General features: G+C 74.4%; 58 protein-coding genes (2 of these 58 running past the window's edge). 45 read left to right on the forward strand and 13 right to left on the reverse strand.

The genetic code is table 11. The features are described from left to right. From rpmF to BM142_RS08790, 7 genes are all read left to right on the forward strand, one after another. Nucleotides 1-74, forward strand: partial view of a 50S ribosomal protein L32 gene (rpmF, locus tag BM142_RS08760; RefSeq protein WP_092196382.1) — the final stretch only. It extends 106 nt beyond the left edge of the window; the window shows 74 of its 180 coding nt (coding positions 107-180); the start codon falls outside the window, past its left edge; the stop codon is at nt 72-74. Between the two features lie 14 nt (nt 75-88). After that, complete coding sequence (gene rnc / locus BM142_RS08765) at nt 89-856, forward strand: ribonuclease III (RefSeq protein WP_092196383.1); 768 nt, start codon at nt 89-91, stop codon at nt 854-856. 4 nt (nt 857-860) lie between these two features. Beyond that, nucleotides 861-1,739, forward strand: coding sequence for a bifunctional DNA-formamidopyrimidine glycosylase/DNA-(apurinic or apyrimidinic site) lyase (gene mutM / locus BM142_RS08770; protein WP_092196384.1), 879 nt, complete (start codon nt 861-863; stop codon nt 1,737-1,739). Next, nucleotides 1,736-2,005, forward strand: a complete 270-nt coding sequence (locus tag BM142_RS08775) for an acylphosphatase (RefSeq protein ID WP_092196385.1) — start codon at nt 1,736-1,738, stop codon at nt 2,003-2,005. Before mutM ends, BM142_RS08775 begins: the two co-directional genes overlap by 4 nt. Before the next feature lie 53 nt (nt 2,006-2,058). Next, complete coding sequence (locus tag BM142_RS08780; protein WP_254790684.1) at nt 2,059-2,346, forward strand: hypothetical protein; 288 nt, start codon at nt 2,059-2,061, stop codon at nt 2,344-2,346. Between the two features lie 128 nt (nt 2,347-2,474). Further along, nucleotides 2,475-6,041: a chromosome segregation protein SMC gene (gene smc, locus BM142_RS08785; protein ID WP_092196387.1), complete on the forward strand. Its 3,567-nt coding sequence runs from the start codon at nt 2,475-2,477 to the stop codon at nt 6,039-6,041. 56 nt (nt 6,042-6,097) lie between these two features. Next, nucleotides 6,098-6,535 carry a hypothetical protein gene (locus BM142_RS08790; RefSeq protein ID WP_092196388.1) on the forward strand — a complete coding sequence of 146 codons (438 nt, stop codon included), beginning with the start codon at nt 6,098-6,100 and terminating at the stop codon, nt 6,533-6,535. Here BM142_RS08790 and BM142_RS08795 read toward each other — a convergent pair. Beyond that, the gene (locus tag BM142_RS08795; RefSeq protein WP_092196389.1) at nt 6,501-7,316 is read right to left on the reverse strand and encodes an endonuclease/exonuclease/phosphatase family protein; all 816 of its coding nucleotides are present in this window, start codon (nt 7,314-7,316) and stop codon (nt 6,501-6,503) included. The two genes, BM142_RS08790 and BM142_RS08795, sit on opposite strands and share 35 nt — an antisense overlap. Before the next feature lie 13 nt (nt 7,317-7,329). Further along, nucleotides 7,330-9,003 (reverse strand): alkaline phosphatase D family protein, encoded by a 1,674-nt coding sequence (locus tag BM142_RS08800; protein ID WP_092196390.1) that lies wholly within the window; start codon nt 9,001-9,003, stop codon nt 7,330-7,332. A 93-nt stretch (nt 9,004-9,096) separates the two neighbouring features. Between BM142_RS08800 and ftsY the strand changes: the two genes are divergently transcribed. After that, the gene (gene ftsY / locus BM142_RS08805; RefSeq protein WP_092196391.1) at nt 9,097-10,356 is read left to right on the forward strand and encodes a signal recognition particle-docking protein FtsY; all 1,260 of its coding nucleotides are present in this window, start codon (nt 9,097-9,099) and stop codon (nt 10,354-10,356) included. A gap of 36 nt (nt 10,357-10,392) precedes the next feature. Here the strand turns inward: ftsY and nicT are convergent, their stop codons facing one another. Further along, complete coding sequence (gene nicT, locus BM142_RS08810; RefSeq protein ID WP_254790686.1) at nt 10,393-11,514, reverse strand: Nickel transporter NicT; 1,122 nt, start codon at nt 11,512-11,514, stop codon at nt 10,393-10,395. 256 nt (nt 11,515-11,770) lie between these two features. Here nicT and BM142_RS08815 point away from each other — a divergent pair, with 256 nt between their 5' ends. The 6 genes from BM142_RS08815 to BM142_RS08840 all read left to right on the forward strand — a co-directional run bounded on the left by BM142_RS08815 (nt 11,771) and on the right by BM142_RS08840 (nt 19,005). Then, the gene (locus tag BM142_RS08815; RefSeq protein WP_092196392.1) at nt 11,771-13,102 is read left to right on the forward strand and encodes an ammonium transporter; all 1,332 of its coding nucleotides are present in this window, start codon (nt 11,771-11,773) and stop codon (nt 13,100-13,102) included. Continuing rightward, complete coding sequence (locus BM142_RS08820) at nt 13,099-13,437, forward strand: P-II family nitrogen regulator (RefSeq protein WP_091980408.1); 339 nt, start codon at nt 13,099-13,101, stop codon at nt 13,435-13,437. The genes BM142_RS08815 and BM142_RS08820 overlap by 4 nt, the downstream gene beginning before the upstream one ends. Before the next feature lie 141 nt (nt 13,438-13,578). Further along, nucleotides 13,579-15,969 carry a [protein-PII] uridylyltransferase gene (locus BM142_RS08825; protein WP_092196484.1) on the forward strand — a complete coding sequence of 797 codons (2,391 nt, stop codon included), beginning with the start codon at nt 13,579-13,581 and terminating at the stop codon, nt 15,967-15,969. Between the two features lie 70 nt (nt 15,970-16,039). Beyond that, the gene (locus tag BM142_RS08830; RefSeq protein WP_092196393.1) at nt 16,040-16,231 is read left to right on the forward strand and encodes a hypothetical protein; all 192 of its coding nucleotides are present in this window, start codon (nt 16,040-16,042) and stop codon (nt 16,229-16,231) included. A 120-nt stretch (nt 16,232-16,351) separates the two neighbouring features. Continuing rightward, nucleotides 16,352-17,911 carry a signal recognition particle protein gene (ffh, locus tag BM142_RS08835; protein WP_092196394.1) on the forward strand — a complete coding sequence of 520 codons (1,560 nt, stop codon included), beginning with the start codon at nt 16,352-16,354 and terminating at the stop codon, nt 17,909-17,911. Beyond that, nucleotides 17,908-19,005 carry an amidohydrolase family protein gene (locus tag BM142_RS08840; protein WP_092196395.1) on the forward strand — a complete coding sequence of 366 codons (1,098 nt, stop codon included), beginning with the start codon at nt 17,908-17,910 and terminating at the stop codon, nt 19,003-19,005. Before ffh ends, BM142_RS08840 begins: the two co-directional genes overlap by 4 nt. Here the strand turns inward: BM142_RS08840 and BM142_RS08845 are convergent. Both BM142_RS08845 and BM142_RS08850 read right to left on the reverse strand, forming a co-directional pair. Beyond that, nucleotides 19,002-20,252 (reverse strand): sensor histidine kinase, encoded by a 1,251-nt coding sequence (locus BM142_RS08845; protein WP_092196396.1) that lies wholly within the window; start codon nt 20,250-20,252, stop codon nt 19,002-19,004. The genes BM142_RS08840 and BM142_RS08845 overlap by 4 nt on opposite strands. Continuing rightward, nucleotides 20,249-20,938, reverse strand: a complete 690-nt coding sequence (locus tag BM142_RS08850; protein ID WP_092196397.1) for a response regulator transcription factor — start codon at nt 20,936-20,938, stop codon at nt 20,249-20,251. The genes BM142_RS08845 and BM142_RS08850 overlap by 4 nt, the downstream gene beginning before the upstream one ends. A gap of 112 nt (nt 20,939-21,050) precedes the next feature. On the opposite strand from BM142_RS08850, the gene BM142_RS08855 reads away from it, so the two are divergent. The 17 genes from BM142_RS08855 (at nt 21,051) to whiG (ending at nt 35,073) form a co-directional block, all read left to right on the forward strand. Next, entirely contained in the window at nt 21,051-21,641 is a 591-nt protein-coding gene (locus BM142_RS08855; RefSeq protein ID WP_092196398.1) for a hypothetical protein, read from the forward strand. A 57-nt stretch (nt 21,642-21,698) separates the two neighbouring features. Further along, nucleotides 21,699-23,447, forward strand: a complete 1,749-nt coding sequence (locus BM142_RS08860; RefSeq protein WP_092196399.1) for a proline--tRNA ligase — start codon at nt 21,699-21,701, stop codon at nt 23,445-23,447. Nucleotides 23,448-23,776: 329 nt separating this feature from the next. After that, nucleotides 23,777-24,256 carry a 30S ribosomal protein S16 gene (rpsP, locus tag BM142_RS08865; protein ID WP_092196400.1) on the forward strand — a complete coding sequence of 160 codons (480 nt, stop codon included), beginning with the start codon at nt 23,777-23,779 and terminating at the stop codon, nt 24,254-24,256. A 3-nt stretch (nt 24,257-24,259) separates the two neighbouring features. Then, nucleotides 24,260-24,496, forward strand: a complete 237-nt coding sequence (locus BM142_RS08870; RefSeq protein ID WP_092196401.1) for an RNA-binding protein — start codon at nt 24,260-24,262, stop codon at nt 24,494-24,496. Nucleotides 24,497-24,507: 11 nt separating this feature from the next. Beyond that, nucleotides 24,508-25,053 carry a ribosome maturation factor RimM gene (gene rimM, locus BM142_RS08875; RefSeq protein WP_092196402.1) on the forward strand — a complete coding sequence of 182 codons (546 nt, stop codon included), beginning with the start codon at nt 24,508-24,510 and terminating at the stop codon, nt 25,051-25,053. After that, nucleotides 25,050-25,784: a tRNA (guanosine(37)-N1)-methyltransferase TrmD gene (gene trmD, locus BM142_RS08880; RefSeq protein WP_092196403.1), complete on the forward strand. Its 735-nt coding sequence runs from the start codon at nt 25,050-25,052 to the stop codon at nt 25,782-25,784. The genes rimM and trmD overlap by 4 nt, the downstream gene beginning before the upstream one ends. After that, on the forward strand, nt 25,777-26,277 hold the full coding sequence (locus BM142_RS08885) for an NUDIX hydrolase (RefSeq protein ID WP_092196404.1): 501 nt from the start codon (nt 25,777-25,779) through the stop codon (nt 26,275-26,277). The genes trmD and BM142_RS08885 overlap by 8 nt, the downstream gene beginning before the upstream one ends. A 143-nt stretch (nt 26,278-26,420) precedes the next feature. Continuing rightward, a complete protein-coding gene (gene rplS / locus BM142_RS08890) occupies nt 26,421-26,777 on the forward strand; it encodes a 50S ribosomal protein L19 (RefSeq protein ID WP_092196405.1) in 357 nt (118 codons plus the stop codon). 82 nt (nt 26,778-26,859) lie between these two features. Further along, nucleotides 26,860-27,801, forward strand: coding sequence for a signal peptidase I (lepB, locus tag BM142_RS08895; protein WP_092196486.1), 942 nt, complete (start codon nt 26,860-26,862; stop codon nt 27,799-27,801). A 213-nt stretch (nt 27,802-28,014) separates the two neighbouring features. Continuing rightward, complete coding sequence (locus tag BM142_RS08900) at nt 28,015-28,764, forward strand: LuxR C-terminal-related transcriptional regulator (protein WP_254790688.1); 750 nt, start codon at nt 28,015-28,017, stop codon at nt 28,762-28,764. A gap of 117 nt (nt 28,765-28,881) precedes the next feature. Then, the gene (locus tag BM142_RS08905; protein WP_092196407.1) at nt 28,882-29,685 is read left to right on the forward strand and encodes a ribonuclease HII; all 804 of its coding nucleotides are present in this window, start codon (nt 28,882-28,884) and stop codon (nt 29,683-29,685) included. Beyond that, on the forward strand, nt 29,682-30,002 hold the full coding sequence (locus BM142_RS08910) for a DUF2469 domain-containing protein (protein WP_092196408.1): 321 nt from the start codon (nt 29,682-29,684) through the stop codon (nt 30,000-30,002). The genes BM142_RS08905 and BM142_RS08910 overlap by 4 nt, the downstream gene beginning before the upstream one ends. Before the next feature lie 81 nt (nt 30,003-30,083). Continuing rightward, on the forward strand, nt 30,084-30,443 hold the full coding sequence (locus tag BM142_RS08915) for a YraN family protein (protein WP_092196409.1): 360 nt from the start codon (nt 30,084-30,086) through the stop codon (nt 30,441-30,443). Then, nucleotides 30,440-31,960 carry a YifB family Mg chelatase-like AAA ATPase gene (locus BM142_RS08920; RefSeq protein WP_092196410.1) on the forward strand — a complete coding sequence of 507 codons (1,521 nt, stop codon included), beginning with the start codon at nt 30,440-30,442 and terminating at the stop codon, nt 31,958-31,960. The genes BM142_RS08915 and BM142_RS08920 overlap by 4 nt, the downstream gene beginning before the upstream one ends. Continuing rightward, nucleotides 31,957-33,204 (forward strand): DNA-processing protein DprA, encoded by a 1,248-nt coding sequence (gene dprA / locus BM142_RS08925; protein ID WP_092196411.1) that lies wholly within the window; start codon nt 31,957-31,959, stop codon nt 33,202-33,204. Before BM142_RS08920 ends, dprA begins: the two co-directional genes overlap by 4 nt. Nucleotides 33,205-33,235: 31 nt before the next feature. Further along, complete coding sequence (locus BM142_RS08930) at nt 33,236-34,171, forward strand: tyrosine recombinase XerC (protein ID WP_092196412.1); 936 nt, start codon at nt 33,236-33,238, stop codon at nt 34,169-34,171. A 92-nt stretch (nt 34,172-34,263) separates the two neighbouring features. Then, nucleotides 34,264-35,073 carry an RNA polymerase sigma factor WhiG gene (gene whiG / locus BM142_RS08935; protein ID WP_092196413.1) on the forward strand — a complete coding sequence of 270 codons (810 nt, stop codon included), beginning with the start codon at nt 34,264-34,266 and terminating at the stop codon, nt 35,071-35,073. A gap of 90 nt (nt 35,074-35,163) precedes the next feature. Here the strand turns inward: whiG and BM142_RS08940 are convergent, their stop codons facing one another. Beyond that, the gene (locus BM142_RS08940; RefSeq protein WP_092196414.1) at nt 35,164-35,685 is read right to left on the reverse strand and encodes a M23 family metallopeptidase; all 522 of its coding nucleotides are present in this window, start codon (nt 35,683-35,685) and stop codon (nt 35,164-35,166) included. Between the two features lie 300 nt (nt 35,686-35,985). Between BM142_RS08940 and rpsB the strand changes: the two genes are divergently transcribed. From rpsB to BM142_RS08965, 5 genes are all read left to right on the forward strand, one after another. Further along, nucleotides 35,986-36,912, forward strand: coding sequence for a 30S ribosomal protein S2 (gene rpsB / locus BM142_RS08945; protein ID WP_092196415.1), 927 nt, complete (start codon nt 35,986-35,988; stop codon nt 36,910-36,912). A 146-nt stretch (nt 36,913-37,058) separates the two neighbouring features. After that, nucleotides 37,059-37,874 (forward strand): translation elongation factor Ts, encoded by an 816-nt coding sequence (gene tsf, locus BM142_RS08950; protein ID WP_092196416.1) that lies wholly within the window; start codon nt 37,059-37,061, stop codon nt 37,872-37,874. A gap of 162 nt (nt 37,875-38,036) precedes the next feature. Continuing rightward, nucleotides 38,037-38,807: a UMP kinase gene (pyrH, locus tag BM142_RS08955; protein ID WP_254790690.1), complete on the forward strand. Its 771-nt coding sequence runs from the start codon at nt 38,037-38,039 to the stop codon at nt 38,805-38,807. An 80-nt stretch (nt 38,808-38,887) separates the two neighbouring features. Next, nucleotides 38,888-39,445 carry a ribosome recycling factor gene (frr, locus tag BM142_RS08960; protein WP_092196417.1) on the forward strand — a complete coding sequence of 186 codons (558 nt, stop codon included), beginning with the start codon at nt 38,888-38,890 and terminating at the stop codon, nt 39,443-39,445. A gap of 20 nt (nt 39,446-39,465) precedes the next feature. After that, on the forward strand, nt 39,466-40,728 hold the full coding sequence (locus BM142_RS08965; RefSeq protein WP_092196418.1) for a phosphatidate cytidylyltransferase: 1,263 nt from the start codon (nt 39,466-39,468) through the stop codon (nt 40,726-40,728). Nucleotides 40,729-40,861: 133 nt separating this feature from the next. On the opposite strand, the gene BM142_RS08970 is transcribed toward BM142_RS08965, so the two are convergent. From BM142_RS08970 to BM142_RS08980, 3 genes are all read right to left on the reverse strand, one after another. Next, on the reverse strand, nt 40,862-41,971 hold the full coding sequence (locus tag BM142_RS08970) for a GNAT family N-acetyltransferase (protein WP_092196419.1): 1,110 nt from the start codon (nt 41,969-41,971) through the stop codon (nt 40,862-40,864). Between the two features lie 34 nt (nt 41,972-42,005). Next, the gene (locus BM142_RS08975; RefSeq protein WP_092196420.1) at nt 42,006-42,770 is read right to left on the reverse strand and encodes a polyphosphate kinase 2 family protein; all 765 of its coding nucleotides are present in this window, start codon (nt 42,768-42,770) and stop codon (nt 42,006-42,008) included. An 86-nt stretch (nt 42,771-42,856) separates the two neighbouring features. Next, entirely contained in the window at nt 42,857-43,510 is a 654-nt protein-coding gene (locus BM142_RS08980; protein ID WP_092196490.1) for a TrmH family RNA methyltransferase, read from the reverse strand. Nucleotides 43,511-43,543: 33 nt separating this feature from the next. Here BM142_RS08980 and rlmN point away from each other — a divergent pair, with 33 nt between their 5' ends. Together rlmN and BM142_RS08990 are read left to right on the forward strand one after the other, a co-directional pair. Beyond that, nucleotides 43,544-44,716 carry a dual-specificity RNA methyltransferase RlmN gene (rlmN, locus tag BM142_RS08985; RefSeq protein WP_092196421.1) on the forward strand — a complete coding sequence of 391 codons (1,173 nt, stop codon included), beginning with the start codon at nt 43,544-43,546 and terminating at the stop codon, nt 44,714-44,716. Continuing rightward, nucleotides 44,713-45,432, forward strand: coding sequence for a VIT1/CCC1 transporter family protein (locus BM142_RS08990; RefSeq protein WP_092196422.1), 720 nt, complete (start codon nt 44,713-44,715; stop codon nt 45,430-45,432). Before rlmN ends, BM142_RS08990 begins: the two co-directional genes overlap by 4 nt. Before the next feature lie 59 nt (nt 45,433-45,491). Here BM142_RS08990 and BM142_RS08995 read toward each other — a convergent pair whose 3' ends face one another. Then, entirely contained in the window at nt 45,492-45,779 is a 288-nt protein-coding gene (locus tag BM142_RS08995) for a DUF2631 domain-containing protein (RefSeq protein ID WP_092196423.1), read from the reverse strand. Nucleotides 45,780-45,934: 155 nt separating this feature from the next. On the opposite strand from BM142_RS08995, the gene dxr reads away from it, so the two are divergent. Both dxr and BM142_RS09005 read left to right on the forward strand, forming a co-directional pair. Next, nucleotides 45,935-47,134, forward strand: coding sequence for a 1-deoxy-D-xylulose-5-phosphate reductoisomerase (gene dxr, locus BM142_RS09000; protein ID WP_092196424.1), 1,200 nt, complete (start codon nt 45,935-45,937; stop codon nt 47,132-47,134). 58 nt (nt 47,135-47,192) lie between these two features. Next, nucleotides 47,193-48,527 (forward strand): M50 family metallopeptidase, encoded by a 1,335-nt coding sequence (locus tag BM142_RS09005; RefSeq protein WP_256381284.1) that lies wholly within the window; start codon nt 47,193-47,195, stop codon nt 48,525-48,527. Here BM142_RS09005 and BM142_RS09010 read toward each other — a convergent pair. Then, nucleotides 48,514-49,437, reverse strand: coding sequence for an EamA family transporter (locus BM142_RS09010; RefSeq protein WP_092196426.1), 924 nt, complete (start codon nt 49,435-49,437; stop codon nt 48,514-48,516). The two genes, BM142_RS09005 and BM142_RS09010, sit on opposite strands and share 14 nt — an antisense overlap. Nucleotides 49,438-49,508: 71 nt before the next feature. Here BM142_RS09010 and BM142_RS09015 point away from each other — a divergent pair, with 71 nt between their 5' ends. The 4 genes from BM142_RS09015 to BM142_RS09030 all read left to right on the forward strand — a co-directional run bounded on the left by BM142_RS09015 (nt 49,509) and on the right by BM142_RS09030 (nt 54,517). Next, entirely contained in the window at nt 49,509-50,447 is a 939-nt protein-coding gene (locus tag BM142_RS09015) for a LysR family transcriptional regulator (protein ID WP_092196427.1), read from the forward strand. A gap of 68 nt (nt 50,448-50,515) precedes the next feature. After that, complete coding sequence (gene ispG, locus BM142_RS09020; protein WP_092196428.1) at nt 50,516-51,676, forward strand: flavodoxin-dependent (E)-4-hydroxy-3-methylbut-2-enyl-diphosphate synthase; 1,161 nt, start codon at nt 50,516-50,518, stop codon at nt 51,674-51,676. A 22-nt stretch (nt 51,677-51,698) separates the two neighbouring features. Next, on the forward strand, nt 51,699-52,550 hold the full coding sequence (locus BM142_RS09025) for a GNAT family N-acetyltransferase (RefSeq protein ID WP_092196429.1): 852 nt from the start codon (nt 51,699-51,701) through the stop codon (nt 52,548-52,550). A gap of 77 nt (nt 52,551-52,627) precedes the next feature. Beyond that, nucleotides 52,628-54,517 carry a penicillin-binding transpeptidase domain-containing protein gene (locus tag BM142_RS09030; protein WP_254790692.1) on the forward strand — a complete coding sequence of 630 codons (1,890 nt, stop codon included), beginning with the start codon at nt 52,628-52,630 and terminating at the stop codon, nt 54,515-54,517. Nucleotides 54,518-54,607: 90 nt separating this feature from the next. On the opposite strand, the gene BM142_RS09035 is transcribed toward BM142_RS09030, so the two are convergent. Together BM142_RS09035 and BM142_RS09040 are read right to left on the reverse strand one after the other, a co-directional pair. Beyond that, a complete protein-coding gene (locus BM142_RS09035) occupies nt 54,608-55,081 on the reverse strand; it encodes a ferritin-like domain-containing protein (protein WP_092196430.1) in 474 nt (157 codons plus the stop codon). A 12-nt stretch (nt 55,082-55,093) separates the two neighbouring features. Beyond that, nucleotides 55,094-55,582, reverse strand: a complete 489-nt coding sequence (locus tag BM142_RS09040) for a hypothetical protein (RefSeq protein WP_092196494.1) — start codon at nt 55,580-55,582, stop codon at nt 55,094-55,096. Nucleotides 55,583-55,832: 250 nt separating this feature from the next. Between BM142_RS09040 and rimP the strand changes: the two genes are divergently transcribed. Further along, nucleotides 55,833-56,253, forward strand: partial view of a ribosome maturation factor RimP gene (gene rimP / locus BM142_RS09045; RefSeq protein WP_092196431.1) — the 5' portion only. The gene runs 227 nt beyond the window's last position; the window shows 421 of its 648 coding nt (coding positions 1-421); its start codon is at nt 55,833-55,835; its stop codon lies beyond the right edge, outside the window.

Below are 56,253 nucleotides of genomic sequence, written 5' to 3' on the forward strand. Positions count from 1 at the left end.
GTGAGCTCAAGCCGCCGCACCAGGCGTGCCCGACCTGCGGCCAGTACGACGGCCGCCAGGTTCTCTCGGTCTGATCGCCGGATCCACGGTGGGCACGGTCGCCGGCGCGCGCTCCACGGAGCACGTCGTCGACGGCCGTCCGCCGGGTGGTCCCGAGCACGCCGAGCGGTCCGCCGCCTGGCTCCGCGACGCCCTCGGTGTCGAGCTGCCCGACGGTCTGCTCGGGCTGGCGCTGACCCACCGGTCCTTCGCCTACGAGAACGGCGCCCTGCCGACCAACGAGCGGCTGGAGTTCCTCGGCGACTCGGTGCTCGGCCTGGTGGTCACCGACGAGCTCTACCGCAGCCAGCCGGACCTTCCCGAGGGGCAGCTGGCCAAGCTGCGTGCCTCGGTGGTCAACATGACCTCCCTTGCCGGCGTCGCCCGCCGGCTGGGGGACGGCGGCGTCGGCCCGCACCTGCTGCTCGGGCGCGGCGAGGAGACCACCGGCGGCCGGGAGAAGGACTCGATCCTCGCCGACGCCGTCGAGGCTCTCATCGGTGCCGTCCACCTCGGTTGCGGACTGGACGTCGCGGCAGGGATCGTCCACCGGCTGTTCGACCCCATGCTCGTCGAGGCCGCGACGCGCGGCGCCGGGCTGGACTGGAAGACCAGCCTGCAGGAGCTGGGTGCCGCCAAGGGGCTGGGTGCGCCCAGCTACCGGGTGGAGGACGAGGGCCCCGACCACGCCAAGACCTTCGCCGCCTCGGTGCTGCTCGCCGGTACCGTCTACGGGCAGGGCAGCGGCCGCACGAAGAAGGCCGCCGAGCAGGAGGCCGCCGCGGCGGCCTGGCGGGCGCTCACCACGGAGGACTGACGGCGTGCCGGAGCTTCCCGAGGTCGAGGTGGTCCGGCGGGGCCTGGAGCAGTGGGTCGCCGGCCGCACCGTCGCCTCCGTCGAGGTGCACCACCCCCGGGCCGTCCGACGGCACCTGGAGGGCAGCGAGCACTTCGTCGCGGCGCTGACCGGACGCACGCTCACCGCCGCCCACCGCCGCGGCAAGTACCTGTGGCTGCCCGTCGCCGAGCCCGACGGCGCGGAGGCCGGGCGGGCGCTGGTGGCGCACCTGGGGATGAGCGGTCAGCTGCTGGTGGAGAAGCGCACCCAGCCCGACGAGACCCATCTGCGGGCCCGGTTCACCTTCACCGACGGCGGGCGCGAGCTGCGCTTCGTGGACCAGCGCACGTTCGGCGGGCTGGCCGTGGAGGAGAGCGGGGCGGACGGCGGCATCCCGCCGCGCCTGGCGCACATCGCGATCGATCCGCTCGACGACGCGTTCGACGTCGACGCCTTCACCGCCGCCCTCCGCCGCCGGCGCACCGAGGTCAAGCGGGCACTGCTGGACCAGACGCTGATCGGCGGCGTCGGCAACATCTACGCCGACGAGGCGCTGTGGCGGGCCCGGCTGCACGGTGCGCGGCCCACGGACAAGCTCACCCGTGGCCAGGTCGCCGATCTGCTCGACGGCGTCCGGGACGTGCTGGGGGAGGCGCTGGCCCAGGGCGGCACCTCGTTCGACTCGCTGTACGTCGACGTCAACGGGCAGAGCGGCTACTTCTCCCGGTTCCTCGCCGTCTACGGCCAGTCCGACCGGCCCTGCCCCCGGTGCGGGACGCCGATCCGCCGGGAGTCGTTCATGAACCGCTCCAGCTACAGCTGCCCGCAGTGCCAGCCGCGCCCGAGAGCCCGCCGCGCATGACCCGGCGGGCGGTGGCCCTCGTGTCCGGCCACGTGCAGGGGGTGGGCTACCGCTGGTTCGTCCGCGGGCTGGCGGAGTCCGCCGGCCTGGCGGGCGTCGCGCGCAACCTCCCGGACGGTCGTGTCGAGGTCGCGCTGGAGGGCCAGGACGGCGCCGTGACCGACGCCCTGGCCGTGCTCGACGGGCCCCGCGCGCCCGGGACGGTGACCGCGGTGGAGGTCCGGGACGAACCGCCGCGCGGTGCATCGGCGTTCACCACGGAGTGACGAACGCGACATCCCCCCGACACGGGGAACGGGTGGGCCTCGCGTTGACCTGCGTGTCCGGGCCTGTCACCCTGGGCATACCACAGCTCGCGCCGACCGACGTCCGGGGCGCCGGGCTCACCCTCTCGCTCGGAAAGGCCGTTGCAGTCATGGCCAAGGCCCTGTTCGGTCACGTCGTAGCACCCGCGGAGCTCCGCATGGTCGAGGAGAACGCCGTCCTGCGCGCCAAGGTGCGCCGGCTGGAGCGGGAACTCGAGGAGCTCCGCACGCAGCGTGACGCCGCCATCGCCCACGAACTGCTGTCCATGGCCGGCGAGAACGCCGAGCCCGCGCTCGCCTGACTCGGCCCCGTCCCGAGGCTCGCGCCGAGCGTGCGAGGCGTGAGGAGGACGGGGTCCTTCTCCACACGAGCACCAATACCCGCGACATCTCGGGTTTCCGCCGGTATCCCGGCTAGGGTCACCGTTCTGTGCACCTCTCCAGCCTGACGCTCAAGGGCTTCAAGTCCTTCGCGTCCGCCACCACGCTGCGGCTGGAGCCCGGCATCACCGCCGTCGTCGGTCCCAACGGGTCCGGCAAGTCCAACGTCGTGGACGCCATCGCCTGGGTCCTCGGCGAGCAGGGGGCGAAGAGCCTGCGCGGCGGCAAGATGGAGGACGTCATCTTCGCCGGCACCGCCGGCCGTCCCGCCCTGGGTCGTGCCGAGGTGACCCTGACGATCGACAACTCCGACGGCGCCCTGCCGATCGAGTACACCGAGGTGTCGATCACCCGCCGCATGTACCGCTCCGGCGAGAGCGAGTACGAGATCAACGGCGACAAGGTGCGGCTGCTCGACGTCCAGGAGCTGCTCAGCGACTCGGGGATCGGCCGCGAGATGCACGTCATCGTCGGCCAGGGCCAGCTCGACGCCGTCCTCTCCGGCCGGCCGGAGGACCGCCGTGCCTTCATCGAGGAGGCCGCCGGCGTCCTCAAGCACCGCAAGCGCAAGGAGAAGGCGCTCCGCAAGCTCGAGGGGATGACGCACAACCTCGACCGGCTCGGTGACCTCACCGTCGAGCTCCGGCGTCAGCTCAAGCCGCTGGGCCGGCAGGCCGAGGTGGCCCGCCGGGCCGCCGGCGTGCAGGCCGACCTCCGGGACGCCCGGCTGCGGCTGCTCGCCGACGACCTCGTCCAGCTCCGCGACTCCCTCGACAAGGACGTCGCCGACGAGACGGCCGCGCGCGAGCGCCGGGCGGTCGTCGAGCGGGAGCTGTCCGCGGTGTCCCGCCGGGAGGCCGAGCTGGAGGCCGGGCTGGCGGCCAGCGCCCCGCGGCTGCAGGCCGCCTCGGACACCTGGTACCGGCTCTCCGCGCTCGGTGAGCGGTTCCGCGGCGTGGCGTCGCTCGCGGCGGAGCGGCACCGGCACCTCTCGGCCGCGGGGCCGGCGGCCGCTCCGGGTCGCGATCCGGACCAGCTCGACGCCGAGGCCGACCGGGTGGCCACGACCGAGACCGAGCTCGCGTCCGGCCTGGAGACCGAACGCGGCAGGCTGGCCGCCGTCGTCGCCCGGCGGGGGGAGCTGGAGACCGCGCTTGCCGCGGAGGAGCGCGCCTGGGTCGCCGCGGCGCGCGCGCTGGCCGACCGCCGCGAGGGTCTCGCGCGGCTCTCCGGCCAGGTCGCCGCGGCCCGCTCACGGGTGGCGGCCGGCCAGGCCGAGATCGAACGGCTGACCCTGGCCGCCGGCGAGGCCGCCGATCGCGCGGAGGTCGCCGCCGAGCGGCTGGCCGAGCGGCGCGACACCGTGGCCGGGCAGGAGGACGGTGACGTCGCCCTGGTCACCGCCCACGAGCAGGCCGTGGCCGCGCACGCGGCCGCCGCCCGCCTGGTCACCGAGCTGGCCGAGGCCGAGCGTGCGGCCGAGCGCGACCGCGCCTCCTGGCAGGCGCGCCGGGACGCCCTCGCCCAGGGCCTGACCCCGGTGGACGGCGCGGCCGCCGTGCTGGCGTCCGGCCTGGCCGGGGTGCTCGGGCCGGTGACCGACCGGCTGAGCGTGCGGTCCGGCGACGAGGTGGCGGTGGCCGCGGCCCTGGGCGGGATGGCCGACGCCGTCGTCGTCTCGGGCATCGCGGAGGCTGCCGCGGCGCTCGCGCACCTCAAGGACACCGGCGGCGGCCGGGCCGGCCTGCTGGTCACCGGCGGCCTGCCGCCGGTCTCCAGGGACGGCTGGCCGACGCTGCCCGACGGGGCGCGGTGGGCGCTGGACGTCGTCGACGCCCCGGAGGAGCTGCGCCCCGCGCTGGCCCGGACCCTGGAACGGGTCGCCGTGGTGGCCGACCTCGGTGCGGCCGTCGCCCTGGTCGGGGCGCACCCCCGGGTCCGCGCCGTGACCGCGACCGGTGACCTCGTGGGGGCCGACTGGACGGTCGGCGGGCAGACCGATGCGCCCTCCAACCTCGTGGTCCGCGCGCGGGTGGACGAGGCCGACGGCGAGCTGGCCGGAGCCACCGCGCGGGCCGCCGAGCTGGCCGACCGGCTGGCCGCGGCCCGCGAGGACGCGCAGGCCCGGTCCGCCGACGTGGACGCGGCGCTGGTGACCCGCCAGGCGTCGGACCGCTCGCGCTCGGCGGTGGCCGCCGAGCTGGCCGAGCTCGGCGCCGCCGCACGGTCGGCGGAGGCGGAGGCGGAGCGCTCGCTGGCCGCCCGGGTCCGCGCCGAGCACGCGCTGGAGCAGGTGCTGTCCGACCTGGCCGCGCTGGAGCAGCGGCTGGCCGGGGCCGAGGCCGCGCCGGTGGAGGAGGAGCCCTCGACCGAGGCCCGCGACCGGCTCCGGGCCGAGGTGGCCGCGGCCCGGCAGGCCGAGACGGAGGCGCGGCTGGCCGTCCGTACCGCGGAGGAGCGGGCGCGGGCGCTGCACGGCCGCGCGGAGTCGCTGCGCCGGCAGGCCCGGCAGGAGCGGGCCGCCCGGGAGCGGGCGGCCGTGGCGCGGGCCGCCCGCGAGCGCGGTGCCGCCGTCGCGGCCACGGTCCGGGCCGACGCGGACACCGCGCTGGGCGCGCTGGCCGGCTCGCTGGCCCGGGCGGCGGCCGAGCGCGACGAGCTGGCCGCCTCCCGCGCCACCGCCGAGGCCGAGCTGCTGGAGGTCCGCGCGCGGGTGCGGTCGGCCACCGCGGAGCTGGACCGCCTGACCGACGAGGTGCACCGGGACGAGGTGGCCCGCGCCGAGCAGCGGCTGCGCATCGAGACCCTGGAGGGGCGGGCGGCCGAGGAGTACGGCGTGGACCTGCCGACGCTGCTGGGGGAGTACGGGCCGACCGCGCCGGTGCCGCCCACGCCCCAGCAGGCTGCCGCCGCGGAGGCGGCGGGGGAGCCCGAGCCCGACCCGGTGCCCTACGAGCGGTCGGTCCAGGAGCGCCGGGCCGCGCAGGCCGAGCGCGACCTCGCCACCCTCGGCAAGGTGAACCCGCTCGCGCTGGAGGAGTTCGCGGCGCTCGAGGAGCGGCACGCCTTCCTGGCCACCCAGCTCGAGGACCTCAAGAACACCCGCCGCGACCTGCTCACCGTCGTCCGGGAGGTCGACGAGCGGATCCACGACGTCTTCGCGGCCGCCTTCGCCGACGTGGCCCGGGAGTTCGAGGGCGTCTTCGCCACGCTGTTCCCCGGCGGACAGGGCCGGCTGGTGCTCACCGAGCCCGACAGCATGCTCACCACCGGGATCGAGGTGGAGGCCCGGCCACCCGGCAAGAAGGTCAAGCGGCTGTCGCTGCTGTCCGGTGGCGAGCGGTCGCTCACGGCGGTGGCCCTGCTGGTCGCGATCTTCCGTGCCCGCCCGTCGCCGTTCTACGTCCTCGACGAGGTCGAGGCGGCCCTCGACGACGTCAACCTCGGCCGGCTGCTCACCCTCATCGAGCAGCTCCGGTCGACCTCGCAGCTGATCGTCATCACCCACCAGAAGCGGACGATGGAGATCGCCGACGCGCTCTACGGCGTGAGCATGCGAGGGGACGGCATCACCGGCGTCATCAGCCAGCGGCTGCGCGAGCTCGAGGCATCCTGAGTCCGGCTCTCACGAGCCGGGGTGCCGGGCACGACGTCGTGGCCCACCATGGTGCCGTGCGTGCCGACAGCCCCTCCGTCCGTCGCCCGCTGACGACGACCGAGCGGGCGCTGCTCGACGCGCTGCTCGACCACGACTTCGACGGTGCGGCGGAGCTGCGGGCCCAGGTGCGCCGGGCCACGGCGTCGACCGGCTGCGAGTGCGGGTGCGTCACCATCGACCTGCACGTGCCCGACGACGTCCCCGTGTCCTCCGCCTCCGGCGCCGCTCCGGTCGAGGGCACCGTGGTCGACGCGGGCGGTGCGCCGATCGGCGGGGTCTGGCTGTTCGTCGAGCACGGCCGGCTCGCGGGCCTGGAGGTCCACTCCCTCGACGAGGCCCCGTCCGCCGTCCCACCGCCCGAGCGGGTCAGCTGGGACACCGACCCCGGCGACCGGACGTCGTGGTGGCGCCGCCGCCTCAGACGCCCGACGGTACCCGCAGGTCGACCATGAGCGGCAGGTGGTCGGAGGCTCCCTCCGCGTCGAGCACCTGAGCCGTGGCGACGCCGACGCCCGGGGAGACCCAGGCCTGGTCGATGCGGCGGTGCGGCGAACGCGCCGGGTGGGTGTGTCCCTCGTCGCGGTGCCAGAAACGCCAGCCGGCCTGGTCCGTGCGGTCGGCGGCGAGCTCCCAGGCGTCGGTGAACCGCTCCCGCAGCGGGTGCAGCTCGGGGGCGTCCGGACGCGCGTTGAAGTCGCCGACCAGCACCCCGGCGGCCATGTCCGGGGTGTGCAGTGCCGCGAGCGCCGCCACCTGATCGGCCCGTTCCCGCGCCGACGTGGTGGTCAGGTGGGTGGCGGTGATCCACAGCGTCCCGCCGTCCAGCTCCAGCATGGTCCGCAGGGCGCTGCGCGGCTCACCGCCGCCGGGGAGCGGGTGCACGTCGCTGACCAGGATCGGCAACCGGGACAGCAGCGCGTTGCCGTACTGCCGCGGGGGCCGACCGCCGGTGCGCGGCTCGTCGATCGCCGGACCCCACGCCAGCTGCATGTCCAGCGCGCGGGAGAGCAGCAGCGCCTGGTCGACGTCCTCGCTGCGGTCGCCGAAGTACCGGTCGACCTCCTGCAGGCAGATGACGTCGGCGTCGACCGAGGCCAGCACCTTGGCCAGCCGCGGCAGGTCGTGCCGGGCGTCCGCGCCGACGCCGTGGTGGGTGTTGAAGGTGACCAGCCGCACCGGGATGGGCGGCTGGTCGGGACCAGGGGCGGGCCGCACCCCGTGCGCACCAGTCATGCGCGCAAGCCTGTCACCCGGCCGACAGCGGCTCGTCGAGCACCTGCCGCAGGTGCCGGTCGCCCTTCTCGGAGACCGATAGCAGGAAGCGGGCCTGCCGGCCGTCGAGGACGAGCTCGCCGATCTGGTTTCCGAAGAACGGCCCGGCCTGCTTGTCCCAGGCCAGCCCGGTCGGTTCGGCACGGACCCAGCGGGCCAGCCGTTCGGTCCAGCGGCGCGCCCGCCCGCTCCACCCGATCCGGAAGCCGACCCGGATCGGGTGCGGCGCCTGGTTGTGCAGCGGGGACACGGTCAGCTGGTGCACCCGCGCCTGCAGCCCGCTCGGGCGCACGAGCTCGGCGGAGTAGGCGTGGTGGACGTCGCCGGAGAGGACCAGGGCCGTCGCGGGCGCCCGCCCGTGCGCGCCCTGCGCCACGGCGGTCAGCGCCGCACCGAGCCGTTCGAAGGAGTGGCCGAAGGCCGCCCAGTGCTCCAGGTCGGCGGCCTGGCGCACGGCCTCGGCGATCCGGCCGCGCCAGCGGCCGTGGTGCCGGACGTTGAGCGTCTCGTTCCACCGTTCCAGGTTGTGGATCGCGTGCGGCAGCAGCCAGGGCAGCGACGTGCCGATGATCAGGTGCTCCACGCCCTCGTCCACCGCGCGGCGCATCGCCGCCTCGACCCAGGCGAACTCGTCCTCGTCCAGCATCCGGCGGTGCTGCTCCTCGAGGACCCGGCCGGCCCGGCTGTCGACCATGATCAGTCGCACGTCGCCCCAGTGCCGCACGAAGCTCCACCGGATCGTCGCCGGCTCGGCGTCGGCCAGCTCGGCCATCTCGCGCAGCATGGGCTCGGCGTCCCGGGTGGGGTCGTCGGCGCTCATGCCCAGGATGGCCTGCCAGGTCTTGTTCTCCGCCAGCTCCTGCGGGCTGAGGTTGCCCAGGTGCTGGTAGACCCAGTAGCTGACCAGGCCGCCGGTGATCCGCCCGGACCACCACGGTTCCTGCGTCATCCTGGCGCGCCAGGCCGCCGAGGTGTTCCAGTCGTCGATCATCTCGTGGTCGTCGAAGATCATCGACGACGGGATCGTGGACAGCAGCCAGCGCACCTGGGGGTCCTGCCAGGACTCGTAGTACAGCCGGGTGTACTCCTCGAAGTCGGCGACCTGGTCGTCGGGGGACCGGTGCCCGGCGCGCTCGTCGCGCCGGCGGTGCAGCAGCGACCGCGTGTGCGTGGTGAGCTCGTCGGCGTAGACCTGGTCGCCCAGGAGCACCAGGGCGTCGGGCCACCGGTCCTCGGGCAGCGCGGTCACCTGCGCGGCGTAGAGGTCGAGCGCGTCCGGGGGGATGCCCGCGGAGGCCTCGACGGTCTCCGGGCTGGCGTACCGGCAGGAGCCGAAGGCCAGCCGGAACGCGCCCGGACCGCCGGGCGTCCGGATCCGGCTGGCCGGGAACGGCGAGTCCTCCGGTGGCCAGACGCGCACGCCGTCCAGCCGCACCTCGTACGGCGTCGTGCTGCCGGGCTCCAGGCCCTCGACGACGACCAGCGCGTAGTGGTGGCCGCCGACGCAGAAGGTCCGTGCCGTCCGGCCGAGGACGTCGACCTCGCAGGGGCCGTCCGTCTCGACCCAGACGGTGGCCGAGACCGGGTCCACGTGGCGGAGCAGGGGGCCGAGCAGGAGGGCCGGGGCGGACCGGTCGGGGGCGGGCATGCACCCAGCCTGGCGCATGGAGCTGGACGCCGCCGTGGTCTCCGCCGTGGTGTCCGCTGGGAGGCAGCTCGACGGGCTGGGAGACTCGGGCGCATGGAATTCGTCCTGATCGCCGTCGCGATCCTCGTCGTCGCCCTTCTCGCCGGGGTCGGTCTGCTGGTCAGCAAGGGCCGCCGGACCACGCGCCTCGACGACGATGCCGTCGCCGGGACGAGGCTGACCAGGCCGCAGCCGCCGACGCCCCGGCCCGCGCCACCGACCACCCGCCCCACCACGCCACCGATCACCCGCCCCACCACCCCATCCACCACGCCATCCACCACCCCATCGGTCGACCAGCCGGACGCCGTGCAGCCGGAGTCGCCCGCCGAGGTGCAGCTCCCGCCGGCCGAGCCGGAGCCCGGGCTGGTCTTCGAGACGCCGCCACCGTCCGCCGGGCGGCTGGTGCGGCTGCGCTCGCGGCTGGCCCGCTCGCAGTCCTCCCTCGGCCGCGGGCTGCTCACCGTCCTCGCGCGCGAGAAGCTCACCGAGGACGACTGGGAGGAGCTCGAGGAGACGCTGCTCGCCGCGGACGTGGGCCTCGCCGCGACGACGCAGATCGTGGAGCGGCTGCGGACCCAGACGATGGTCCTGGCGACGGCGTCGGGCCCGGAGCTGCGCGAGCTGCTCGTCCGCGAGCTGACCGCCGTCCTCGGCCCGGACATGGACCGGACGCTCGGGACCACGCGCTCGGAGGGCCGGCCCGGCGTCGTCCTGGTCGTGGGCGTCAACGGCGCCGGCAAGACCACGACGGTGGGGAAGATGGCCCGCGTGCTCGTCGGTGACGGCAAGAGCGTCGTCCTCGGTGCCGCGGACACGTTCCGGGCGGCCGCGGCCGACCAGCTGGAGACCTGGGGGGAGCGGGTCGGGGTGCTGACCGTGCGGGGCCGCGAGGGCGGCGATCCGGCGTCGGTGGCCTTCGAGGCGGTGCGGACCGGCGTCGAGGGCGAGGTGGACGCCGTCCTCGTCGACACCGCCGGGCGGCTGCACACCAAGTCGGGCCTGATGGACGAGCTGGGCAAGGTCAAGCGGGTGGTGGAGAAGGTGTCCCCGGTGACCGAGGTGCTGCTCGTGCTCGACGCCACGACCGGCCAGAACGGCGTCGTCCAGGCGCGCGTGTTCACCGAGGCCGTCACGGTCACCGGCATCGTGCTCACCAAGCTCGACGGGACGGCGAAGGGCGGCATCGTCGTCTCCGTCCAGCGCGAGCTGGGTATCCCCGTGAAGCTGATCGGCCTCGGGGAGGGGCCCGACGACCTCGCGCCGTTCGAGCCGCGCGCCTTCGCCGAGGGGCTGGTGGGCGCGGAGGGCTGAGCCCGGTCGGCCGGGCCCCGGACCGCCGGTCGGGGGTCAGGACTCCGCGGGGGTGGCCCAGCGCTCCTCGATGCGCCCGAACCGCCACACCGCCAGGGCCAGCGCCCAGGCCAGCACGAACAGGCCGACGATCGCGAAGCCGACGTAGCCGAGGTCGAGCGAGGCGACCCACGCCAGCGGGCCGGACTCGATGCCGAGGCGCTCGACCACCAGGCCGGCGAGGACGAGCAGGCCGATGACCAGGGCCACGGTGACCGACAGCAGCGTGACGGCGAGGTTGTAGAAGACCTTGCGGATCGGCTTCAGGAACGCCCAGCCGTAGGCGCGGGTCATCAGGATGCCGTCCGCGGTGTCGAACAGGCTCATCCCGGCCGCGAAGAGCACCGGCAGCACGAGGATCGCGTACCAGGGGAGGACGAAGGCGGCCGAACCTGCGGCGAGGACGAGCAGCGCCACCTGGGTCGCCGTGTCGAAGCCCAGGCCCATGAGCAGGCCGACGGGGTAGAGGTGCCACGGCTTGTCGACGCGCCGCACCACCCGGCCGAGCAGCCGGGTCAGGAAGCCGCGGTTGTGCAGGTGCCGTTCGAGCTCGGCCTCGTCGAGGCCGCCGGTGCGCATCCGGCGGAAGACCTTGGCGATGCCCACGGCCGCCCCGAGGTTCATCAGCCCGATGATCAGCAGGAAGCTGCCGGCCACGAGGGTGCCGATCAGGCCGAGGGTCTGGCCCACCTCGTTGTCCTCGTTCTGCACGACGCCGGCCACGCCGCGGACGCCGGCCACCAGCAGCAGGCTGGCGGCGAAGACGACCGACGAGTGGCCGAGGGAGAACCAGAACCCGGTGCTCACCGACGAGCGGCCCTCACCCACGAGCTTGCGGGTCGTGTTGTCGATCGAGGCGATGTGGTCGGCGTCGAACGCGTGCCGCACCCCCAGCATGTACGCCGTCAAGCCCACGCCTACCCCGAGGACCCCGGTGCTGCCCAGCTGGTAGTCCTGCGGCGCAACGGCGAAGACCAGCACGCCCCAGCCGAGCACGTGCAGCAGCAGCACGAACGCCGACATCCCGGCGATCGACCGGCGCTCCTGGGGGGTGAAGCGGGGGGACGGGGCGGCGTCCCGCGCAGGTGCGGGCTGCTCCACCGCGGCACGAGAAGTCACGGCGGACACCCTACTGCGAACAGTTCGCAACAAGCGCGCCGGCCGCCGGCCGCCGTGGCCCCGGTCATCGAACGGGGCAGCCGCAACACGGACGCAACGCCGCGGCCGGACACGCGGAGCGGAGTTCACCGCCCGGAAACGTGACGACGAGCGCTGCGGAAACACGACGACGGCACGGTGAACGCCACGTCGCCGCTCGTCCGAGCGTCGGAGTCCCGCACCGGCCGCAGGCCGACGACCCACTCAGGAGGTTGCCGTGGTCAACACCGGCGACACCGCCTGGATCCTCACCAGCGCGGCCCTCGTGCTGCTGATGACCCCTGGCCTCGCGCTCTTCTACGGCGGCATGGTCCGCGCGAAGAGCGTGCTGAACATGATGATGATGAGCTTCGGGGCGCTGGCACTGATCAGCGTCCTGTGGGTCCTCTACGGCTACTCGATGGCCTTCGGCGACGACGTCGGCCTCGGGCTGCTCGGGAACCCGGGTGAGTTCTTCGGGCTGAACGGCCTGATGGAGGACACCACCAGCGAGGAGGGCGGCCTCCCCGTCATGGCGTTCGTCGGCTTCCAGGCCGTCTTCGCCATCATCACCGTCGCCCTCATCTCCGGTGCGATCGCCGACCGGGCCAAGTTCGGCGCCTGGATGGTCTTCGCCGGCGTCTGGGCGACGGTCGTGTACTTCCCGGTCGCGCACTGGGTGTTCGCCTTCGACGGCGACGACGTCGTCGGCGGCTGGATCGCCAACGACCTGCTGGCCCTGGACTTCGCCGGCGGTACCGCCGTGCACATCAACGCCGGTGCGGCCGGTCTGGCGCTGGCCTTCGTGCTCGGCAAGCGCCGCGGATTCGGCCGTGACGCCATGCGGCCGCACAACCTGCCGCTGGTCATGATCGGCGCCGGGCTGCTGTGGTTCGGCTGGTTCGGCTTCAACGCCGGGTCGGCGCTGGCCGCGAACAACACCGCCTCGGTGGCCTGGGTCAACACGCTCGTCGCCACGGCCGCCGCCACCCTCGGCTGGCTGGTCGTCGAGAAGTTCCGCGACGGCCACTCGACGTCGCTGGGCGCGGCCTCCGGTGTCGTCGCCGGCCTGGTCGCCATCACCCCCGCCTGCAACGCGGTCTCCCCGATCGGGGCCATCGTCCTCGGCGCGATCGCCGGTGTGCTGTGCGCGCTGGCCGTGGGCCTGAAGTACCGGCTCGGCTACGACGACTCGCTCGACGTCGTCGGCGTCCACCTCGTCGGCGGCCTCTGGGGCACCATCGCCATCGGCTTCCTGGGCACCGCCGCCGCTCCGTCCGGCATCGACGGCCTCTTCTACGGCGGCGGCGTCGACCAGCTCTGGCGGCAGGTCGTCGGCGCGGTCGCCGTCCTGGCGTTCTCCTTCATCCTTACCCTGGTGATCGGCTCCGTCATCCAGAAGACGATGGGCTTCCGCATCACCGAGGAGGACGAGGTCGCCGGCATCGACACCGTCGTGCACGCGGAGTCCGGGTACGACTTCGCCTCGCTCGGCAGCAGCGGTTCCACTGCACCACTGGCCGGCCAGGCTCGCGCCGAGGCCCGTAGCACGGAAGGGATCGGGGCATGAAGCTCGTCACCGCCATCGTCAAGCCGTTCAAGCTCGACGACGTCAAGAACGCTCTGGAGCTGATCGGCGTCGCCGGTCTGACCGTGAGCGAGGTCCAGGGCTTCGGCCGTCAGCGGGGCCACACCGAGGTCTACCGCGGCGCGGAGTACCAGGTGGACTTCGTGCCGAAGGTCCGCATCGAGGTCGTCGTCAGCGAGCTCGACGCCGCCCGCGTGGTCGACGCGGTCGTCGAGGCCGCCTCCACGGGGCAGATCGGCGACGGGAAGGTGTGGGTGACGACGATCGACGAGATCGTCCGCGTCCGCACCGGAGAGCGCGGCGACGACGCGCTGTAGGTAAAGGACCCTCCTGCCCCCGCCACCCGCAGCCTCGTGGCGGGACCCTGCAGGAGGGCCGGGTCGGCCGGGGTGGTGGGATCGTCCACCGCCCCGGCCGACGCTTCTTCCCCTGACAGTGCTGTGTGCGAGGAGGACGCCGTGCTCGACCTCGAGGCGCTGCCCGGCCTGGCCCGCGCCGACCGCGCGCGGGCCGTCGACACCTGGCTGGGCGGACTGCTGGCCGACGCGGTGGCGGGCACGCCGCCTCCGAAGCAGCGTCGCGGCGGGCCCCCACCGCGGACCGGGACCGAGGGCGTGGCGCTGGTGGCGGTCGGCAGCCTGGGCCGGCGGGAGCTGCCGCCGCAGGGCGACCTGGACCTGGTGCTGGTGCACGAGGGCCGGCCGGAGATCGCCGCGATCGCCGACGCCCTCTGGTACCCCGTCTGGGACACCGGCCTGCGCCTGGACCACTCGGTGCGGTCGGTGCCCGACGCCGTCTCGGTGGGCTCGACCGACGTCAAGGCCGGGCTGGGTCTGCTCGACGCCCGGCTCGTCGCCGGCGACGCGGACCTCGCCGCGCGGCTGCGGACGGCGACCCTGGCCAGCTGGCGGCAGGCGGCGTCCCGGCTGCTGCCGCAGCTGCGTGACCTCCGCCGCGACCGCGCCCGCCTGGTGGGGGAGCTGGCCTTCCTGCTCGAGCCCGACCTCAAGGAGGCCTACGGCGGCCTCCGCGAGGGGCAGGTGCTCCGCGCCGTCGCCGCCGCCCAGCTCGGCGACGAGCCCGGAGCCGAGCTCGAGCAGGCCTACGCGTTCCTCCTCGACGTCCGCGACGAGCTGCGCCGGCGCACCGGGCGGCCGCACGACGTGCTCGTCCGGCAGGAGCAGCGCCCCGTCGCGGTCGCCCTCGGGCTGGCCGACGAGGACGCCCTGCTGCGCGAGGTGAGCCTGGCCGGGCGTCGGCTGGCGTTCGTGGCCGACGAGACCTGGCGGCGGGTCGAGGCCGCGCTGGTCCGCCGTCCCCGCGCCCGGTACCGGCGGGTGCGCCGGGAGCCGCTCGCCGAGGGCGTCGTCCGGCAGGGGGACGAGGTGGTGCTGGCACAGGGGGCCAAGCCGGCGCTCGACCCCGGCCTCCTGCTCCGCGCGGCCGCAGCGGCGGCCCGCGCCGACCTGCGGCTCTCGCCGTACACGCTCAAGGTGCTCGCCGTGCACAGCCCGCCGGTGCCCGAGCCCTGGCCCGCCGAGATCCGGTGGTCGTTCCTGCGTCTCCTGGCCAGCGGGCGGGCCGCCGTCGCCGTCCTGGAGCAGCTGGACCAGGAGGGCCTCCTCGCCCGGCTGATCCCCGAGTGGAACCGGATCCGCTCGCTCCCGCAGCGCCACCCGTGGCACCGCTTCACCGTGGACCGCCACCTGGTGGAGGCGGCCGCGGCCGCCGCCGAGCTGACCCGCGACGTCGATCGCCCCGACCTGCTGCTGGTGGCGGCCCTGCTGCACGACATCGGCAAGGGCTGGCCGGGGGACCACAGCGAGGTGGGCGAGCCGATCGCGGCGGAGATCGGCGCCCGCATGGGGTTCGCCGGACCCGACGTCGCCGTGCTGGCCACCCTGGTGCGACACCACCTGCTCCTGCCGGCGACGGCCACGCGGCGGGACATCGACGACCCCGCGACCATCGACCGGGTGGCGGCGACCATCGGGCACGACCCCGCGGTGCTGCAGCTGCTGCACGCCCTCGCCCAGGCGGACGGCGCCGCGACCAGCGCCTCGGCCTGGTCGCCGTGGAAGGCGCACCTGGTGGCCGCCCTCGTCGCCCGGGTGCAGGCGAAGCTGGGCGGCCCCGCGTCGCCCGACCCGGAACCGGTGCTGCACCCGAGCGAGGCCCAGGTGATCGCCCGACCACTCGGCATCGCCGGCGCCGAGGGGGCGGTCACGGTCGGCATCGAGGACGTGGCCGACGGCCAGCAGGTGACCATCGGGGCGCCCGACCGGCCGGGTCTGCTCAGCACCTGTGCCGGCGTGCTCGCGCTCAACCAGCTCGACGTCCGGGCCGCCAAGCTGTCGGTCACGGACGGCTACGGCACCAGCGTCTTCGCCGTGCGCCCGCGCTTCGGGCGCGCCCCGGTGCCGGAGATCCTCGCCGATGCCGTCCGGGCCGCGCTCGAGGGGACGCTGCCGCTCGCCGACCGGCTGCGCCAGCGCGAGGCCGACTACCGGCAGGACGGCGGCCGGACGGCGCCACCCCGCATCTCCTGGCACAACGGCGAGGTGAGCGGTGCGGCGACCGGGATCGTCGAGGTCCGTGCCACCGACCGGGCCGGGCTGCTCTACCGGCTCTCCGCGGCGATCGCCGGGGAGGGGCTGGACGTGACCTCGGCCCGCATCGAGACCCTCGGCGCCGACGCGGTCGACTGCTTCTACGTGTGCAACCCCTCGGGGTCGCCGGTCGAGCCGGAGCAGCGCCGGCGGGTCGACGCCGCGCTCGTGTCGGCGACCGTCGGGTCGGAGGGTGCCGACGGGCTCCGCCCGGCCGACACGCCGGGCCGGTTCCGCTGAGCTGTCAGCAGGGCGTGCGACGGTCGCGGCGACGGGGACGGACCGGTCCCCCTGTCGAGAGGAGCCTGTCGTGGACAGCCGGCTGTGGCCCTGCACCGCGTGCGGGGAGATCACCGAGTTCGTGCAGCCGCCGTGCGCCGACGGTCACACCGAGGCCGGCGGCGAGTGCCCGGAGTGGGCCTGCGTCGACTGCGGCTCGGCCGTGGTGATGGGTGAGTCGTCCCCGGCGGGCGACGTCGTGCGCACCCGCGTGGCGGCATAGGAAAAGGACCCCGTCCTCCCCACTCCTCGCAGGCTCGCGATGGGCCCCGGGACGGGGCCTTACCCTGGGAGGCAATCGATGCGGGTGCCCCGCGCCCGTGACTTCTGCTGAGGACGTGCTGTGTTCGAGACCCTCTCCGACCGCCTGGACAAGGTCTTCACCGGCCTGCGTGGCAAGGGCCGGCTCACCGACGCCGACATCGACGCCACCGCGCGCGAGATCCGCATCGCGCTGCTCGAGGCCGACGTCGCCCTGCCGGTGGTCCGGGCGTTCATCGCCTCGGTCAAGGAGCGCGCCCGCGGGGCGGAGGTCTCCGGTGCGCTGAACCCCGCTCAGCAGGTCATCAAGGTCGTCAACGAGGAGCTCGTCGGCATCCTCGGCGGCGAGACCCGGCGGCTGCGCTACGCCAAGCAGGCGCCCACGGTGATCATGCTGGCCGGCCTGCAGGGCTCCGGCAAGACCACGCTGGCCGGCAAGCTCGGCCGCTGGCTCAAGGAGCAGGGCCACACGCCGCTGCTCGTGGCCTGCGACCTGCAGCGCCCCAACGCCGTCAACCAGCTCTCGATCGTCGCCGGTCAAGCAGGGGTGGACGTCTACGCCCCTGAGCCGGGCAACGGGGTCGGCGACCCGATCCGGGTCGCCGCGGACTCCGTCGAGCACGCCCGCCGCACCATGCACGACGTCGTCGTCGTCGACACGGCCGGGCGGCTGGGCATCGACGCCGAGCTGATGGCGCAGGCCGCCGGCATCCGCGACGCCGTGCAGCCGGACGAGACGCTGTTCGTCGTCGACGCGATGATCGGCCAGGACGCGGTGAACACCGCGACGGCCTTCCAGGAGGGGGTCGGCTTCAGCGGCGTCGTCCTCACCAAGCTCGACGGCGACGCGCGCGGTGGTGCCGCGCTGTCGGTGCGGTACGTGACCGGTCAGCCGATCATGTTCGCCTCCACCGGCGAGAAGCTCACCGACTTCGACGTCTTCCACCCCGAGCGGATGGCCTCGCGCATCCTCGGCATGGGTGACGTGCTCACCCTGATCGAGCAGGCCGAGAAGACCTTCGACGCCGACCAGGCCGAGCGCATGGCCGGCAAGCTGGCGTCCCGCGAGGGCTTCACCCTCGAGGACTTCCTCGAGCAGATGCTGGCCATCCGCAAGATGGGCCCGATCGCCAACCTGCTGGGCATGCTGCCCGGCGCCGGTGCGATGAAGGAGCAGCTCAAGCAGGTCGACGACCGCGACCTCGACCGGACCGCGGCGATCATCCGCTCCATGACGCCCGAGGAGCGGGTCAACTCCAAGATCATCAACGCCTCGCGCCGGGTGCGCATCGCCAACGGCTCCGGGGTGAGCGTCACCGACGTCAACCAGTTGCTGGAGCGCTTCGTCCAGGCCCAGAAGATGATGGGCCAGATGGCCGGGAGCATGGGGCTGCCGGGCATGGGGCCGATGTCGAAGAAGCAGCGCGGGCGCCAGATGCAGGCCCAGTCGAAGAAGGGCAAGAAGGGCAAGGGGAAGGCCAAGGGCGGTGCCGCGCGCCGGCCCGCCGGCGCGCCCGGGCTCCCGCCGGGAGGCGGGTTCCCCGGCGGGATGCCCCAGCTGCCGCCCGGCATGGGGCAGGGGATGCCCGACCTGACCAAGCTGAACTTCGACCAGTTCAAGGACGACCGGCCCGGCCGATGACCTCGCCGTCCCCGGGTGGGGCACTCCACCTCTCCGGCGTGCTGCTCCCCGACGGGGAGCAGCACGACGTCTGGGTGCGTGAGGGGCGGTTCACCTTCGAGCGGGTTGCCGGCGCGGAGACGGTCAGCACCGGCGGCTGGCTGCTGCCGGGCCTCGTGGACGCGCACTGCCACGTCGGGATCGGCGTCGGCGGGGACCACGTGACGGACCTGCAGGGGCTGCGGCAGCAGGCGCTCGACGAGCGGGCCGCCGGCGTGCTCGCCCTGCGCGACTGCGGGTCACCGGTCGACACCCGTGCCCTGGACGACGAGCCGGACCTGCCGCGGATCATCCGCGCGGGACGGCACATCGCGCGCCCTCGCCGGTACATCCCCCACCTCGGCATCGAGCTGGAGCCCGAGGACCTGGCCGCCGAGGTCCGGGTGCAGGCCGGCCGCGGCGACGGCTGGGTGAAGCTGGTGGGGGACTGGATCGACCGCTCCGTGGGCGACCTCGCGCCCGAGTGGCCGCGCGACGCGCTCGAGGCGGCGATCGCGGCCGCGCACGAGACCGGCGCCCGGGTCACCGCGCACACCTTCGGCACCGACGCGCTGCCCGACCTGATCGGTGCCGGCATCGACTGCATCGAGCACGGGACCGGCCTCACCGAGGAGCTGATCGGGGAGATGGCGTCCCGCGGGACGGCCGTCGTCCCGACGCTGGTCAACGTCGAGAACTTCCCCGGCTTCGCCGAGGCGGGGGAGCGGAAGTTCCCCTCCTACGCCAGCACGATGCGGCGGCTGTACGCGAGCTCGGGCGCGGTCGTGCGGGCCGCCTTCGAGGCCGGCGTGCCGGTGTTCGCGGGCACCGACGCGGGCGGGAGCCTGGCGCACGGCCGCATCGCCGACGAGGTCCGGGCGCTGCACGAGGCGGGGCTGCCCGCGGAGGCCGCACTCGCCGCCGCCTCCTGGTCGGCCCGGCGGTGGCTCGGCCTGCCCTGCATCGAGGAGGGTGCGCCCGCCGACCTCGTGGTGTTCGACGCCGACCCGCGCGCCGACCCGGACGTCCTCGCCCGCCCGGGCCTCACCCTGCTCCGCGGCCGCATCGTCGCCTAGGCCGGAGGCGGGCCGAGCTCCATCGTCACGGCCGTCCCGGAGCCGGAGCTGGTGATCCGCAGCCCACCGCCGGAGCCCTCGGCGGTCCGGCGGACGATGTCCAGCCCGAGGCCGGTCGAGCCCGTGCCGCTGCGGCCGCGGTCGACGGCGTCCTCGGGCATCCCGGGGCCGGTGTCGGAGACCACCAGCCGCGCGCCGCCCGCCGTCGCCGCCCGGACGGTCACCGACATGGACGTCCCCTCCGGCGTGTGCGCGAAGACGTTGCCGAGCAGGGCGTCCACGGCCGCGCGCAGGTCCGGTGCCGAGACGCGGACCGGCGCCGGGACCGCGGGGAGGTCGACCTCGAGCGGACGGCCCTCCTCCTCGGCGAGGACAGACCAGAAGTGCACCCGTTCGCCGACGACGGCGGTGGCGTCGCAGCCGGCGCCGATCCCCTCGCGCACGCTGCGCCGTGCCTCGGAGATGACCTCGTCGATCCCCCGGCTCACCGCGTCGACGTCGCCCAGCAGGCGTTCGCGCTGCGGCTCCGGCAGGCCCTCGACGTCCAGCCGCAGGGCGGTCAGCGGGGTGCGCAGGCGGTGCGCGAGATCGGCCGCCCCCTCGCGCTCGGCGTCCAGGAGCTCGCCGATCCGCTCGGCCAGCCGGTTGACCGCGGCGGCGACCCCCCGCACCTCCACCGGGCCGGACGGGACGGCGCGAGCGGCGAGATCGCCGCTGCCGAGCCGCCGGGCCGTCGTCGCCAGGTCGGTGACGGGCCGGGTCATCGTGCGGGCGAGCCGGTCCGCGACGACGAGCGCCAGCAGCAGGAGCACGGCGCCGAGCGCGGCCAGGACCACCCACGTGCGGGTCACGCCGGCACGCAGCGTGTCGGCGGGGACGAAGACCTCGACGAGCGCGGAGCCGTCGGCCCGCTGGACCGGCTGCAGCAGGAGGATGCCGTCCTCGGACTCGATCCGCTCGGCCCCCGAGGGCATCGGCACGTCCCGGTCCGCGGGATCGCCCAGCCATGCGCCGTCGGTCCAGCGCACGGCCGCCCGGAGCTCGTCGGCCATGCCGATGAGGTTGGCGGCGACCTGCTCCCGCTGGTCGAGCCCCACGGAGGGCGTCAGGAACTGCAACTGGGCCTGCGCCGCGTCGAGCGCCCGCGCCTCGGCGACCCGGGCCACGAGCGAGGCCGCCGGGAGCAGGAACGCCAGCAGGATGATCGACGTGGTCGCCGCAACCAGCTGCGTGATCTGCCGTCTCACGTCTCGGGCTCGGCCAGGCGCACGCCCACCCCGCGGACGGTCTGCAGCAGGCGCGGGGAGGCGGCGGACTCGCCGAGCTTCCGGCGCAGCCACGACAGGTGGACGTCGACGGTCTTGTCCGATCCGCCGTAGGGCAGCTGCCAGACCTCGGTGAGCAGCTCGCGCTTGGAGACCACGGTTCCGGCCCGGGCGGCGAGGTAGGCGAGCAGGTCGAACTCCTTCGGGGCGAGCTCCACCGTCGCGCCGGCGTGGGTGACCCGGCGGGTGCGGGGATCGACCGTCAGATCGGCGACGGTCACCGCCGCCGCGGCAGCGTCGGCCGTACCCGCGGCGCGGCGCAGGACGGCCCGGATGCGGGCCTCCAGCTGGCCGGCCGCGAACGGCTTCACCACGTAGTCGTCCGCGCCGGCGTCCAGCGCCTGCACGACGCTGCCGTCGTCGTCCCGGGCCGTGGCCACGATGACCGGTACCGAGGAGACCGCCCGCAGCATCCGCAGGAGCTCCCGGCCGTCCAGATCGGGCAGCCCCAGGTCGAGCACGACGAGGTCGGGACGCTCGTCCACCGCCTGCCGCAGCCCGGCCAGGGCGGTGGCCGCGGAGCTCACGGCGTGCCCCCGCTCGCGCAGGGCACGGATCAGCGAGGAGCGGATGCGTTCGTCGTCCTCGATCACCAGCAGCTGGGCCACGAGGCACGCTAACGCCGCGCGGGGCCGGTCCGGAGCGTCTCGACCCGATCGGGCGGTTGCCTTGACCTCACCTTGGGGTGGCCTTAACCCTGCCCGCAGGAGGGTCTGCGTCATGAAGCGAACCATTGCACTCGGAGCCGCGTGGACCGCGTCCGCGGCGGCAGCTGTCGGCCTGGGCTTCCTGGCCGTGTCCCTCGTCGACGCCTCGGCGTCCCCGGGGACCACCCCGGCGGCGGCGACCACGTCGCCGTCCACCGGTTCCCCGACCACCGCCCCGTCGAGCGGCTCGCCGGTGGGCCCCTCGGCGACCGGCCAGTACGTCAGCGCCGGCGGCACCGTGTTCGCCGACTGCGCGACCGGCTCGCCGGTCCTCGCCGGCGTCCCCTCCGCGGGGTGGTACGTCGACGACTCGAACGATCCCGGCGAGATGGAGTTCAAGAGCGGCGGCAGCGAGGTGGAGGTGCACGTGACCTGCGTCGACGGCGGTCCGGTCTTCGCCCTGGACGACTCGTCGTCGCGGTCCTCGGGCTCGGCCCCGGCACCGGCCACCTCGGGTCGCGACGACTCCGGGCGGGACGACTCCGGGCGGGACGACTCCGGGCGGGACGACTCCTCGGGCCGCGACGGCGGGCACGGATCCGACGACGGGCCGGGGGACGACTCCTCCGGCCGCGACGGTGGGGGGCACGGTTCGGACGACTGACCGGCTCTCCCCGGCCCGGCGGGAGGAGCCCCTCGCCGGGCCTGGGAGACTTCCCCCGTGCTGCTGCGGATGTCGACCCTGTTCCTGCGGACCCTGCGTGACGACCCGGCCGACGCGGAGGTCCCCAGCCACCGGCTGCTCGCCCGTGGTGGCTACATCCGCCGGGCCGCTCCCGGCGGGTTCACCTGGCTGCCGCTGGGCTTCCGCGTCTTCCGCAACGTCGAGCGCATCGTCCGCGAGGAGATGGACGCGATGGGCGCCCAGGAGGTGCACTTCCCGGCGTTGCTGCCCCGCGAGCCCTACGAGGCGACCGGCCGCTGGACGGAGTACGGCCCGAACCTGTTCCGGCTGAAGGACCGCCGGGGGAACGACTTCCTCCTGGGCCCGACGCACGAGGAGATGTTCACGCTCCTGGTGAAGGACCTCTACGGCTCGTACAAGGACCTGCCGCTCTCGCTGTACCAGATCCAGACCAAGTACCGGGACGAGGCGCGACCGCGGGCCGGGCTGTTCCGCGGGCGCGAATTCACGATGAAGGACAGCTACTCCTTCGACGTGGACGACGCCGGCCTCGACCGGTCCTACGCCGCGCACCGCGAGGCCTACATCAGGATCTTCGACCGGCTCGGCCTGGACTACGTGATCGTCGCGGCGATGTCCGGGGCCATGGGCGGGTCGAAGAGCGAGGAGTTCCTGCACCCGACGGCGATCGGCGAGGACACCTTCGTCCGTTCGGCCGGGGGGTACGCGGCCAACGTCGAGGCCGTGGCCACCGTCGTGCCGGACGCGATCCCGTTCGACGGGCTGCCCGAGTCGCACGTCGAGGACACCCCGGACACCCCGACCATCGAAACCCTGGTCGCCGTCGCGCGGGAGCTGTTCCCCGACGCCGGCTACACAGCTGCCTCGACCCTGAAGAACGTCGTCGTCACGCTGGTGCACCCCGACGGCTCCCGCGAGCCGCTGGTGATCGGCCTGCCGGGTGACCGGGAGGTCGACGCCAAGCGCCTGGAGGCACAGGTGGCCCCGGCCGAGGTCGCGCCGTTCGACGACTTCGCCAAGCACCCCGCGCTGGTGAAGGGCTACATCGGCCCGCAGGTGCTCGGTGCGGAGAACGGGGCGAAGATCCGCTACCTGGTCGACCCGCGGATCGTCCCGGGCAGCCGCTGGATCACCGGGGCCAACGAGCCCGGCAAGCACGTGTTCGACCTGGTCGCCGGGCGGGACTTCACCTGGGACGGCGTCATCGAGGCCGCCGAGGTGCTCGCGGGTGACCCGGCGCCCGACGGCTCCGGCCCGCTGGAGCTGGCCCGCGGCGTGGAGATGGGCCACATCTTCCAGCTCGGCCGCAAGTACGCCGAGGCGCTGGACCTCAAGGTGCTCGACGAGAACGGCAAGCTGGTCACGGTGACGATGGGCTCCTACGGCATCGGGGTCTCCCGGGCGGTGGCCGCGATCGCGGAGTCGACGCACGACGAGCTGGGGCTCGTCTGGCCGCGCGAGGTGGCCCCCGCGGACGTGCACCTCGTGGCGACCGGCAAGGACGCCGCCGTCTTCGAGGCCGCCGAGGCGCTGGCCGCGGAACTGGTGGCCGCCGGGCTCACCGTGCTCTACGACGACCGGCCGAAGGTGTCTCCCGGCGTGAAGTTCAAGGACGCCGAGCTGCTGGGGATGCCGACGATCGTGACCGTGGGCCGCGGGCTCGCCGAGGGCGTCATCGAGGTGCGGGACCGCCGGACCGGCGACCGCGAGGAGGTGCCGGTCGCCGAGGCCGGCGCCCGCGTGCTCGCCGCGACCCGCACCTGACCCACCCGCCCTCCTAGCCATGATCAGGGCACCTGATCATGGCGCGTCCTCCCTCGCGGTGGGCGGTGGGGGAGGATGCGCTGCGGTGGGGGAGGACGGCGTCCGGCGAGCCCTCGGACCCGGCCGCGGTGGGCACCGGCGGCCCGAGGGGGGCGGGCGGCCCATCCTGGCCACGGCCCGTCCCCGGCGATCTGGCATCATGGTCGGTCGAACACGGCGGTGGCGGCCCTCTCACCGTTTCCGGCCGTGTCCATCGCTCCGCCCCGGCGTAACCCCACACGTCGCTCCGGCGAGCACCCACACAGCGTTCGAGGAGTACACCACCCACCGTGGCCACCAAGATCAAGCTCATGCGCCTGGGCAAGATGCGCGCGCCGTACTACCGCATCGTCGTCGCCGACGCCCGGACCAAGCGTGACGGCCGCTCGATCGAGACGATCGGCAAGTACCACCCGAAGGAGGACCCCTCCTTCATCGAGGTCGACTCCGAGCGGGCGCAGTACTGGCTCGGCGTCGGCGCTCAGCCGACCGAGGCCGTCGCCGCCATCCTCCGGGTGACCGGTGACTGGCAGAAGTTCAAGGGCGAGGCCGCGCCGCCGCCCATGAAGGTCGCCGAGCCCAAGCCGGACAAGAAGGCCCTCTACGAGGCCGCCGTCCGCGCCGGCATGGACGAGCCGACGACCGAGGCGACCACCGCCAAGAAGAAGGCCGCTCCGAAGAAGGCCGCTGCCGCCGACGAGGCGCCCGCAGCCGAGGCTGCGCCCGAGGCTCCCGCCGCGGACGCTCCCGCAGAGACGCCTGCCGAGTAAGACGTGCTCGAAGACGCGCTCGAGCACCTGGTCAAGGGCATCGTCGACCACCCGGAGGACGTGACCGTCGACCTGCTCGCCAACCGACGTGGCAAGACCCTGGAGATCCGGGTCCACCCCGACGACCTCGGCAAGGTCATCGGTCGCGGCGGGCGCACCGCCAAGGCGCTGCGCCAGGTGATGACCGGCGTCGGCGGACGCGGCCTCCGGGTCGACGTCGTCGACACCGACGGGCGCTGAGCACACCTCCCTTGCCGGGAACCCCGCACGACACCGACACCGTGGTGGTCGGCCGCATCGGCCGACCCCACGGTGTCCGTGGTCTGGCCACCGTCGAGGTGCGCACCGACGACCCCGACCACCGCTTCGCGCCCGGCACGGTGCTGATGACCGACCCGCCGCAGCGGGGACCGCTCACCGTCGTCGACAAGCGCTGGCACAGCGGCACGCTGCTGCTGCAGCTGGCCGGTGCGGACGGCGCGGTCCACGCCACCCGCGAGGACGTCGACGCGCTGCGCAACACGCTCCTGGTGGTGCCGGTCGCCGACCTCCCGCCCATCGAGGACCCGGACTCCTACTACGACCACCAGCTGGTGGGCCTCGCGGCACGGCTGCCCGACGGCACGGTCATCGGGGAGGTCACGGCGGTCCGGCACGAGGCCCAGGACCTGCTGGTCGTGCGCCGCGGCGAGGGCGGTGAGGCGCTGGTCCCGTTCGTGTCGGCGATCGTGCCCACGGTCGACCTGACCGGGGGATTCCTGGTCGTGGACCCACCCGAGGGGCTGCTGGACCTGTGAGCGCGCCCTTCCGGGTCGACGTCGTGACGATCTTCCCCGAGTACCTCGCGCCGCTGCGCCAGTCGCTGCTGGGCAAGGCCGCCGAGCGCGGCCTGGTGTCCATCGGGGTGCACGACCTGCGGCAGTGGACCGACGACGTGCACCGCACCGTGGACGACGCCCCGTACGGCGGCGGGCCGGGGATGGTCATGAAGCCCGAGCCCTGGGCGCTGGCGCTGGAGGCCGTCCGTCCCTCCGGCACCCGCCTCGTCGTCCCGACCCCCGCCGGCCGGCCGTTCACCCAGGCGATGGCGGCCGAGTGGGCGCAGGAGCCCGGGCTCGTCTTCGCCTGCGGCCGCTACGAGGGGATCGACCAGCGGGTCGCCGACTGGGCCGCCGACGCCGGCCCGGTGTCGGAGGTCTCGATCGGCGACTACGTGCTGGCCGGCGGGGAGTCCGCCGTCCTCGTGATGGTCGAGGCGGTCACCCGCCTGCTGCCCGGGGTGGTGGGCAACCGCGAGTCGGTCGAGTTCGACTCGCACGCCGACGGCCTGCTGGAGGAACCCTCCTACACCCGGCCGGCCTCCTGGCGCGGCCACGAGGTGCCGCCGGTGCTGCTCTCCGGCGACCACGCCGCCATCGACCGCTGGCGCCGTGCGGAGTCGCTGCGGCGCACCGCGGTCCGCCGGCCCGACCTGCTCCCCGCGGAGGGGCTGTCCGACGCCGACCGGGCCCTGCTCGACGGTGGCTGACCGGCCGTGGGTCCGGCCGACCGCACGCGTCGTCGTCCTCGACCCGGCCGGCCGGGTGCTGCTGCTCGGCGCCCGGCTCACCGACCCGGCCGTACCTCCCGGCGAGGTCCTGTTCTGGTACACCCCGGGTGGGGGAGTGGAGGACGGCGAGAGCGTGCGCGAGGCCGCGGTCCGGGAGCTCGCCGAGGAGATCGGCCTCCTCGCGGCGCCGGCCGACCTGGAGGGCCCGGTGTGGCTGCGCCGGCATCTCGGTGCGTTCGCGGGCGTGGACATCGACTCCCGGGAGACGTTCTTCGTCCTCCGCGACGTCGTCCACGAGGTGGATCCGGGCGGCCGCACCGAGCTGGAGCTGCTGGGCGAGGAGCCGCACCGCTGGTGGTCGGCCGCCGAGCTCGCCGCGAGCGGCGAGGACTTCGCGCCGGCGGACCTCGCCGACCGGCTGCCCGAGCTGCTCAGCGGGCCGTGGACGGGCCCGCCGCGCGTCGTCGCGTGAAGGTGTGGCACAGTAGAGAGCTGCTGCAGGTCGTCGGCGCGCGCCGACGGTGGCTCCCGACGGGAGCGCAGCCCCCCGGAACGGACGGCCGGCGCACGCCGCTGTCCGACCGCATCGAGCCGCTAGAACTGAGGACTGCCGAGATGAACACCCTGGACGCACTCGACGCCGATTCGTTGCGCGCCGACATCCCCGACTTCCGCCCCGGGGACACCGTGAAGGTGCACGTGCGGGTCGTCGAGGGCAACCGCTCGCGCATCCAGGTCTTCCAGGGCGTCATCATCCGCCGTCAGGGCGGTGGCATCCGCGAGACCTTCACCGTGCGCAAGGTGAGCTTCGGCGTCGGCGTGGAGCGCACGTTCCCGGTGCACACCCCGGTCGTCGAGAAGATCGAGGTCGTCACCCGCGGTGACGTGCGTCGCGCGAAGCTGTACTACCTCCGCGAGCTGCGCGGCAAGGCCGCCAAGATCAAGGAGAAGCGTGAGGTCGTCGCTCGCTGAGCGATGACTCGCTGACACGCCTGACGGCCGGTCATGACCGGCTGTGGTCGCGGCGGGTCTCCCGGGACGTACGCTGCTCTCGATGAGCAGTGATCGGCCCGGGGGGCCCGCCGACGTCGTTCCCGGGGACGATCCTTCCGGGGACCGCACCACGCCGCAGGGCGACGCCGCCGCCGGTGCGTCCACGGCCCGGGGCTCCCGCGGTCGTGACCGGACCGCCAAGAAGGGCTCCCTGCTGCGCGAGCTCCCGGTGCTCCTGCTCATCGCGTTCGTGCTCGCGCTGGTCGTCAAGACGTTCTTCGTCCAGGCATTCTTCATCCCGTCGGGGTCGATGGAGCAGACGCTGCACGGCTGTCCCGGGTGCACCGGGGACCGCGTGCTGGTGAACAAGGTGCCGTACTGGTTCGGCGAGCCCGAGCCCGGCGACATCGTCGTGTTCAAGGGGCCGGACACCTGGGCGCCGGAGGTGTCGGTGGCCGAGCCGGCCAACTGGTTCTCCGAGGCGATGCTGTGGCTCGGGCGGACCGTCGGGGTCGCCCCGCCGAGCGAGGACGACTACGTCAAGCGGGTGATCGCCACCGAGGGCCAGACGGTCCAGTGCTGCGACGACCAGGGGCGCGTGACGGTGGACGGCGAGCCGCTGGACGAGCCCTACATCTTCGAGGACACCCCGATCGAGAGCCGGCCCTTCGGTCCGGTGACCGTGCCGGAGGGCCGGCTGTGGGTGATGGGTGACCACCGTTCGGCGTCGGCGGACTCCCGCTCGCACGTCGGTGACGAGTACGGCGGCACGATCGGGGTCGACGACGTCATCGGCAAGGCCGCGGTCATCGTCTGGCCGGTCAGCCGGTTCGGATTGCTGGACTCGCCCGACATCCAGGGCGTCGAGGCCGCCGCCGCGGAACCGGCCGGCATGACGTCCTCCACGGTGACGGCGTCGGCCGTGGCGCCCTGGGCGTTCGGGCTGGCGGGCGCGCTGCCGGTGACCGCCTGGCTGCGCCGTCGGCGATCCGCCGAGGGCTGACCGCCCCTGCTCCGTCCCCCGGCCGCGTCGTGCCTGGGCGCGGGGAGCCCGTCTGCGTTCCCAGCACCATTCCGGTGTGACGGACGGGAAGTCGAAGAACGCATAGAGCGCGGCGCGATACCAATCAAGAAAATGCTGACAAAGTATTCAAGTATCCGTTTCACCCTTCCGATGGAGACATTGCAAGTTCCCGGAGTCGAAACGGAGTCAGTTGTGTCTGCACCTATGGCGAGCAATGCCCGCGGGATCACCCGCGTGCTCCTCCTCGCCGACGCGCCCGTCCTGCGTCGCGGTCTGGTCAGCATGATCAACGAGACGGCCGGCATGCAGTCGGTGGGTACGCCCGGCGAACTGCGTCGCGCCCTCACGCTGGTCGAGTCGGCCCGCCCCGACGCCGTCGTCGTCGAGCTCGGCTCCGGCCGCGCCGCCACGCTCAACGCCTGCCGCGACCTGCGGCGCCGTTTCCCCCGCGTGACGATCGTCGCCCTCGCCACGTCGGAGGACCCCTCGGTGGTGAACGAGGCGCTCGCCGCCGGTGTCCGCGGCTACCTCATGATCAACACCTCGCCGACGCTGCTCGGCTGGGCGATCCTCGCCGCCCGCGCCGGCCGGACCGTCGTCGACCCGCAGATCCGCCGGGTCGAGCCCTCCGCCCTGCCGGCCGCGAAGCCGTTCACGCCGGAGGTGCCGCTGACCCGGCGCGAGTCCGACGTGCTCGACGAGCTGCTGCTGGGGCAGTCCAACCGGCAGATCGGGCGCAACCTCTTCATCAGCGAGGACACCGTCAAGTCCCACGTCAAGGCCATCCTGCGCAAGCTCGGTGCCCGGGACCGGGCGCACGCGGTCTCCCTGGTGCTGTCCAACCGCCAGCCCGGCTGCACCTGTGGCGCCCACGGCCTGTCCGCGGCCGCCCAGGGCGAGACCGAGCTGTCCAGCCCCGATCTGGGGCTCGCCGAGATCTGATCTCGGGTCCATCCCTCCGGCCGAACGGGCCGGCCCCCGCGGGGGCCGGCCCGTTCGGCCGTCCCGGTCGTGTCCGGTCGGAGAGCACCGGGCGGCCCGTCGTACTGTCGGACGGCGATGGTTTCCCGATCCGCCCACTCCACGTCGAGCCCGGCCGTGCGCGCCCGGCGCGCACCGGTGGGCGAGGACCGTCCCGACGCGCTCTGGGACATGGAGCGGTCCCTGCGCCGTCGCGGCTTCGAGGTCGTGGCCGGTGCCGACGAGGCCGGCCGCGGTGCCTGTGCCGGTCCGCTGGTGGCCGCGGCCTGCGTGCTGCCTCCCGGCCGCCGGGGGCGGGTCCCCGGCCTGGCCGACTCCAAGCTGCTGACCGCGGCGGCCCGCGAGCGGGTGTACGCGGAGGTGGCGGACCGTGCGCTGACCTGGTCGGTCGTGGTCATCCCCGTCGGCGAGCTGGACGCCCGTGGCATGCACGTCACCAACATCGAGGCGCTGCGGCGGGCGGTCAGCGCCCTCGACCCGTCCCCGGACTACGTCCTGACCGACGGGTTCCCGGTGCCCGGCCTGACCCGGCCCGGTCTGGCGGTGTGGAAGGGCGACCGGGTGGCCGCGTGCGTCGCGGCCGCGTCGGTGCTCGCCAAGGTCACCCGGGACCGTCTGATGCTGGAGCTGCACGAGCAGTGGCCCCAGTACGACTTCGCCGGCCACAAGGGCTACATCACCGACGTGCACAGCGCCGCGCTGGAGCGGCACGGGCCGTGCCCGGAGCACCGGATGCGGTTCGTCAACGTCCGGAGCGCCCGCGACTCCCACGCCGCGCGGACGGCCCGGCTGACCGGGCCGGACGCGATGGTCGATGATGGGGCCATGCCCTTCTCGCCGCCGTCCCGAGCGCTGAGCCCCGTTCCCGGAGAGGTTCGATGAGCACCGAGGACCTCGAGAAGTACGAGACCGAGATGGAGCTGCAGCTCTATCGCGAGTACCGGGACATCGTCCGCCAGTTCACCTACGTGGTGGAGACCGAGCGGCGGTTCTACCTGGCCAACTCCGTCGACCTCCAGGTCCGCGAAGCCGGGGGAGAGGTCTACTTCGAGCTGAAGCTGTCCGACGCCTGGGTCTGGGACATGTACCGGCCGGCCCGCTTCGTGCGCAACGTCCGGGTGCTGACGTTCAAGGACGTCAACGTCGAGGAGCTTGACAAGCCCGACCTCGAACTGCCGGAGAACCCGCGGATCACCTGACCGGCGTCCACAGCCGGGCGCGCTCTCCACAGATCGCTGGCGGCGCTGTCCCGACCGGCGCCGCCGCGCCACGGTCGGGGGGTGTCCACGACCTCCGAACTCGGCGCCCACGGCGAGGCGATCGCCGTCGCCTTCCTCACCGACCACGGCCTCCGGGTGCTGGACCGCAACTGGCGGTGCCGGGAGGGTGAGCTCGACATCGTCGCCCGCGACAGCGGTGCGCTCGTCTTCTGCGAGGTGAAGACCCGACGGGGTACCGGCTTCGGCCACCCCGTCGAGGCGGTGACCCCCGCGAAGCAGCGCCGGCTGCGCACGGTGGCCCAGCGGTGGCTCGCCGACCACGACGAACATGCGCCCGAGCTGCGCTTCGACGTGGTCGGGGTGCTGGTGCGCCCGTCGCGGCCGGCGCTGGTCACGCACCTCCGGGCAGCGTTCCTGTGACGCTGGCCCGCACCTGGTCGGTGGGACTGGCCGGCGTGCACGGCGCCATGGTCGAGGTCGAGGTCGACATGGCCAACGGCGTACCGCACGTGGCGCTGGTCGGTCTGCCCGACGCGGTGGTGCGGCAGTCGGTGGACCGGGTGCGTGCCGCGGTCACGAACGTCGGGGCCAGCTTCCCGCAGCGGCGGATCACCATCGGGCTCTCGCCGGCGTCGATGCCCAAGCAGGGCAGCGGCTTCGACCTCGCGCTGGCCGCGGCGGTGCTCGCGGCGTCCGGGACGGTGCCCCGGGAGTCGGTCGACCAGCTGGTCTTCCTCGGCGAGCTGGGCCTCGACGGTTCGGTGCGCGGCATCCGCGGTGTCCTGCCCGCGGTGCTCGCCGCCGCCCGGGCGGGTCACCGGCAGGTGATCGTCCCCGCGGCCAACGCCGAGGAGGCCGCGCTGGTCGAGCGCCTGGAGGTGCTGGCCGCGCGCGATCTCGGGGGCGTGCTCGCGCACCTGGCCGGCCGCGAGCGGCTGAGCGCGCACGTCCGGGGTACACCGCCCGAGCTGCCGCCCCCGCCGGATCTCGCCGACGTGGTCGGCCAGGCGGCGGGACGCCGGGCCGTGGAGGTGGCGGCCGCGGGCGGCCATCACCTCTTCCTCGCCGGACCGCCGGGAGCGGGCAAGACCATGCTCGCCGAGCGGCTGCCGGGCGTCCTCCCCCCACTGGGGGAGCACGCCGCACTGGAGGTGACGGCCATCCATTCCGTGGCGGGCACGCTCCCGCCAGGGGCGCCGCTGGTCACCCGGCCGACGTTCGAGGCCCCGCACCACTCCGCGACGATGGCCGCGCTCATCGGCGGCGGCTCGGGCCAGATCCGGCCCGGCGCCATCTGCCGGGCCCACCGCGGCGTGCTCTTCCTGGACGAGGCGCCCGAGTTTCCCCGCGCCGTGCTCGACACGCTGCGGCAGCCGCTGGAGCGCGGGCAGGTGACCATCCACCGCGCGGCCGGGGCGGCCACCTTCCCCTGCCGGGCGCAGCTGGTGCTGGCCGCCAACCCCTGCCCCTGCGCCAGTGCCGCCGGTGACACCGCATGCACGTGCAGCCCGCTGGAGCGGCGGAGGTACCGCTCCCGGCTGTCGGGCCCGCTGCTGGACCGCATCGACCTGCGGGTCGACCTGCCACCGGTCACGCGGGCGGCGTGGCTGGACGGCATGGCGGCACCCGAGACGACCGCCGAGGTGGCCCGCCGGGTGGCCGGCGCTCGGGCTGCGGCGGCGGAGCGGCTGGCGGGCACGGGCCTGTCGGTCAACAGCCAGGTGCCCGGGCGGCTGCTGCGGGAACGATGGGCGGTCCCGCGCTCCTCCCTCGCACTGGCCGAGCGCGCCCTGGAGCGCGGGGCACTGTCGGTCCGCGGCTTCGACCGGGTGCTGCGGGTGGCCTGGACCGTCGCCGACCTCGCCGGCCGCACGGTGCCCGGTCCCGACGAGGTGGCCGAGGCCCTCGGCATGCGACTGCAGCGGGTGGCGGCATGAGGCTCGACGAGGACCTCGAGGAGGCCGCCGGCGGCGCCACGGGCCCGGGCCCGGGCCTGCGGCGGGCCCGGGCCTGGCTGAGCCGCGCCGTAGAGCCCGGCACCATCGACTTCTGGCGCTACGTCGAGGACGTCGGCCCGGTGGAGGCCGTCCGCCGGTTGCGTGCGGGTGCGGCGCCCGAACGCATCCGGGCGCTGGTCGGCGCCCGGGCGGAGGAGGACGCGACCCTGGCCGACCTCGCCCGGGCCGAGCGCTGCGGCGCGCGGCTCCTCGTGCCCGAGGACGACGAGTGGCCGGCGTTGCCGCTGCACGCGCTGACCCTCGCGGTGGCCGCCGAACCGGTCGGGCCGAAGGGGCAGTCCGACCGCACGACGGCGCTCGTCCCGCCGCTCGCGCTCTGGGTGCGCGGCACGGGCCGGCTGGACGAGCTGGTCGACCGATCGGTGGCCATCGTCGGGTCGCGGGCGTCCACGGCCTACGGCGAGCACGTGGCCGGCGAGCTCGGGCACGACCTGGGGGCGCGGGACTGGACCGTGGTCTCCGGCGGGGCCTTCGGCGTCGACGCGGCCGCCCACCGGGGCGCCCTCGTGGCGGAGGCGCCGACCCTGGCCGTCCTGGCGTGCGGCGTCGACCGGCCCTACCCAGCGGCGCACGGTGCGCTCTTCCACCGGATCGCCGAGACCGGCCTGCTGGTCAGCGAGTGGCCGCCGGGCTGCGCGCCGCTGCGCCACCGGTTCCTGGTCCGCAACCGGTTGATCGCCGCGCTGACGAGGGGCACGGTCGTGGTGGAGGCCGCCGCCCGCTCCGGTGCCCAGGCGACGGCACGCCGCGCGCGGGACCTCGGCCGGCAGGTCCTCATCGTGCCCGGCCCGGTCACGAGCGCGATGAGCGTGGGCTGCCACGAACTGCTGCGCGAGGAGGGCCTCGGCGCCGTCCTGGTGAGCTCGGCGGCCCAGGTCGTCGAGGCCGTCGGACGGATCGGTGAGGACCTGGCTCCGCCGGTGGCCGGGCCGGAGTCCGCGCGGGACGGGCTCGGCGACGTCGCCGCTCGCGTCCTCGACGCCTGCCCGGTGCGGACGGGGGTCGGCCCGGAGCGGCTGGCCGCCGTCGCCGGCTGCGACGTCCTCGAGGTGCTCCGGGCGCTCCCGGCCCTCGAACTGGCCGGCCTGGTCGAGTGGACCGGCACCGGCTGGCGGCTGGCGCCACCCCCCAAGGGGCGGGGAGGGCCCGGCGCGGCGGCTTGACGGGTGCCGGCCGCGGACGGACGGTTCCCGGGTGACCGCCGGGACAGCAGACGCGCGGGCCGCGTTGCCGGCACCGCTGGCCGCGGCCCTCGACGGGTACGAGGACCACCTGCGCACCCAGCGCGACCTCTCCGAGCACACCGTCCGCGGCTACCTCACCGACGCCGTCGGCCTGCTGGACCACCTGGCCCGCCGCGGCGGCGCGCAGGCGCACGACCTCGACCTCGCCGCGCTGCGCGGCTGGCTGGCGCAGGGCCGCACACGGGGGCACAGCCGCGCGACGATCGCCCGCCACGCGGCGTCGGCACGCTCGTTCACCGCCTGGCTGCGCCGCGCCGGACTCACGGCCGAGGACGTCGGGCTGCGCCTGGTCAGCCCGAAGGCGCACCGCACCCTGCCGGGCGTCCTCGCCTCCGACCAGGCGCGGGCCGTCGTCGAGTCGACGTCCGGCGCCGAGGAACCGGTCGGACTGCGCGACGCCGTCGTCATGGAGCTGCTGTACGCCAGCGGCGTCCGGGTCAGCGAACTGGTCGGCCTCGACGTCGACGATGTGGACCGCGGCCGCCGGCTGCTCCGGGTCCTCGGCAAGGGCAGCAAGGAGCGCAGCGTGCCCTACGGCGTCCCCGCGGAGCACGCGCTGGACGCCTGGCTCACCCGCGGGCGGCCGGCGCTGGCCACCCCCGGCTCCGGACCGGCCCTGCTGCTGGGGGCGCGCGGACGCCGGCTCGATCCCCGTGAGGTCCGGCGGACCGTCCACGCGGTCGTGGCCGCCACGGAGGGGGCCCCCGACATCGGCCCGCACGGACTGCGGCACTCGGCGGCGACCCATGTGCTGGAGGGCGGCGCGGACCTGCGGTCGGTCCAGGAGTTGCTCGGCCACGCTAGCCTCGCGACGACGCAGATCTACACGCACGTGACGGTCGAGCGGCTCCGTGCGGTCCATGCGCAAGCACATCCCCGCGCCTGACAGGGTGGCCATCTGCCGATACGAGAGAGCAGTGGTCCCGGCGGGGCAGGACCACAGGGCAGGACCGACCACCAGTACCGAGGAGCGCGACCGTGCCTGAGGCCACCATCCACCGGCTGGACGAGTACGACGACCCCCAGGGGGACGCCGACGCGTTGCTGCACCAGCTGTGGGCCGACTACGTCGCCGACCGTGACCCGGAGCTGCGGGACCGGCTGATCCTGCACTACGCCCCCCTGGTCAAGTACGTCGCCGGCCGGGTCGGCAGTGGCCTGCCCGCGCACGTCGAGCAGGCCGACCTCGTCTCCTACGGCACGTTCGGGCTCATCGACGCGATCACCCGCTTCGAGCCCACCCGCGAGGTCAAGTTCGAGAGCTACGCGATGGCCCGCATCCGCGGCGCGATCATCGACGAGCTGCGCAACACCGACTGGATCCCGCGGTCGGTCCGCATGAAGGCCCGCCAGTTCGAGCGCACCGTCGCCGAGCTGGAGGCGCGGCTGCACCGCACGCCCTCCGACGAGGAGGTGGCGGCGGAGATGGACATGGACGTCGAGGACATCCGCAAGTTCCTCGGCCAGCTCTCCCTGGTCAACGTGGTGGCGCTCGACGAGCTGCTCACCGACGACGAGGGCGGCTCCCCGCGCCTCGGCGACACCCTCCAGGACTCCAGCGCCCTCGACCCGCAGGCCATGGCCGAGCACGGCGAGGCCCGTCAGCTGCTGGCCCGTGCCGTCGAGCAGCTGCCCGAACGGGAGAAGGTCGTGGTCAGCCTCTACTACTTCGAGGGGCTGACCCTGGCCGACATCGGGCGGGTCCTCGGCGTGACCGAGAGCCGGATCTGCCAGCTGCACACCAAGGCCGTCCTGCACCTGCGCACGAAGCTCGCCGACATCGCCTGAGGGGGCCGTCCGCCCGAGCGGGCCCGAGCTGTCGGGGCACCGGTTCTCGGGTGACCGCCTCTCCCGGACGGCCGCCCCCCGGCGTGGTGGTCACCGCATCGGCAGCAGCCGGACCCGCGGGAGCTGCAGGAGGGCGAGGGGGTCCAGGTAGGTCTCGCCCCGGCGCAGCCCCCAGTGCAGGCACGCCTGGACCGGGCACCCGGCGTGGCCGGTCGCCAGCGTCCCGATGGGGGACCCGCGGGCCACCTGCTGGCCCGCCGCCACGGAGGGGACGACGGGCTCGTACGTCGTCCGCAGGCCGTCGGCGTGGTCGATGCTCACGACCGGCCGGCCGGCGACCATGCCGGCGAAGACCACCACGCCGTCCCCGGCGGCCAGCACCGGGCCGTGCGGTGCCCCCTGCAGGTCGGCTCCGCGGTGCCCGGCGGCGTAGGGGTGGGGGAGGTCCTCGTACGCGCGCGTCACCGTCGGGGTGCCCTCCAGGGGCGCCGTCCACAGGGCGCCGGTGCCGGCCGGGGCGGACGGCGTCCGAGCCGGCTCGGCCGTCGCGCGGACCGGCAGGACGACGAGGCCGAGGCTCAGCAGCACGACGGTCAGGGCGCGGGAGGACATGCCGCCGACAGTTCCCCGCGCGCAGGCGCCGGGCGAGGGCCGGGCCGCGGCTGTGGACGTCCGCCACCGCGGGGAGAGGCCGGTCGCCGCTGGCGTATGCTGTCCGGTGCGGCCCGATCCGTCGGGTCGACTTCGCGCGTCCCCTTCCCGCCCCATCGGGCGGGACAGTCGCCACCTCGGTCCCGGCGGGCAACCGCCGGGGGTGTGGCGCGGTCCGGACGCCAGGGCGGTGCACCACCCGGTGCGCAGCGACAACCGAGAACAGCGCGGCCCCGGCCGCGCGGACACAGAGAGGCTGCAATGGCAGTCGTCAGCATGAAGCAGCTGCTCGACAGCGGCGTGCACTTCGGGCACCAGACCCGCCGCTGGAACCCGAAGATGAAGCGATTCATCTTCACCGAGCGCAACGGCATCTACATCATCGACCTGCAGCAGACGCTGGGGTACATCGACAACGCCTACGAGTTCGTCAAGCAGACGGTCGCGCACGGCGGATCGATCCTCTTCATCGGCACCAAGCGCCAGGCGCAGGAGGTCGTCGCCGAGCAGGCCACGCGCGTGGGCATGCCCTACGTCAACCAGCGCTGGCTCGGCGGCATGCTCACCAACTTCCAGACCGTCTTCAAGCGGCTGGAGCGGCTCAAGGAGCTCGAGGACCTCGAGCAGACCGGCGCCCTCGTCAGCCTCTCCAAGAAGGAGCAGCTGGTCCTCTCCCGCGAGAAGGCCAAGCTCGAGCGCTCCCTCGGCGGCATCCGCGACATGAAGAAGGTGCCCAGCGCCGTCTGGATCGTGGACACCAAGAAGGAGCACATCGCCGTCGGCGAGGCCCGCAAGCTGAACATCCCGGTGGTGGCGATCCTCGACACCAACTGCGACCCCGACGAGGTCGACTACAAGATCCCGGGCAACGACGACGCGATCCGCAGCATCACCGTGCTGACCCGGGTCGTGGCCGACGCCGTGGCCGAGGGCCTGATGGCGCGTTCCGCCGCGCAGGCCGACGCCGGCCGTGGCGAGGCGGCCGAGCCCGCCGTCGGTGCCGGCGAGCCGCTCGCCGACTGGGAGCGCGAGCTCCTCACCGGTGGCGACGCCGCGGCCGCACCGGCCGCCGACGCCGCTCCGCTCCCGGAGACCCCGGCCGAGGCCCCGACCGCCACGGCGGACGAGGTCGCCCCGGTCGAGGGCGTTCCCGCCACCTCCGGTGGCAAGGAGCCGAACGCCGTCTGATCGGAGCGCGCCGCACCCCCCGCGAGCCGGGGGGTGCGGCGCACCCGCATGCCCGGAGCCGGCCCGAGCACGAACCGTCGGCCAGGACCAGCACCAGGCCCCAGCACCAGGTCCCAGCACCACCCACAGACCACAGAGGAAGTGACATGGCTGAGTTCACCGCAGCCGACGTCAAGCGTCTCCGCGACGCCACGGGCGCCGGCATGATGGACTGCAAGAAGGCCCTGACCGAGGCCGACGGCGACTACGAGAAGGCCGTCGAGATCCTGCGCGTCAAGGGCGCCAAGGACGTCGGCAAGCGCCTCGAGCGCTCGACGACCAACGGCATCGTCGTCAACAAGGGCGGCGCGCTGCTCGAGCTGGACTGCGAGACCGACTTCGTCGCCAAGAACGCCGACTTCATCGCGCTGGCCGAGCGTCTGCTCGAGATCGGTCTGCAGCACGAGCCCGCCGACGCCGAGGCCCTGCTGAACACCGACGTCGATGGCCAGACCGTCGCTGCGCTGGTCGAGGGCGAGTCCGCGCGCATCGGAGAGAAGCTCGTGCTCAGCCGGTTCGCCCTCTTCGAGGGCACCACGGCGACCTACCTGCACAAGCGGGCCACCGACCTGCCCCCGGCCATCGGTGTCGCGGTGCAGTACTCCGGCGGTTCCGAGGAGGCCGCGCGCAGCCTGGCGATGCACATCGCCGCCGCGCGCCCGCGCTTCCTCACCCGCGAGGAGGTCCCGGCGGAGGCCGTCGAGACCGAGCGCCGCGTCGCCGAGCAGACCGCGAAGGAGGAGGGCAAGCCCGAGCAGGCGATCACCAAGATCGTCGAAGGCCGGGTCAACGCCTTCTACAAGGACTTCGTCCTGCTCGAGCAGCCGTCGATCACCGAGCCCAAGCGCACGGTGAAGCAGATCGTCGACGAGGCCGGACTGACCGTGGAGCGCTTCGCGCGCTTCGAGGTCGGCCAGGCCTGACGAAGGACCGCCCTTCCCTCCACGCCCCGCAGGCTCGGCGCGGGACCGGTGAAGGGCGGCCGTTCCAGCACGTCACCCACGGCCCCGCTCCCTTTCCGGGGAGCGGGGCCGTTCGTGTGTGCGGCAGGATCAACCAACCGATGTCGAACGAGGGATGACGCGTTGACCGACACCACACCTCCGCTGTCCGCCCCGACCGCGTTCCGGCCGGCGGACCACAGCGGCTACCAGCGGGTGCTGCTCAAGCTCTCCGGTGAGACCTTCGGTGGCGGCAAGGTCGGCGTCGACGCCGACATCGTCCGGGGCATCGCCGAACAGCTGGCGGAGGTCGTCGCCAAGGGCACCCAGGTCGCCGTCGTCATGGGTGGTGGCAACTTCTTCCGCGGCGCCGAGCTCTCCCAGGCCGGCATGGACCGCACGAAGGCCGACTACATGGGCATGCTCGGCACGGTGATGAACTGCCTGGCCCTGCAGGACTTCTGCGAGAAGGCCGGTCTGGAGACCCGCGTGCAGTCGGCGATCACCATGGGCCAGGTCGCCGAGCCCTACATCCCCCGCAAGGCGATCCGGCACCTGGAGAAGGGCCGGCTGGTGATCTTCGGTGCCGGCGCCGGGATGCCCTACTTCTCCACCGACACCGTGGCCGCGCAGCGGGCCCTGGAGATCGAGTGCCAGGTGCTGCTCATGGGCAAGAACGGGGTGGACGGCGTCTACGACGACGACCCGCGCACCAACCCCGACGCGGTCATGTACGACGACCTCGACTACGCCACGGTGCTCGCCAAGCAGCTCAAGGTGGCCGACGCCACCGCGATCAGCCTCTGCATGGACAACCAGATGCCGATCGTGGTCTTCAACCTGCTACGCGACGGCAACATCGCGCGGGCGACGGCAGGTGAGAGGATCGGCACGCTGATCAGCCAGCCCGCCTGACCGCGGGCCGGTCGCACAGCACACGACAGCCAGGTGAACCGAAGGCCGCCCCGATCGGGGGGCCGATGGAGGGAAGACCCGTGATCGACGACACCCTGCTCGATGCCGAGGAGCGGATGGACAAGGCCTTGTCCGTCGCCCGCGAGGACCTCGGCTCGGTGCGCACCGGCCGGGCCGCCCCCTCGATGTTCAACAAGATCATGGTCGACTACTACGGCGCCTACACGCCGGTGCCGCAGATGGCGTCGATCACCGTGCCGGAGGCGCGGATGGCCGTCATCAAGCCCTACGACATGGGCCAGCTGGGGGCCATCGAGAAGGCCATCCGCGACAGCGACCTGGGCGTGAACCCGACCAACGACGGCCAGATCCTGCGCGTGGTGTTCCCGCAGCTCACCGAGGAGCGGCGCCGCGACCTGGTGAAGCAGGCCCGCGCCAAGGGCGAGGACGCCAAGATCGCCATCCGCAACATCCGCCGCCGGGCCAAGGACGAGTTGGATCGCATCGCCAAGGACGGCGAGGCGGGCGAGGACGAGGTCCGCCGCGCGGAGAAGGAGCTCGACCACCTCACCGAGCAGCACGTGCACGGCATCGACGAGGCGATGAAGAACAAGGAGTCCGAGCTGCTCGAGGTCTGACCCCGACGGCCCGACCCGCCATGAGCACCTCCTCCGCCGCCGACCGTCCCGGACGATCCGGGCCGGGCACCGAGCCGTTGCCGCGCCACGGCTCGGGCACCCCCCGGTCGGCCGAGACCCTCGGCCGCCCCGGCGCCGGCCGGCCGGGCCCCGGCGGCGGCCCCGACCGGCAGGCCGACGACACCGGCCCGGTGCCGATCGTCGGGAACCGTCCGGCCCCGCCGCTGCGGCCCGTCGGGAACCGGATGCCCCCGGCCGGTGCGGCGACCGACGGCGCTGCGCCACCCGACGGCGCTGCGGTGCCCGGGGACGACCGGGTGCCCGGGGACGACCGGGTGCGCGGGGACGACGCCGGGCCCGGGGACGACGCCGGGCTCGAGGACGACGCCGGGCCCGGGGACGACGCGGCGCCCACGTCGACGGCGATGCCACGGCCGGAGGTGGCGGAGTTGCCCACGACCGAGCGCCCGGCCGGTGGACGGGCCGGCCGGGACCTGCGTGCCGCGATCGGCGTCGGGGTGGGCCTGGTCGCCCTCGTGGTCACGTCGCTGTTCGTCTGGCGCCCGGCGTTCCTCGCCGTCCTCACCGTCGCCATCCTCGTCGCGGTCGTGGAGCTCTCCCGGGCCCTCGGGGCGGGCCGGTTCCACCCGCCCCTGGTCCCGCTGCTGGTCGGGACGCTGGCGATGGAGGGCCTCGCCTGGAGCCGCGGGCCCACCGGGCTGGTCGTCGGCTTCCTGCTCACCGCCCTCGCCGTCGTGCTGTGGCGGCTCGGCCACGGACCGGCCGGATACCTGAAGGACGCCGCCTCGGGTGTCCTGGTCGCGCTCTACGTGCCACTGCTGGCCGGTTTCGCCGTCCTCCTCCTGGTGCCCGACGACGGCGCCGTGCGGGTGCTCGCCTTCATCGCCACCGTCGTCGCCAGCGACGTCGGGGGCTACGCCGCCGGCGTGCTCTTCGGCAAGCACCCCATGGCACCGTCGATCAGCCCGAAGAAGTCGTGGGAGGGCATGGGCGGCTCGGTGGTGGCCTGCATGCTCATGGCCACCCCCTTCGTCGTGCTGTGGCTGGGCGGGCCGTGGTGGAGCGGGCTGGTCTTCGGTGCCGCGCTCGCCGTGTCGGCCACGGTCGGCGACCTGGGGGAGTCGCTGATCAAGCGGGACCTCGGCATCAAGGACATGGGCAACCTGCTGCCCGGCCACGGCGGCATCATGGACCGGCTGGACTCGCTGCTGCCGTCGGCCGCCGTCGCCTACCTCCTGCTGTCGGTGCTCGCCCCGGTCTGAGTAAGGACCCCGCTGCCCCCCACCGCTCGCAGGCTCGCGGCGGGACCCTGCAGCGGGGCCGCTCCAGCACGTCACCGAGCTCGCGGCGGGACCCTGCAGCGGGACCGTGCCCACAGGGGCTGTCGCGCCGCCATCAAGCAGGGCGGCCGACGGACCAGCTGGTGCCGACGGTCCGGAAGCCGCGGCGGGCATACCAGTGCCGCGGCCAGTCGTCCGCCGCGGCCTCCAGGACGACGAGGTCGCAGCCGGCACCGGCGGCGATGCCCAGCAACCGGGCGAGGACGGCGTCGCCGTGTCCGCGGCCCCGGGAGCCGGGGTCGGTCAGCACCGACTCCACGGCCGCCGTCGCGCCGTCGACGCGCAGCTGGCCGGCGGCGACCACCCGGCCCTCCTCGCGGACCGCCACGTCGTGGACGGCGAGAACCCGGTCGTTGAGCCGTTCGCGGCCGATGAGCTGGGCCACCACCCGGTCCAGCTGCGGGCCGGTCTCGGGGAGGCCGGCCCGCCACGACCGGTTCCAGAGCTCGTGCACCTCCCGCTGGTCGACCACCTCCGCGCGCTCCCCGCCGGGCAGGGGAGCGGCGCGCCGGGCCATCAGCTGCAGCTCCTCCACCTCCCAGCCACGTCGGGCGAGATCCGCGGCGACGTCGGCGGCCTCCGGCCAGAGGAGGGCCGCGGCCTGGTGCGGCCAGCCGGCGTTGCCGGCGACCTCGCCGGCGGTCGCCTCGATCGTGGCGGCGTCCACCGGGTCGGCGAGGACCAGCCGGTTGTTGTCCCGCGAGTGCGGGACGTCGGGGTCGAGCACCGCGACCCCGCCGGGCACGTCTCCCACCCCGACCGCCCGCCGCACCGGCAGGGCGGCGTAGAAGGCCAGCGCCCGGCCCGGGGCGTCGTCCGGGTCCGGGAGCACGGGCGCCGCCGGCGGCCGGTAGGGCACCGCGGCCACGACGGCGCTGACCGGCAGGGGTCCGTAGAGGTGCGGGAAGAGCCGGCCACCGGGGTCCGCCGGCACCCCGGGCTCGACGCGGACGGGATCGCGGAGCCGGGCCGGGTCGATCACGAGCAGCACCAGGTCGCGGCGCCCCGGGTACAGCGCCTGCGCCGGCAGGTGGACCTGGTCCGGTGCCGAGAGGTGGACGAACCCGGCCGAGGCCAGCGACGGCGGCCGGACGGCGCCGTCGGCGAGGGCCGCCCGCCAGTCCCGGGGCTCGATCAGGTGGGTCAGCAGGGAGCGGCCGCTCATCGGCCCGTCGTCGCGTCTCTCCCCGGGCGGTCGGTCATGACAGCGGGGGATCGGCGTCGATGCCGCGCTCGCGCAGCGCGGCCTCGATCGCCTCGTTCACCGCGCGGACGACGGCCACCCGCGCCCAGCGCTTGTCCTCCGCGGCGATGACCTGCCAGCGGCCGCAGGGATGGTCGGTGCGCTCGAGCATCTCCTCGACGGCCGCCTCGTAGGCCCCGCGCTGCTCCCGGTTGCGCCAGTCCTCGTCGGTGAGCTTCCACGCCTTGTACGGATCGGCCTGCCGCGACTCGAACCGGCGGAGCTGCTCCTCCGGCGAGAGGTGCATCCAGAACTTGACCAGGACCGTCCCCTCGGCCGCGAGCGTCGTCTCCAGGTCCACGATCTCGGCGTAGGCCCGCTGCCAGGTCTCCTCGTCGGCGAAGCCCTCGACCCGTTCGACCAGGACCCGGCCGTACCAGGTGCGGTCGAGGACGGTCATGCCTCCCCAGCCGGGCAGCACCGGCCAGAACCGCCACAGGAAGTGGTGCCGTTTCTCGTCGAACGTGGGGGCGGCGAACTGCGCCACCCGCACGTGCCGCGGATCGAGCTCACCGACGAGGCGCTTGATGGCCCCGCCCTTGCCCGAGGCGTCCCAGCCCTCGAAGAGGACGCACAGCGGCGGCCCGAGCTCGTTCGGGCCGATCTGCCCGCCCAGCAGCAGCCGCAGGTGCACCAGCCGCTCCTGGGCCTTCTTCAGCTCGGCCTTGCCCTCCTTCTTCGGATAGCTCACGGAGAGGTCGACGTCGGTGAGACGGCTCATGGGGGAAGAGCCTGGCAGGTCCGGCCCGGTGCGGCGCGCGGACGTCGTCGACCGGCCGAGGGTGCCCGTCCGGCGGTGGGGGCCGATCAGCCCGCCGGCAGCTCGGCGTGCTGCTGGACCCACCGGTGCATGGCGATGCCGGCCGCGACGCCGGCGTTGATCGAGCGGGTGGAGCCGAACTGGGCGATGGAGAGCACGCCGTCGGCGGCGTCCCGGGCCTGGTCGGTCAGCCCGGTGCCCTCCTGGCCGAACAGCAGGACGCAGGCGCGCGGCAGCTCGGCGGTCTCCAGCGGCCGGGCTCCGGGCAGGTTGTCGACGGCCAGCAGCGGCAGCCCCGCCGCCCCCGCCCAGGCCACCAGTTCGGCGACCTCGGCGTGGTGGCGCACGTGCTGGTACCGGTCGGTCACCATCGCGCCGCGCCGGTTCCAGCGCTTCCGCCCGACGACGTGCACGGCCTCGGCGAGGAACGCGTTCGCCGTCCGGACGACGGTCCCGATGTTGAGGTCGTGCCGCCAGTTCTCGATGGCCACGTGGAAGGGGTGCCGGCGGGTGTCGAGGTCGGCGACGATCGCCTCGACCGTCCAGTAGCGGTAGCGGTCGACGACGTTGCGGCGGTCGCCGTGCTCGAGCAGCTCGGGGTCGTAGCGGGGATCGGTGGGCCGGGCGCCGGGCCACGGGCCCACGCCGACGGTGTCGAGGAGGGCCTCCGGCGGGGTGAGGTCCGTCTCGGGCTTCGTCACCCGGCGCACGGTAGTGGGACGATGGAGGACGCCATGACTGCCCTCCCCCTCGTCTTCGACGCCCCTCGCCGGGGGATGCCCCCGCGCCACCTCGCCGACCTCACCCGCGAGGAGGCCCGCGCGGCGGTCACCGAGCTCGGCCAGCCGGCCTTCCGGGCCGACCAGCTCGCCCGTCACTTCTACCGCGGGGTGACCGACCCGGCGCAGATGACCGACGTGCCGGCCGATGCCCGGGAGACGCTCGCCGAGGCACTGCTGCCGGGCCTGCTGACCGTGGTCCGCCACCAGACCGCCGACGACGGCCGCACCCGCAAGACGCTGTGGCGGCTGCACGACGGCGCGCTGGTCGAGAGCGTGCTCATGCGCTATCCCGGCCGGGCGACGGTCTGCATCTCCAGCCAGGCCGGCTGCGGCATGGCCTGCCCGTTCTGCGCCACCGGCCAGCAGGGGCTCACCCGCAACCTGTCCGCGGCCGAGATCATCGGCCAGGCCGTCGCCGCGGCCGCCGCGATGGCCAACGGCGACATCCAGGGCGGCCCCGGCCGGCTGTCCAACGTCGTGTTCATGGGCATGGGGGAGCCGCTGGCGAACTACGCCCGGGTCCGGAAGACCCTGGACGCCCTGCTCGCCCCGGCCCCGCACGGGCTCGGGCTGTCGCAGCGCGCCGTCACCGTCTCGACGGTCGGCCTGGTGCCGGCGATCCGCCGGCTCACCGACGAGGGTCGCAACGTCACCCTCGCGGTCAGCCTGCACGCCCCGGACGACGAACTGCGCGACACCCTGGTCCCGATCAACACCCGGTGGAAGGTCGGCGAGGTCATCGACGCCGCCGACGCGTACGCGCGGAAGACCGGCCGCCGCTACTCCGTCGAGTACGCGCTCATCCGGGACGTCAACGACCAGCCGTTCCGGGCCGATCTCCTCGGGAAGCTGCTCGCGGGCAAGCTCGCGCACGTCAACCTCATCCCGCTGAACCCGACGCCGGGCAGCAAGTGGGACGCCAGCCCGCTGCCGGCCCAGCGCGAGTTCGTGGCCCGGCTGCGCGCGGCCGGCGTGGCGACGACCGTCCGCGACACCCGCGGCCAGGACATCGACGGCGCCTGCGGCCAGCTCGCTGCGGCGGACAGCGTCAGCGTGCCCGCCGTCGCCCTGCCCGTGCCGGCTGTCGAGGAGCCGGTCGAGCTCGGTGCCGAGGGGGACGAATGACCGAGCGGAGCGAACTCCCCGACGCCGAGATCCACCACGGCCACGGCGACGTCTCCGGCGGCTGGCTGCGGGCCGCGACGTTCGGTGCCATGGACGGCCTGGTCACCAACACGGCGCTGGTCGCCGGCGTCGGCGGCGGTGGCGCGGCTCCGCAGGCGATCGTCCTTGCCGGCACCGCGAGCCTGGTGGCCGGTGCGATCTCCATGGCCCTCGGCGAGTACACCTCGGTGAAGACGCAGAACGAGCAGCTGGACCTGGAGGTCGAGAAGGAGCGCGTCGAGCTCGAGCGCAACCCCGACGGCGAGCTGGCCGAGCTGGTCCAGATGCTCCGGGCCCGCGGCGTCGATGCGGGTCTGGCCCAGCGGGTCGCCGTCCAGCTGCACCGCGATCCCGAGACGGCGCTGCGGCTGCACGTGGTGGCCGAGCTGGGGCTCAACCCGGAGGACAAGCCGTCCCCGATGGTGGCCGCGGTCTCGTCGTTCTTCACGTTCTCGATCGGCGCCGTGGTCCCGCTGCTGCCGTACCTGTTGGGGTTCTCGCTGCTGTGGGTCGCGCTGCTCTGCGGCGGTGCCGGCCTGGCGGCCGCCGGCGCGATCTCCTCCCGCTTCACGCCGCGCCCGTGGTGGTTCGCCGCACTCCGGCAGCTGCTGTTCGGGGCTGCTGCGGCCGGGATCACCTACGCGATCGGTTCGCTGATCGGCGTCACGGTCGCCTGACGGCCCCGTTCAGGGGCCCACCCCGAGCCTGCGAGGGATGGGGGGAACGGGGTCCTTCTTCAGCGGCTGCGCCAGGCGTTCTTCCGGCGGCGCATGTCCCACAGCAGGACGAGGACCATCACCGCGGCGATGCCCAGGACCCAGAGGTCCTCCATCCGGCCCTCGTGGTTCCCGAGCACGTAGCTGCACAGCACCAGGACGGCGATCCAGGCGCCGATGCGGCCCTTTCCGCCGGTCTCCGCGTGCCAGCCCCAGTCGGCGGGCTGCTCGTGCTCCACGGGGTGCTCGCCGACGCGGACGACGCCCTCTTCACGACCGGGCTGGTTGACCCGCTGCGTCTGGCTCACGCGTTTCTCCTCGCTGGCGCTCGTCGACCGCCTTCGCGGCGCTGCTGTGTCGGTGGCCCGCACGCGGGCACCGCCATTCTGGCAGGCGCGGGGCGCGGACACCGGGCGAGGTGGCCCGGCGACGGCGCGCCGCCGGGTCGGGAAGGATGCAGTGCGTGAGTTCACCCCGCCAGGTCACGCTGCTCGGCTCCACCGGCTCCATCGGCCGGCAGGCGATCGCGGTGGCCGAGCAGAACCCGGATCGGCTGCGGATCACCGGCCTGGCGGCCGGGGGAGGGGACGTCGCCCGGCTCGCCGAGCAGGCCCTGGCGCTCGGTGTCCGCACGGTGGCCGTCGCCCGGGCGACCGCGGCGCAGGACCTGCAGCTCGCGTTCTACGCCGCGGCGTCGAAGCGGGGCTGGGCGAAGGGCGAGTACTCCCTGCCGGAGATCCTGGCCGGGCCCCGCGCCGCCGAGGAGCTGGCCGCCCGCCCGGCCGACGTCGTCCTCAACGGGATCACCGGCTCGATCGGCTTGCGGCCCACCCTGTCGGCCCTGCGGGCCGGCCGCACGGTGGCGCTGGCCAACAAGGAGTCGCTCATCGCCGGGGGCTCGCTGGTCACCGAGGCGGCGGCGCCCGGGCAGCTGGTGCCCGTGGACTCCGAGCACTCGGCGCTGGCCCAGTGCCTGCGCGGCGGTGCGCGCGACGAGGTCGCGCGGCTGGTCCTCACCGCCAGCGGGGGACCGTTCCGCGGCCGCACCGCCGAGCAGCTCGCCGACGTCACCGTGGAGCAGGCGCTGGCGCACCCGACCTGGGACATGGGGCCGGTGGTCACCATCAACTCCGCGACCCTGGTCAACAAGGGGCTGGAGCTGATCGAGGCGCACCTGCTCTTCGGTGTTCCCTACGCCGACATCGACGTGGTGGTGCACCCCCAGTCGATCGTGCACTCGATGGTGACCTTCAGCGACGGCGCGACGATCGCCCAGGCCAGCCCGCCGGACATGCGGCTGCCGATCGCGCTGGCCCTCGCCTGGCCGGACCGGCTGCCCGTCGTCCAGCCGGCGCTGGACTGGTCGGCCGCCAGCAGCTGGGAGTTCGCCCCGCTGGACGAGGTCGCCTTCCCGGCCGTGCGGCTGGCGCGCCTGGCCGGGGAGACCGGCGGGGTCGCGCCGGCCCTGTACAACGCCGCCAACGAGGAGGCGGTCGCCGCCTTCGTGGCGGGTCGCCTGTCGTTCCGGGGCATCGTCGACCTCGTCGCGCGTACCCTCGACGACGCGCCGGACCTCGGCGCCCCCGGCTGCGTCGAGGACGTGCTCGCGGCGGAGAAGTGGGCCCGGGAGCACGCCCGGGCGGTCATCGGCCAGGGCATCTGATGGAGGGGCTCCACTGAGCGGGATCCTGCTGAGCATCCTGGGGATCGTCGCCTTCGCGATCGGGCTGCTCTTCTCGATCGGCTTCCACGAGGCCGGCCACTTCTTCTGGGCGCGGAAGTTCGGCATGCGCGTCCCGCAGTTCATGGTCGGCTTCGGGCCCACCGTCTGGTCGCGCACCCGGGGCGAGACCGAGTACGGCCTCAAGGCCGTCCCGCTCGGCGGCTACATCCGCATCGTCGGCATGATCCCGCCGGCCGAGGAGGGCGAGAGCAAGCGCGCCACCCGGATGCGCAGCTTCATCGCCGAGGTCCGCGGCCAGGCGCTCAACGACGTCCGGCCCAGCGACGGCGACCGCGTCTTCTACAAGAAGCCCTGGTGGCAGCGGGTCATCGTGATGTTCGCCGGGCCGTTCCACAACCTGGTGCTCGCGGTCCTGTTCTTCACCATCGTGCTCACCGCCTTCGGCGTCCCGGAGCCGTCGACGACGCTGGCCCGGGTGCCGGAGTGCGTGCTGCCCGCGGGTGCCGACACCGCCACCCGCGAGGACGCCTGCGAGATCCCCCTGGTGCAGAGCGGACCCGAGGCCGGGCAGGTCTGCGAGGAGGGGGCGGCGAACTGCGCGCTGCCCGCCCGCAGCCCCGCGGCCGAGGCCGGCCTGCTGCCCGGCGACACCATCCTCGCCCTGGACGGCGAGCCGGTCTCCCAGGACACCGAGGTCGGCTGGACGGCCGTGCAGCGCAGCATCCAGCGCAGCCCCGACGAGCCGGTCGTCTTCACCGTCGAGCGCGACGGGGAACGGCGCGACCTCACCGTGACCCCGATCGAGAACGTCGTCTGGGACGACCCCGAGGCCGGGACGACGCAGGTCGTCGGCTACGTCGGCATCGGCCCCGAGCAGCCCTACGTCCAGCAGCCGGTCACCGCGGTGCCCGGCTTCATCGGCGACTACGTCGTCCGGGCGGTCGACCGGCTGGTGGAGATCCCGGAGCGCATCCCGGCGCTGGCCCGGGCCGCCTTCCTGGGGGAGGAGCGCGACCCCAACGGCCCGATCGGGGTCGTGGGTGTCGGGCGGATCTCCGGGGAGATCTTCTCGCTGGACCGGTTCAGCACCACGGAGAAGATCAGCACGTTCTTCCAGCTGCTCGCCGGGGTGAACCTGGTCCTGTTCCTGTTCAACCTGCTGCCGATCTACCCGCTCGACGGCGGGCACGTGGCCGGGGCGCTGTACGAGAAGGCCCGGTCGACCGTCGCGCGGCTGCGCGGGCGGCCCGACCCCGGCCCCTTCGACATCGCCCGGCTGATGCCCGTGGCCTACGTCGTGGCCGGGCTCTTCCTGGCGCTGTCGGCGCTGCTGTTCATCGCCGACATCGTCAACCCGATCACGCTGGGCTGATCGGCTCCACGGGAGCGGCGGCGACCGGTCGCTCCGGCGCACGCGACCGGGCCGGCCGGGAGCCGAACAGCACACCGGCGACGACGAGCACGCCCGCTCCCAGCTCGACCGGGTCGAGCACCTCGCCGAACGCCAGCCACGACGCCAGGACGCCGACCACCGGCACGAGCATCGAGAACGGCGCCACCACGTTCGACGGGTGCCGCGACAGCAGGGTGTTCCAGATGCTGTACCCGACGAGCGTGGCGACGACCACCACGTAGAGCAGCCCGAGCACGGCAGGCAGGGCCTCGGCCGTGAAGGCTCCCGCCAGCGATCGGCCGATCCGGCCGGGACCCTCGACCACCAGGGCGAGCGCCAGCACGGGCAGCGGCGGCACCACGGCGCTCCAGAGGGTGAGGTGCAGGGCGTTCGGCGCCTTCGCCCGACGGCTGCAGACGTTGCCGATGGCCCAGCCGAGCGCCCCGCACAGGGTGAGGACGACGGGGACCCAGGCCGCCGTCTGCGCGCGGTGGACGGCGATCACCGCCAGCCCCGCGACCGCCAGTGCGACGCCGGCGAACTGCCGGAGCGACAGCTTCTCGTGCAGCCACACGCCGGCGAGGACGACGGTGAACGGCGCCGAGGCCTGCAGGACGAGGGAGGCCAGGCCGCTCGGCATCCCGGCTGCCATGCCCAGGTAGAGGAAGGCGAACTGCAGGATCCCGATCCCCGCTCCGACGCCGATCAGCCAGCGCAGCGGAACGGCCGGCCGGGGGACGAGCAGCAGGGCGGGCAGGGCCACCAGCGAGAACCGCAGCGCCACCAGGAACAGCGGGGGGAAGTGCTCGAGCGCCAGCGCGGTCGCCGGGAAGTTCACCCCCCAGCAGACGGCCACCAGGCAGGCGAGCAGTCGGTCGCGGAGAGGCATGCCCCGACCCTGGGTCCGGGGTCCGTGAAGGACAAGCGCAATCTCACGCACCGTCCATGTAGCGTTGCTTCATGGACGTCCGTGGGTCCGCCCTGTGGGAACGGGTCGACGTCGCCCACCTCGCCGTGCTGCGGGAGCTGGCCGAGCACGGCTCGGTGACCGCGGTCGCCCGCGCCACCACCATGTCGCCGTCCGCGGTGTCGCAGCGGCTGGCGACGCTCCAGCGGCGGCTGGGCGTCGTCCTCGTCGAGCGCGCGGGCCGTGGCGTGCGGCTGACCGACGCGGGCCGGGCGCTCGCCGGCATCGCGGCGAGCGTCTCCACCGCGCTCGCCGCCGCGGAGGCGGAGTGGCAGGACTACCGGGGAGGCGTCGCGGGGACGGTCCGGCTGGCCACGTTCCACTCGGCCGGGGAACTGCTGGTACCGGGCCTGCTGGACCGGCTCGCCGCCGTCCCGGACATCCTGCTCGAGACCTTCGACGAGGACGTCTCGCAGGACGACTTCGCGGGGCTCACGGCCGACTACGACATCGTGGTGGCACACCGCTCCGACGACGTCCTGGCCCCGGCCCGCGGCCCGGTCGAGGTCCGTCCGCTGCTGCGCGAACCCCTCGATGTGGCGCTGCCGCTGGGGCATCCGCTCGCCGGCCGGTCCCGGGTGGCACCGGCCGACGTGATCGACGAGGACTGGATCGTCCCGCCGGCCGAGTTCCCTCTCGACCGTGTCCTGACCGCCATCGCGGCGCAGGCCGGGTCGCCCGCGCGCGTCGTGCGCCGGACGACCCACCTGCCGTTGATGGAGAAGCTGGTCGCGCGCGGCCACGGCATCGCGCTCCTGCCACGCCACACCACCCGCGACCGGGCGGAGGGACGGCTGGTGCTGGTGCCGCTCGCCGACCTGCGGGCGGGCCGCGTCATCGAGGCCCTGATGCGACCGGACCGCGCAGCACGCCGAGCCGTCCAGGTGGTCCTCGACGCCCTGGTCGACGAGGCCGCCCCCTACGCGGCGTGAGCCGTCTGCAGGCGCACGTCACAGGCTCGCGACCGGCACGGACCCAGCGACGGGGGATACTGGCTGTCATGGCGATCCCCGTCGGTCTCGGCATGCCGGCTGCACCCCCTCCCGTCCTCGCCCCTCGGCGCAAGACCCGACAGCTCGACGTCGGCGGCGTCGGGGTGGGCAGCGACTTCCCGGTCAGCGTGCAGTCGATGTGCACCACGAAGACGGCGGACATCAACGCGACCCTCCAGCAGATCGCCGAGCTGACCGCGTCGGGGTGCCAGATCGTCCGGGTCGCGGTGCCCGACACCGACGACGCCGAGGCGCTCCCGATCATCGCGAAGAAGTCGCAGATCCCGGTCATCGCCGACATCCACTTCCAGCCGCGCTACGTCTTCGCCGCGATCGAGGCCGGGTGCGCGGCCGTCCGCGTCAACCCGGGCAACATCAAGAAGTTCGACGACAAGGTCGGGGAGATCGCGCGGGCGGCCAAGGCGGCGGGCACGCCGATCCGGATCGGGGTCAACGCCGGCTCGCTCGACAAGCGGCTGCTGGCCAAGTACGGCAAGGCCACCCCCGAGGCGCTGGTCGAGTCCGCCCTCTGGGAGTGCTCGCTGTTCGAGGAGCACGACTTCCGCGACATCAAGATCTCGGTGAAGCACAACGACCCGGTGGTCATGGTGCGTGCCTACGAGCTGCTGGCAGCCCAGTGCGACTACCCCCTGCACCTCGGCGTCACCGAGGCCGGCCCCGCGTTCCAGGGCACCATCAAGTCGGCGGTCGCCTTCGGCGCCCTGCTCTCCCAGGGCATCGGCGACACGATCCGCGTCTCCCTCTCCGCCCCGCCGGTGGAGGAGGTGAAGGTCGGCAACCAGATCCTGGAGTCGCTGAACCTGCGCCAGCGCGGCCTGGAGATCGTCAGCTGCCCGTCGTGCGGGCGGGCCCAGGTCGACGTCTACAAGCTGGCCGACGAGGTCACGGCCGGCCTGGAGGGCATGGAGGTCCCGCTGCGCGTCGCGGTCATGGGCTGCGTCGTGAACGGTCCCGGCGAGGCGCGCGAGGCGGACCTCGGGGTGGCCTCCGGCAACGGCAAGGGGCAGATCTTCGTCAAGGGCGAGGTCATCAAGACCGTGCCCGAGTCGCAGATCGTGGAGACCCTCATCGAGGAGGCCATGCGCATCGCCGAGGCCGAGACCGCCTCCGGGACCCCGTCGGGGGCTCCCGTCGTCAGCGTCAGCTGACTCCGTTCCCCGGACCCTCTCCGTGCTCCGCACCCCGACCGCCCGCGTCCTCGACGGGGGCGACGAGCCCGCCGTCCACCGCCTGCTGGCCGGCGACCCTGTCGCCGCCTGCGTGCTCGCCGGGCGGGTGGAGGTGGCCGGCACCGCCCCGTCCTCCCTGGGGGCGCCGCTGTGGGGCTTCGGTGGCGGCGAGGAGCTGGAGGCGGTCTGCCTGGCCGGCGCGAACCTCATCCCGTTCAGCGCCCCCGGCTCGGAGCACGCGGCGGCCGTGGCGTTCGCCGACCGTGCCCGGCGGGCCGGCCGCCGCTGCTCCACCATCGTGGGACCGGCCGCCGCGGTGGCTCCGCTGTGGGACCTGCTGGCGCCGCACTGGGGCCCGGCGCGCGATCACCGGCCGCGCCAGCCGCTGATGGCCATCGACGGCCCGCCGGCCGTCGCCGCCGAGCCGCGGGTCCGCCCGGTCGCCCCCGCCGAGCTCGACACACTGCTGCCGGCCGCGGTGGCGATGTTCACCGAGGAGGTGGGGGTCAGCCCGCTGCGCGCGGACGGCGGCGCGGGATACCGGGCACGGGTGGCGGAACTGGTCCGCGCGGGGCAGTCCCTGGCCTGGATCGAACGGGGCGAGGTGCTGTTCAAGGCCGAGATCGGGGCCGTGTCCCGGTCCGCCTGCCAGGTGCAGGGGGTCTGGGTGGCGCCGGCCCACCGCGGCCGGGGCATCGGCACGGCGGGGACGGCGGCGGTCGTCGAGTACGCGCGGGCGAGCATCGCCCCGGTGGTCAGCCTGTACGTCAACGACTTCAACGCCGCGGCCCGCGCCTCCTACCGCAAGGTCGGCTTCCGGGAGGTCGGGCAGTACGCCAGCGTGCTGTTCTGACGGCCCCGTCCGGGCGCCGGCAGCGAGCGCAGCGAGGCGGGAGAGGACCGGGGTCCTCGTTCTGAGAGTCTGTCGCGGTGCTGACTCGGGGTCCCGCTCTTCCCACCGCCCTGCTGCTGCTCACCGTCCCGGTCCTCGGGGCCTGCTCGGGTGGTTCCGAGGACGACGTCCGGGCCGCCGCGACGGGTTTCCTCGACGCCTGGTCCGAGGGCGACACCGCCACGGCGGCCGGGGCCACCACGGACCCGGACGCGGCCACGGCACTCCTGGAGCAGACCGCGGCCGACCTGCCCGACGCCACGCTGGGCACCGAGCTGGGGGAGGTGACCGTCGAGGACGGCATCGCCACCGTCGGCTGGACCGCCACCTGGGACCTCGCCGCGGCGCCCGACTGGAGCTACCAGGCGACGCTGCGGCTCGAGGAGGGCGGCGACGAGTGGCAGGTCGTCGCCGAACCCGCCCTCGTGCATCCCGAACTGGGGGAGGGGCAGCACCTCCGGCTGAGCCGTGCGCTGCCCGACCGCGCACCCCTCACCGATGCCGCCGGGGCGCCGCTGTTCACCCCGACCGAGGTGGTCAACGTCGGCGTCGACCCCGGCCAGGTCACCGACCTGGCGGCGCTGGCGGCCGCGCTCTCCGCCGCCACCGGCATCGCCGCCGAGGACATCGTGGCCGACGTGCAGGCCGCGCCCGCGGGACAGTTCGTCCCGGTGATCACGCTGCGGCGCCCGGACTTCGAGCAGATCCGCGCCCAGGTGTTCGACCTGCCCGGCGCCGTCTTCCCCACCAGCACCCGCCTGCTGGCGCCCAGCCCTCGCTTCGCCGAGGCCCTGCTGGGCCGGGTCGGCGACGCCACGGCCGAGGTCATCGAGGAGTCCCAGGAGGACGGGGCGCCGCGGTATGCGGCGGGCGACCAGCTGGGGCTGTCGGGCCTGCAGCGGGCCTACCAGGAGAAGCTGGCCGGCACCGCCGGCTTCACCGTCTCCGTGATCAGCACCGACGAGAGCAGCGGGGACACCGGCGTGGAGATCGCGGCCGTGGCTCCCGAGCCGGGCGCCCCGGTGCAGACACCGCTCGTCCCGGCCCTGCAGAACGCCGCCGACGCCGCGGTGGCCACGCAGCAGCAGCCCGCCCACCTGGTCGTGGTCCGCCCGGGCACGGGGGAGATCCTGGCCGTGGCCTCCAACGAGGTGGCCGACGCGACCAACGCCCTGGCCGGCCAGTTCCCGCCCGGGTCGAGCATGAAGGCGATCACCGCGACCGCGCTGCTGTCCGCCGGCGCGGTGACCCCCGACGCCCCGGTCGCCTGCCCCGCCACCACCGTCGTCGACGGCCGGGAGTTCGAGAACCAGGACCAGTTCGACCTGGGCACCGTGCCCTTCACGGAGGCCTTCGCCCAGTCGTGCAACACGACGTTCATCGAGCTGGGCCTCGCCCTGCCGGACGACGCGCTGGCCGCTGCGGCGACGTCCTACGGCGTCGGCACCGACTGGCAGCTGCCCGTCGACATCTTCGGCGGCAGCGTGCCGGCCGACAGCACGGGGACCACGAAGGCGGCGAACGCCATCGGCCAGGGGCAGGTGCTGATGAGCCCCGCCCAGCTGGCGCTGGTCGCCGCGGGGGTCGCCGGCGGGACGCCGGTGGCACCGGTGGAGGTCGTGGGGGCGGAGCCCGCCGGTCAGGTCCCTGCGGGCCCCGGGCAGGCGGTGCTCGACGCGCTGCGCCCGATGATGCGGCAGGTCGTGCTCTCGGGGACCGCGACCGAGCTCGGCGACCGGGGTGAGGTCCACGGCAAGACCGGGACGGCCGAGTACGGGTCGAACACGCCGCCGGACTCGCACGGCTGGTTCATGGGCTACCAGCCGGCCGGCCCCCAGGGCGACATCGCGTTCGCGGTGCTCGTGGAGGGTGGCCAGTCCAGCAGCGCCGCGGTCGCCGTCACCGACGCCTTCCTCGCTGGCCTCTGAGCGCGGCCCCGTCCCGGGGCCCGTTCCGAGCCTGCGAAGGGGAGGTCGGGTCCTCCTGCCACCGCCGGCATTCGGGGCAGCGGGGTCCTCCTACTGCTCCGGCAGCCCGGGGAAGGCGCTGGTCACCGTGGGCTGGCCGGCCAGCCCGCGCCAGCCCACCGCCCGGATCTCGGTCGCGGTGAGCGAACCCACGGCCAGTTCCCGGGTGCCGGCCTCGGCGGCCTGGTCCAGCACGCGCACCCAGGCGGCCGCGACGCCGTCCTCCAGGACCACCGCGAGGGCGGCCGCGTCGGTCGGCGACAGCACCGGGAACGGGAGCGCGTAGCCCCCCGCGGCACCCACCGGGTCCACGCCGCGGCCGGCGAGCAGCGTGATCACCCGGTCGCGGGCATCCCGGTGGGCGATCTCCGACGCCGACGCCAGCGCCTGGGACTCCGCGGGCAGGGCGGCCCCCACGACGCCGTATCCCCAGATGGCGGTGTGCTCGGCCGCGAGGACCTCGGCGAGGGCCGCGTTCTCGGTCGCCTCGTCGAGCGTCCCGCTGCCGGAGGTCTCGTCAGCCATTGCCGCTCCCCGTCATGCCAGTCTCGCGTCCTGCCCAGCGAGCCCCGCGGCGATCGAACCCAGCAGCGCCGCGCGGGCGCCGGACTGGCCGACGCACGCGGCCGCGTGGGAGGCGGCGGCCGTCGCGACCTGTCCCCGCAGCCACGCCCGGGTCTCGGGGGCCGGGGGCGCTCCGGCCGAGGACGCCGCCGCGGAGGTCGAGCTCCCCGGCGCCGCGGCCCGCAGGCGCGCCAGCTGCGCGTCGGCCTGGGCGGCCAGGTCGGCCACCTCCCCGGCCAGCGCCGGATCGGCGGCGCCGGCGGCGACGAAGGCGGACACCACGGCCTCCTGGACCGCGACCTGGGCGCTGAGCTCGTCGGCCTGCCGGCCGGTGACCTTCTCCCGCTCGTCCGCCGCCGGGGAGGTGCACCCGGTGGCCAGGACGGCCAGCCCCGCCGCGGAGGCCGCCAGCAGGGTGCGCCGGGAGAAGCCCCGCGGGCCGGCGGTGAGGGGAGCGGACATCGCGGCCATTCTCGCAGCCGTGGACTCCCGGGGGCGGTAGTGCGGTCAGGCGCGTCCGCGACCGCCCCGTGCGCCCCTCCGTCCCCACTGCCCGGCCCCTGGTGCGTGGTCGGGCGCCGGTCCGCGGGGCGGTAGCCTGACCTCTTCCCCTGCACCCGGGCCCGACGTGCGCCGACGGCGCGTCGATGCGGGATCGGCGGGGGGATGGCGGTCCGCACGAGGCGGTCGCCCGAGCCACGAGGAGGAGCCCGTGCCCACCTCTCACGGCACCCAGCGCACCGACCCCACGGCCGCGCGGCTGGCCGGCTGGATCGAGCCCGTGGTCGGTGCGGCCGGCTACGACCTCGAGGAACTGGTCGTGACCCCCGCGGGCCGGCGCAGCATCGTCCGGGTCGTCGTCGACCGCGACCAGGGAGTGACCCTCGACGACATCGCCGAGGTCAGCCACGCGGTCTCGGAGGTGCTCGACCGGAACGACGACGGGATGGGCCGCACGCCGTACGTGCTGGAGGTGACCAGCCCGGGCGTGGACCGCCCCCTGACGCAGGAGCGGCACTGGCGCCGCAACACCGGACGCCTGGTGACCGTCGCCGTCGGTCCGGCGGGCCACGCGCAGGAGGTCACCGGGCGGATCACCGCGGTGGACGGGACGGGCGTGACCCTGGCCGTCG

Origin of the sequence: Blastococcus tunisiensis (genome assembly GCF_900112815.1) — a bacterium.
GTDB lineage: Bacteria > Actinomycetota > Actinomycetes > Mycobacteriales > Geodermatophilaceae > Blastococcus_B > Blastococcus_B tunisiensis.

What these genes read in the sequence shown, in the direction of transcription:
- BM142_RS08775 (WP_092196385.1), top strand. Translation starts at nt 1,736, where the DNA reads ATGACCCGGCGGGCGGTGGCCCTCGTGTCCGGCCACGTGCAGGGGGTG.
- BM142_RS08795 (WP_092196389.1), bottom strand. Translation starts at nt 7,316, where the DNA reads ATGACTGGTGCGCACGGGGTGCGGCCCGCCCCTGGTCCCGACCAGCCG.
- BM142_RS08800 (WP_092196390.1), bottom strand. Translation starts at nt 9,003, where the DNA reads ATGCCCGCCCCCGACCGGTCCGCCCCGGCCCTCCTGCTCGGCCCCCTG.
- ftsY (WP_092196391.1), top strand. Translation starts at nt 9,097, where the DNA reads ATGGAATTCGTCCTGATCGCCGTCGCGATCCTCGTCGTCGCCCTTCTC.
- BM142_RS08820 (WP_091980408.1), top strand. Translation starts at nt 13,099, where the DNA reads ATGAAGCTCGTCACCGCCATCGTCAAGCCGTTCAAGCTCGACGACGTC.
- BM142_RS08840 (WP_092196395.1), top strand. Translation starts at nt 17,908, where the DNA reads ATGACCTCGCCGTCCCCGGGTGGGGCACTCCACCTCTCCGGCGTGCTG.
- BM142_RS08855 (WP_092196398.1), top strand. Translation starts at nt 21,051, where the DNA reads ATGAAGCGAACCATTGCACTCGGAGCCGCGTGGACCGCGTCCGCGGCG.
- rplS (WP_092196405.1), top strand. Translation starts at nt 26,421, where the DNA reads ATGAACACCCTGGACGCACTCGACGCCGATTCGTTGCGCGCCGACATC.
- lepB (WP_092196486.1), top strand. Translation starts at nt 26,860, where the DNA reads ATGAGCAGTGATCGGCCCGGGGGGCCCGCCGACGTCGTTCCCGGGGAC.
- BM142_RS08905 (WP_092196407.1), top strand. Translation starts at nt 28,882, where the DNA reads ATGGTTTCCCGATCCGCCCACTCCACGTCGAGCCCGGCCGTGCGCGCC.
- BM142_RS08910 (WP_092196408.1), top strand. Translation starts at nt 29,682, where the DNA reads ATGAGCACCGAGGACCTCGAGAAGTACGAGACCGAGATGGAGCTGCAG.
- dprA (WP_092196411.1), top strand. Translation starts at nt 31,957, where the DNA reads ATGAGGCTCGACGAGGACCTCGAGGAGGCCGCCGGCGGCGCCACGGGC.
- BM142_RS08940 (WP_092196414.1), bottom strand. Translation starts at nt 35,685, where the DNA reads ATGTCCTCCCGCGCCCTGACCGTCGTGCTGCTGAGCCTCGGCCTCGTC.
- rpsB (WP_092196415.1), top strand. Translation starts at nt 35,986, where the DNA reads ATGGCAGTCGTCAGCATGAAGCAGCTGCTCGACAGCGGCGTGCACTTC.
- tsf (WP_092196416.1), top strand. Translation starts at nt 37,059, where the DNA reads ATGGCTGAGTTCACCGCAGCCGACGTCAAGCGTCTCCGCGACGCCACG.
- BM142_RS08965 (WP_092196418.1), top strand. Translation starts at nt 39,466, where the DNA reads ATGAGCACCTCCTCCGCCGCCGACCGTCCCGGACGATCCGGGCCGGGC.
- BM142_RS08970 (WP_092196419.1), bottom strand. Translation starts at nt 41,971, where the DNA reads ATGAGCGGCCGCTCCCTGCTGACCCACCTGATCGAGCCCCGGGACTGG.
- BM142_RS08975 (WP_092196420.1), bottom strand. Translation starts at nt 42,770, where the DNA reads ATGAGCCGTCTCACCGACGTCGACCTCTCCGTGAGCTATCCGAAGAAG.
- rlmN (WP_092196421.1), top strand. Translation starts at nt 43,544, where the DNA reads ATGACTGCCCTCCCCCTCGTCTTCGACGCCCCTCGCCGGGGGATGCCC.
- BM142_RS08990 (WP_092196422.1), top strand. Translation starts at nt 44,713, where the DNA reads ATGACCGAGCGGAGCGAACTCCCCGACGCCGAGATCCACCACGGCCAC.
- BM142_RS09010 (WP_092196426.1), bottom strand. Translation starts at nt 49,437, where the DNA reads ATGCCTCTCCGCGACCGACTGCTCGCCTGCCTGGTGGCCGTCTGCTGG.
- BM142_RS09015 (WP_092196427.1), top strand. Translation starts at nt 49,509, where the DNA reads ATGGACGTCCGTGGGTCCGCCCTGTGGGAACGGGTCGACGTCGCCCAC.
- ispG (WP_092196428.1), top strand. Translation starts at nt 50,516, where the DNA reads ATGGCGATCCCCGTCGGTCTCGGCATGCCGGCTGCACCCCCTCCCGTC.
- BM142_RS09035 (WP_092196430.1), bottom strand. Translation starts at nt 55,081, where the DNA reads ATGGCTGACGAGACCTCCGGCAGCGGGACGCTCGACGAGGCGACCGAG.
- BM142_RS09040 (WP_092196494.1), bottom strand. Translation starts at nt 55,582, where the DNA reads ATGTCCGCTCCCCTCACCGCCGGCCCGCGGGGCTTCTCCCGGCGCACC.